General features: G+C 60.2%; 45 protein-coding genes, 1 tRNA gene and 4 pseudogenes (1 of these 50 cut by a window edge). 22 read left to right on the forward strand and 28 right to left on the reverse strand.

The features are described from left to right. Positions 1-107: 107 nt before the first annotated feature. The 3 genes and pseudogenes from FIU94_RS04500 to FIU94_RS21160 all read left to right on the forward strand — a co-directional run. Positions 108-193 (forward strand) — tRNA-Leu (locus FIU94_RS04500). Between the two features lie 475 nt (positions 194-668). Then, positions 669-1,923, forward strand: a pseudogene (locus FIU94_RS04505) (IS3 family transposase). Between the two features lie 699 nt (positions 1,924-2,622). Next, positions 2,623-2,847: pseudogene (locus FIU94_RS21160) on the forward strand (HNH endonuclease); the annotation flags it as partial. 1,199 nt (positions 2,848-4,046) lie between these two features. Here the strand turns inward: FIU94_RS21160 and FIU94_RS04515 are convergent. Next, positions 4,047-4,874 (reverse strand): annotated as a pseudogene (locus FIU94_RS04515) (IS3 family transposase); the annotation flags it as partial. 254 nt (positions 4,875-5,128) lie between these two features. Here FIU94_RS04515 and FIU94_RS04520 point away from each other — a divergent pair. After that, positions 5,129-5,678 (forward strand): annotated as a pseudogene (locus tag FIU94_RS04520) (recombinase family protein). Positions 5,679-5,821: 143 nt separating this feature from the next. On the opposite strand, the gene FIU94_RS04525 reads toward FIU94_RS04520, so the two are convergent. The 6 genes from FIU94_RS04525 to FIU94_RS04550 all read right to left on the reverse strand — a co-directional run bounded on the left by FIU94_RS04525 (position 5,822) and on the right by FIU94_RS04550 (position 14,505). Continuing rightward, a complete protein-coding gene (locus FIU94_RS04525; RefSeq protein ID WP_152464639.1) occupies positions 5,822-7,996 on the reverse strand; it encodes a P-loop NTPase fold protein in 2,175 nt (724 codons plus the stop codon). Positions 7,997-8,069: 73 nt separating this feature from the next. Continuing rightward, on the reverse strand, positions 8,070-9,380 hold the full coding sequence (locus tag FIU94_RS04530) for a hypothetical protein (protein ID WP_152464640.1): 1,311 nt from the start codon (positions 9,378-9,380) through the stop codon (positions 8,070-8,072). A gap of 271 nt (positions 9,381-9,651) precedes the next feature. Next, positions 9,652-11,037 (reverse strand): IS1182 family transposase, encoded by a 1,386-nt coding sequence (locus FIU94_RS04535; RefSeq protein ID WP_152464641.1) that lies wholly within the window; start codon positions 11,035-11,037, stop codon positions 9,652-9,654. A 550-nt stretch (positions 11,038-11,587) separates the two neighbouring features. Continuing rightward, positions 11,588-12,865 (reverse strand): hypothetical protein, encoded by a 1,278-nt coding sequence (locus tag FIU94_RS04540; RefSeq protein ID WP_152464642.1) that lies wholly within the window; start codon positions 12,863-12,865, stop codon positions 11,588-11,590. 288 nt (positions 12,866-13,153) lie between these two features. After that, positions 13,154-13,657: a prepilin peptidase gene (locus FIU94_RS04545; RefSeq protein ID WP_152464643.1), complete on the reverse strand. Its 504-nt coding sequence runs from the start codon at positions 13,655-13,657 to the stop codon at positions 13,154-13,156. Beyond that, positions 13,654-14,505, reverse strand: coding sequence for a helix-turn-helix transcriptional regulator (locus tag FIU94_RS04550; protein WP_152464644.1), 852 nt, complete (start codon positions 14,503-14,505; stop codon positions 13,654-13,656). Before FIU94_RS04550 ends, FIU94_RS04545 begins: the two co-directional genes overlap by 4 nt. A 335-nt stretch (positions 14,506-14,840) precedes the next feature. Between FIU94_RS04550 and FIU94_RS04555 the strand changes: the two genes are divergently transcribed. The 8 genes from FIU94_RS04555 (at position 14,841) to FIU94_RS04585 (ending at position 22,376) form a co-directional block, all read left to right on the forward strand. Beyond that, entirely contained in the window at positions 14,841-15,041 is a 201-nt protein-coding gene (locus FIU94_RS04555; protein ID WP_152464645.1) for a Flp family type IVb pilin, read from the forward strand. Positions 15,042-15,158: 117 nt separating this feature from the next. Then, the gene (locus FIU94_RS04560; RefSeq protein WP_152464646.1) at positions 15,159-16,619 is read left to right on the forward strand and encodes a Tad domain-containing protein; all 1,461 of its coding nucleotides are present in this window, start codon (positions 15,159-15,161) and stop codon (positions 16,617-16,619) included. Beyond that, positions 16,616-17,101, forward strand: coding sequence for a TadE/TadG family type IV pilus assembly protein (locus FIU94_RS20840; protein WP_172975844.1), 486 nt, complete (start codon positions 16,616-16,618; stop codon positions 17,099-17,101). Before FIU94_RS04560 ends, FIU94_RS20840 begins: the two co-directional genes overlap by 4 nt. Further along, a complete protein-coding gene (locus FIU94_RS20845) occupies positions 17,098-17,724 on the forward strand; it encodes a TadE/TadG family type IV pilus assembly protein (RefSeq protein ID WP_172975845.1) in 627 nt (208 codons plus the stop codon). The genes FIU94_RS20840 and FIU94_RS20845 overlap by 4 nt, the downstream gene beginning before the upstream one ends. A gap of 9 nt (positions 17,725-17,733) precedes the next feature. Beyond that, entirely contained in the window at positions 17,734-19,014 is a 1,281-nt protein-coding gene (locus tag FIU94_RS04570) for an AAA family ATPase (RefSeq protein ID WP_152464648.1), read from the forward strand. A gap of 4 nt (positions 19,015-19,018) precedes the next feature. Continuing rightward, on the forward strand, positions 19,019-20,422 hold the full coding sequence (locus FIU94_RS04575) for a CpaF family protein (RefSeq protein ID WP_152464649.1): 1,404 nt from the start codon (positions 19,019-19,021) through the stop codon (positions 20,420-20,422). Then, complete coding sequence (locus FIU94_RS04580) at positions 20,422-21,384, forward strand: type II secretion system F family protein (RefSeq protein ID WP_152464650.1); 963 nt, start codon at positions 20,422-20,424, stop codon at positions 21,382-21,384. Before FIU94_RS04575 ends, FIU94_RS04580 begins: the two co-directional genes overlap by 1 nt. Before the next feature lie 8 nt (positions 21,385-21,392). Next, positions 21,393-22,376, forward strand: a complete 984-nt coding sequence (locus FIU94_RS04585) for a type II secretion system F family protein (protein ID WP_152464651.1) — start codon at positions 21,393-21,395, stop codon at positions 22,374-22,376. 18 nt (positions 22,377-22,394) lie between these two features. Here FIU94_RS04585 and gspD read toward each other — a convergent pair whose 3' ends face one another. From gspD to gspG, 5 genes are read right to left on the reverse strand one after another with little or no spacing between them, the layout of a single operon-like run. Next, entirely contained in the window at positions 22,395-24,341 is a 1,947-nt protein-coding gene (gene gspD, locus FIU94_RS04590) for a type II secretion system secretin GspD (protein ID WP_152464652.1), read from the reverse strand. Then, the gene (locus tag FIU94_RS04595; RefSeq protein WP_152464653.1) at positions 24,338-25,195 is read right to left on the reverse strand and encodes a type II secretion system protein N; all 858 of its coding nucleotides are present in this window, start codon (positions 25,193-25,195) and stop codon (positions 24,338-24,340) included. Before FIU94_RS04595 ends, gspD begins: the two co-directional genes overlap by 4 nt. Then, positions 25,192-25,566, reverse strand: coding sequence for a type II secretion system minor pseudopilin GspI (gspI, locus tag FIU94_RS04600; protein ID WP_152464654.1), 375 nt, complete (start codon positions 25,564-25,566; stop codon positions 25,192-25,194). The genes FIU94_RS04595 and gspI overlap by 4 nt, the downstream gene beginning before the upstream one ends. Then, positions 25,563-26,039, reverse strand: coding sequence for a prepilin-type N-terminal cleavage/methylation domain-containing protein (locus FIU94_RS04605; RefSeq protein WP_152464655.1), 477 nt, complete (start codon positions 26,037-26,039; stop codon positions 25,563-25,565). Before FIU94_RS04605 ends, gspI begins: the two co-directional genes overlap by 4 nt. Then, positions 26,036-26,527 carry a type II secretion system major pseudopilin GspG gene (gene gspG / locus FIU94_RS04610; protein WP_302848712.1) on the reverse strand — a complete coding sequence of 164 codons (492 nt, stop codon included), beginning with the start codon at positions 26,525-26,527 and terminating at the stop codon, positions 26,036-26,038. The genes FIU94_RS04605 and gspG overlap by 4 nt, the downstream gene beginning before the upstream one ends. Positions 26,528-26,603: 76 nt before the next feature. Here gspG and gspL point away from each other — a divergent pair, with 76 nt between their 5' ends. Genes gspL through FIU94_RS04630 form a run of 4 tightly spaced genes read left to right on the forward strand, consistent with a single transcriptional unit; the run spans position 26,604 to position 30,905 of the window. After that, on the forward strand, positions 26,604-27,734 hold the full coding sequence (gene gspL / locus FIU94_RS04615; protein WP_172975846.1) for a type II secretion system protein GspL: 1,131 nt from the start codon (positions 26,604-26,606) through the stop codon (positions 27,732-27,734). Continuing rightward, on the forward strand, positions 27,731-28,186 hold the full coding sequence (gspM, locus tag FIU94_RS04620; protein ID WP_152464657.1) for a type II secretion system protein GspM: 456 nt from the start codon (positions 27,731-27,733) through the stop codon (positions 28,184-28,186). The genes gspL and gspM overlap by 4 nt, the downstream gene beginning before the upstream one ends. Continuing rightward, a complete protein-coding gene (locus tag FIU94_RS04625) occupies positions 28,183-29,682 on the forward strand; it encodes a GspE/PulE family protein (RefSeq protein ID WP_172975848.1) in 1,500 nt (499 codons plus the stop codon). Before gspM ends, FIU94_RS04625 begins: the two co-directional genes overlap by 4 nt. Next, positions 29,682-30,905 (forward strand): type II secretion system F family protein, encoded by a 1,224-nt coding sequence (locus FIU94_RS04630; protein WP_152464659.1) that lies wholly within the window; start codon positions 29,682-29,684, stop codon positions 30,903-30,905. The genes FIU94_RS04625 and FIU94_RS04630 overlap by 1 nt, the downstream gene beginning before the upstream one ends. A gap of 11 nt (positions 30,906-30,916) precedes the next feature. Here FIU94_RS04630 and FIU94_RS04635 read toward each other — a convergent pair whose 3' ends face one another. Then, the gene (locus tag FIU94_RS04635; protein ID WP_172975849.1) at positions 30,917-31,534 is read right to left on the reverse strand and encodes a type II secretion system protein N; all 618 of its coding nucleotides are present in this window, start codon (positions 31,532-31,534) and stop codon (positions 30,917-30,919) included. 35 nt (positions 31,535-31,569) lie between these two features. Between FIU94_RS04635 and FIU94_RS04640 the strand changes: the two genes are divergently transcribed. From FIU94_RS04640 to FIU94_RS04650, 3 genes are read left to right on the forward strand one after another with little or no spacing between them, the layout of a single operon-like run. Next, on the forward strand, positions 31,570-32,709 hold the full coding sequence (locus FIU94_RS04640) for a penicillin-binding protein activator (RefSeq protein ID WP_152464661.1): 1,140 nt from the start codon (positions 31,570-31,572) through the stop codon (positions 32,707-32,709). Then, complete coding sequence (locus FIU94_RS04645) at positions 32,706-33,239, forward strand: type II secretion system protein GspJ (protein ID WP_172975850.1); 534 nt, start codon at positions 32,706-32,708, stop codon at positions 33,237-33,239. Before FIU94_RS04640 ends, FIU94_RS04645 begins: the two co-directional genes overlap by 4 nt. After that, the gene (locus tag FIU94_RS04650; protein WP_152464663.1) at positions 33,236-34,099 is read left to right on the forward strand and encodes a general secretion pathway protein GspK; all 864 of its coding nucleotides are present in this window, start codon (positions 33,236-33,238) and stop codon (positions 34,097-34,099) included. Before FIU94_RS04645 ends, FIU94_RS04650 begins: the two co-directional genes overlap by 4 nt. Before the next feature lie 89 nt (positions 34,100-34,188). Here FIU94_RS04650 and FIU94_RS04655 read toward each other — a convergent pair whose 3' ends face one another. The 6 genes from FIU94_RS04655 to FIU94_RS04680 all read right to left on the reverse strand — a co-directional run bounded on the left by FIU94_RS04655 (position 34,189) and on the right by FIU94_RS04680 (position 40,509). After that, the gene (locus FIU94_RS04655; protein ID WP_152464664.1) at positions 34,189-34,389 is read right to left on the reverse strand and encodes a hypothetical protein; all 201 of its coding nucleotides are present in this window, start codon (positions 34,387-34,389) and stop codon (positions 34,189-34,191) included. 24 nt (positions 34,390-34,413) lie between these two features. Continuing rightward, positions 34,414-36,024: a DUF4331 domain-containing protein gene (locus FIU94_RS04660; RefSeq protein ID WP_152464665.1), complete on the reverse strand. Its 1,611-nt coding sequence runs from the start codon at positions 36,022-36,024 to the stop codon at positions 34,414-34,416. A 210-nt stretch (positions 36,025-36,234) separates the two neighbouring features. Further along, positions 36,235-36,801 carry a membrane integrity-associated transporter subunit PqiC gene (locus FIU94_RS04665; protein WP_152464666.1) on the reverse strand — a complete coding sequence of 189 codons (567 nt, stop codon included), beginning with the start codon at positions 36,799-36,801 and terminating at the stop codon, positions 36,235-36,237. A gap of 3 nt (positions 36,802-36,804) precedes the next feature. Further along, a complete protein-coding gene (locus FIU94_RS04670; RefSeq protein WP_152464667.1) occupies positions 36,805-39,252 on the reverse strand; it encodes an MlaD family protein in 2,448 nt (815 codons plus the stop codon). Further along, on the reverse strand, positions 39,245-39,895 hold the full coding sequence (locus tag FIU94_RS04675) for a paraquat-inducible protein A (RefSeq protein ID WP_172975851.1): 651 nt from the start codon (positions 39,893-39,895) through the stop codon (positions 39,245-39,247). Before FIU94_RS04675 ends, FIU94_RS04670 begins: the two co-directional genes overlap by 8 nt. Beyond that, a complete protein-coding gene (locus FIU94_RS04680) occupies positions 39,847-40,509 on the reverse strand; it encodes a paraquat-inducible protein A (protein WP_152464668.1) in 663 nt (220 codons plus the stop codon). The genes FIU94_RS04675 and FIU94_RS04680 overlap by 49 nt, the downstream gene beginning before the upstream one ends. 154 nt (positions 40,510-40,663) lie before the next feature. Between FIU94_RS04680 and FIU94_RS04685 the strand changes: the two genes are divergently transcribed. Continuing rightward, positions 40,664-41,224, forward strand: a complete 561-nt coding sequence (locus tag FIU94_RS04685; protein WP_152464669.1) for a type 1 glutamine amidotransferase domain-containing protein — start codon at positions 40,664-40,666, stop codon at positions 41,222-41,224. A 64-nt stretch (positions 41,225-41,288) separates the two neighbouring features. On the opposite strand, the gene FIU94_RS04690 is transcribed toward FIU94_RS04685, so the two are convergent. The 7 genes from FIU94_RS04690 to FIU94_RS04720 all read right to left on the reverse strand — a co-directional run bounded on the left by FIU94_RS04690 (position 41,289) and on the right by FIU94_RS04720 (position 52,762). Then, the gene (locus FIU94_RS04690) at positions 41,289-42,380 is read right to left on the reverse strand and encodes a CaiB/BaiF CoA-transferase family protein (RefSeq protein WP_152464670.1); all 1,092 of its coding nucleotides are present in this window, start codon (positions 42,378-42,380) and stop codon (positions 41,289-41,291) included. Continuing rightward, positions 42,377-43,348, reverse strand: a complete 972-nt coding sequence (locus FIU94_RS04695) for a C45 family autoproteolytic acyltransferase/hydolase (protein WP_152464671.1) — start codon at positions 43,346-43,348, stop codon at positions 42,377-42,379. The genes FIU94_RS04690 and FIU94_RS04695 overlap by 4 nt, the downstream gene beginning before the upstream one ends. Positions 43,349-43,375: 27 nt before the next feature. Beyond that, on the reverse strand, positions 43,376-44,836 hold the full coding sequence (locus FIU94_RS04700; RefSeq protein WP_152464672.1) for a biotin carboxylase: 1,461 nt from the start codon (positions 44,834-44,836) through the stop codon (positions 43,376-43,378). 14 nt (positions 44,837-44,850) lie between these two features. Next, positions 44,851-47,589 (reverse strand): aminotransferase class I/II-fold pyridoxal phosphate-dependent enzyme, encoded by a 2,739-nt coding sequence (locus FIU94_RS04705; protein ID WP_152464673.1) that lies wholly within the window; start codon positions 47,587-47,589, stop codon positions 44,851-44,853. A gap of 73 nt (positions 47,590-47,662) precedes the next feature. Beyond that, entirely contained in the window at positions 47,663-48,775 is a 1,113-nt protein-coding gene (locus tag FIU94_RS04710; protein WP_152464674.1) for a carbon-nitrogen hydrolase family protein, read from the reverse strand. 163 nt (positions 48,776-48,938) lie between these two features. Continuing rightward, on the reverse strand, positions 48,939-51,689 hold the full coding sequence (locus FIU94_RS04715) for a TRAP transporter permease (RefSeq protein ID WP_152464675.1): 2,751 nt from the start codon (positions 51,687-51,689) through the stop codon (positions 48,939-48,941). 113 nt (positions 51,690-51,802) lie between these two features. Next, a complete protein-coding gene (locus tag FIU94_RS04720) occupies positions 51,803-52,762 on the reverse strand; it encodes a TAXI family TRAP transporter solute-binding subunit (protein ID WP_152464676.1) in 960 nt (319 codons plus the stop codon). A 403-nt stretch (positions 52,763-53,165) separates the two neighbouring features. On the opposite strand from FIU94_RS04720, the gene FIU94_RS04725 reads away from it, so the two are divergent. Further along, a complete protein-coding gene (locus tag FIU94_RS04725; RefSeq protein WP_152464677.1) occupies positions 53,166-54,782 on the forward strand; it encodes an FMN-binding glutamate synthase family protein in 1,617 nt (538 codons plus the stop codon). Positions 54,783-55,094: 312 nt separating this feature from the next. Here FIU94_RS04725 and FIU94_RS04730 read toward each other — a convergent pair whose 3' ends face one another. Together FIU94_RS04730 and gabT are read right to left on the reverse strand one after the other, a co-directional pair. Next, the gene (locus FIU94_RS04730) at positions 55,095-55,472 is read right to left on the reverse strand and encodes an STAS/SEC14 domain-containing protein (RefSeq protein WP_152464678.1); all 378 of its coding nucleotides are present in this window, start codon (positions 55,470-55,472) and stop codon (positions 55,095-55,097) included. 113 nt (positions 55,473-55,585) lie between these two features. Next, the gene (gene gabT / locus FIU94_RS04735; RefSeq protein ID WP_152464679.1) at positions 55,586-56,998 is read right to left on the reverse strand and encodes a 4-aminobutyrate--2-oxoglutarate transaminase; all 1,413 of its coding nucleotides are present in this window, start codon (positions 56,996-56,998) and stop codon (positions 55,586-55,588) included. A gap of 189 nt (positions 56,999-57,187) precedes the next feature. Here gabT and FIU94_RS04740 point away from each other — a divergent pair, with 189 nt between their 5' ends. Next, positions 57,188-57,671 carry the 5' portion of a cupin domain-containing protein gene (locus FIU94_RS04740; protein WP_152464680.1) on the forward strand. Its footprint extends 68 nt past the window's final position, so only the first 484 of its 552 coding nucleotides appear in the window; it begins with the start codon at positions 57,188-57,190; its stop codon lies off the right edge, out of view.

Consider the following 57,671-nt stretch of genomic DNA (forward strand, 5'->3'; position numbering starts at 1 on the left):
GGCCAATCACCTGCCAGCAGCGGTTGAAACGATCAAAGTCAAAATTCGCGACAGAATGTAATTGACACTCCGTCGCTCCCCCTCTAAATGCAGCCCTCACGTGACCTGCCCAGGTGGCGGAATGGTAGACGCGCTAGCTTCAGGTGCTAGTACTGGCAACGGTGTGGAGGTTCGAGTCCTCTCCTGGGCACCAATCCATCCCAACTAAGTCACTGATAGTGATAGGCTTTTTCGGATCGGCGGCCTTGTGAGGTCCATAATCAGGTCCACATTGCCAATGACTAGAAGCTTCGTGTCCAAACATATTCGCACTGACAGAAACGGCACTCGGAAGTATCGCCGCAGAGTCCCCAAAGCTCTTCAGCCAGTTCAGGGAAAACGAGAGATCGTTAAAGTCCTTGGCAAAAGCGAGCTTGAGGCGATGCGGAACTACCCTGCCGTTCACGAGCACGTTGAACAGCTTCTAAGGTCTGCACATAGCTCTTCAGATGCCGGTGAATTGGCAACGATCAAGGACAACATAGAAGCTCAATTTGCCGAATTGGGAGCCGAACCATATTCGCGCGGCCAGAACGAAGACGAAAGGACTGAGCTACCCCCCGAATTTCGGACACTGACATAAGCTACGATTTGCAGTCTGCTGATCTTCGACGAGAAGGAGATCAGAGATGTCGAAACGGAAGCAGCACGCGCCCGCGTTCAAGGCCAAGGTCGCGCTGGAAGCCCTGAAAGGCGAGGGTTGGAGGGACCGTCGCGCCAGTGGCGCGGCGTAAGCCCGAACAACGCCGCTGAGCTGGCGAGCCGGTTCGGAGTGCATCCGACGATGATCCATCAATGGAGTTGGAAGGATCAGAAAACGATCCAGTGAATCGTTTTCCCGACCAACGCCCTGCTCGAAGGCGCGTCCGGCGTGTTCGAGTGCGGGGGCCGTAAGAAGCCCGAGATTGACGAGGAGCAGGTGAAGGAGCTCCACGCCAAGATCGGGGAGCTGGCGGTGGCCAACTCTTTTTTGGAACGAAAGCTGAAGCCCTGGGGCGGGAAGTGAGGCGCGGCATGATCGAGCCGGACCACCCGGATCTGTCGATCGCGCGCTCGTCTTTCTACTACACGCCCAAGGGCGAGACCGAACAGAACCTCGGCCTGATGCGGCGGATCGACGAGCGTCCTGCGGACCTAGAGACGCCGTTCTTCGGCGTTCGACAGATGACCTGGCACCTGCGCAACGACGGGCATCTCGTAAACGAGAAGCGGATACGCCGGCTGATGCGCCTGATGGGGCTCATGCCGATTTACCAAAAGCCCAACACAAGCAGGCCGACGAAGGGGCACAAGACCTATCCCTACCTGCTGAGAGGTCTGCGTGTGGAACGCCCGAACCAGGTCTGGTGCTCGGATATCACCTATCTGCCCATGCGGCGTGGGTTCCTCTACCTCGTGGCGATCATGGACTGGCATACCCGCAAAGTTCTGTCCTGGCGGATCTCGAACACGCTGGAGGCCGACTTCTGCGTCGAAGCGCTGACCGAGGCCATCCACAAGTTCGGCCCACCTGAGATCATGAATACGGACCAGGGATCCCAGTTCACGTCCTTCGCCTGGACGGACCGGCTCCGCCGATCGGGCGTGCGGATCTCCCCCTCTCATGCATGTAAACATGCACTGCCGGGGCAGTGGATGGATGGGAAAGGCCGGTTCCTCGACAACATCTTCATCGAAAGGTTGTGGCGCACCCTGAAATACGAGTGTGTCTACTTGCATGCTTGGGAGACAGGATCGGAGACGAAGGAGGCGATCCAGAAATGGATGACCTTCTACAACCACCAGCGCCCTCACTCAGCCCTCGGCGGCAAGCCACCGGCGCTGGTCTATTGGCAAAGAAATGATATCAACCAACCCGATCAGCAGGTGCAACGAGTAGCTTAAATTACGCCAGATCCTGTCCAACGATCAGGGAGTAGCTCAGTAACAAGGGCTGAGCTAAAAGCTCACGCTGACGACGGAGCCCGATTGGTCAGTCAAGCCATGGGTATCTATAAGCCAGCTTACACCGACATCGCTTTGAGCGTCAGGCAGACCTTAAACAGTCCTTATGCGAACAAAGAGGTTGTCCATCGTGCGGACGGCAGTTGGCTTTATCCCTATTTCCAAGAGAACCCAGTCCCCAATCAAAGAGACAAAGAAGCTACTAATCGTGGTTTGGTAAAGTGTATGGAGGATGGCGTTCCCATAGCCGTCCTAATTCAAACAAGGCCGAAGCCAGGGGTTGAGTAACAAGTCTTAGGGCTTGCAAGAGTTCGGAGTTGGTCGAATGGGTACTTCTACCTAGAAGGCTCTAAGGCGGTAGGGGACCTGCTATCTGTGGATGATGTCGAAGACGCTGCTTGGGATCGTATAACAGTTGAGACACTCCCAAATGACGAGGTTTCCTTCGACCCCAAGGAAGATGATGACCAAAGGGTAAGAGCTATAGCCGAAGTTGTCCGGAGACGAGGTCAGACCAAGTTTAGGAGGCAGTTGTTGGAGGCTTATTCGAATACCTGCGCTGTAACAGGATGTGACGCTTTCGAGGCCTTGGAGGCAGCACACATAACCCCATACCTCGGAGAATAGACTAACCATCCTCCGAATGGAATTCTTCTCAGAGCTGATATTCATTCTCTCTTTGACTTAGGGTTAATCTCAATCGACCCAGAGACGTTGGAGGTGGTTTTATCGCCTTCCTTAGAGAGCACCAGTTATGGAAGTCTCTCCGGCGTAAGAATAGCTAGTGTTCGGGATGCAAGATCTAGCCTCAGCACAGAAGCTCTTCGGCAGCATTTCAAATGGAGCGGACTCGCTTCTGTATGAACGCTAATCAAAAGAACTGAAAAGCAATTCCCACCAGGATTCCGCTCAGCGTAAAAGCATATCTGACGCTCATCCAGGGTGTGCTTTGGCCGGTCAATGGCTGAAAGGTACAGTATGGCAGCGAGGGACAGCTTCCCGCCTTGCACGCAAACAAACGCGAACGGCCGCTCTCGCGAGGAGGCCAAAAACTTGCCAGGGTCATATGGGTTTGCCTGGGGGTTCTGTCCCGGCCAACCTTCTTTAGACGCAAGCACCGTTAGGGAAGGCCAGAACTGACTGATATCGGTCGAGTGCGAACTACACAATATCTTGTGGCCACGCTCTTTGCCATCGTCGCTGGCTTGAAAAAGTTATTACGAAAAAATGGTTATGACACGAATTCCGACTTGCAGTCAGTTATCAATTCTAAATTGCTCGCTGCACCTGCATCTCGCTGAACGGCCTCTGTAACATCCAAGCAATAAGAAACTTTCCTAACTCTTGTTACTATTTCAGCGATTTGCGTTGGAAGCTCTTCAAATTCTTGTGGGTCGTAGATACGTATGTTGAGAAAAATCTGAGGATCGAGCGGATATGCGGCTGCAACGCTGCAAAAGGTAAACTCTGACGGAATTGTCCTATCTAAGCGACAACTTACAGAGAATGATTGGCTATCATTCTTCGGTATAAAGAGTAGATGATTCATAGCGTGAAGCGATGCCGACTTCACCGAGTAGCCTTCCAGGGTCAAGGCATCTGGCAAGGAAACCTCATAATCGAAAATTTAACCAGGCCCAGGAAATCTCCACAGGTGATCTGCTGGGTCGTTTAGAACTTTGATCTGAATAACTAAATTCTTCAAGAGAGGGTCGTCTTTCAGGTACTCTCCAAGCCAAGGTATTCGGTTAAGAGGAATAAAATCAGGATCGCGACGTAGTGAGACCGGATCAACCCCCTCATCGAATACTCGCGAATTCATGGGGATAAGACCAAGGCGACTTTCATCAGCATGAAGAGGTCGGTCAGTTTGCACTAGACAAACAACCGACACTAGAATTAACGATAGGATTAATCTGCCGAACATGTCGCTTCGACGTGACCAGAAATTAACAGAGAAGGTAATTCAATGTATCTCCTGACACAAGACCAAGTCAATCAACTCGATGCCGTGGCTGGAGACCTGAGCTACTCCCTGATCGTTGGACAGGATCTGGCGTAATTTAAGCTACTCGTTGCACCTGCTGATCGGGTTGGTTGATACCATTTCTTTGCCAATAGACCAGCGCCGGTGGCTTGCCGCCGAGGGCTGAGTGAGGGCGCTGGTGGTTGTAGAAGGTCATCCATTTCTGGATCGCCTCCTTCGTCTCCGATCCTGTCTCCCAAGCATGCAAGTAGACACACTCGTATTTCAGGGTGCGCCACAACCTTTCGATGAAGATGTTGTCGAGGAACCGGCCTTTCCCATCCATCCACTGCCCCGGCAGTGCATGTTTACATGCATGAGAGGGGGAGATCCGCACGCCCGATCGGCGGAGCCGGTCCGTCCAGGCGAAGGACGTGAACTGGGATCCCTGGTCCGTATTCATGATCTCAGGTGGGCCGAACTTGTGGATGGCCTCGGTCAGCGCTTCGACGCAGAAGTCGGCCTCCAGCGTGTTCGAGATCCGCCAGGACAGAACTTTGCGGGTATGCCAGTCCATGATCGCCACGAGGTAGAGGAACCCACGCCGCATGGGCAGATAGGTGATATCCGAGCACCAGACCTGGTTCGGGCGTTCCACACGCAGACCTCTCAGCAGGTAGGGATAGGTCTTGTGCCCCTTCGTCGGCCTGCTTGTGTTGGGCTTTTGGTAAATCGGCATGAGCCCCATCAGGCGCATCAGCCGGCGTATCCGCTTCTCGTTTACGAGATGCCCGTCGTTGCGCAGGTGCCAGGTCATCTGTCGAACGCCGAAGAACGGCGTCTCTAGGTCCGCAGGACGCTCGTCGATCCGCCGCATCAGGCCGAGGTTCTGTTCGGTCTCGCCCTTGGGCTCGTAGTAATAGGATGCCCAACAATAACAATCAACAATAACCCCCGTTTTTTGAAGTCGGTTTCTTAGACCCCCCACCCCTTCTCCAGCTGGTCAAAAGCTATTGGCTCGTTACCAGCCCAGCGCGCAAAGGCCCTGCCAATAGACCTTGCCCTAGTGTCAGCCCCAGACCGTGGCGCGATTGCCTGTCAGTGAAGTCGGTTTCGGCTTTTGGCAGACACACTGTCGCAACTTCATAGACATCAATGGCAGACAAGGAGGGCAATCAGATGCTCATCGGATACGCACGTACATCAACCCTGGAACAGAAGGCCAGCATAGAGGCTCAAAATGAGTCCTTGAGGGCCCTTGGCTGTGAAAGGTTGGGGGGAGCAAACGAGCTCTGTTGGCGCCAGAGAGGCTCTCAGGGGCGCTGTGAGCTTCTGTCGGGAAGGAGATACCCTTGCGGTCACAAAGCTGGACCGTTTGGCTAGGTCCGTAAGGCACCTCGGAGAGATCGTTGACGAGCTCGAAGGTAATGGCGCTGGGCTTCGCATTTTGGACCTTGGGCTCGACACTTCAAATGCCACGGGGAAACTTATGCTCAATGTCCTGGGCTCAGTGGCTCAGTTCGAACGAGAGATGATGCTGGAGCGTCAGCGTGAAGGCATTGCCAAGGCGAAGGCGCTGGGCAAGTACAAGGGCAGAACTCCGAAGGCCCGTCAGAAGGCCTCGGAGATGCAGGAACTGCTGGCTCAAGGTGCCAGCAAACGTGAGATCGCAAAGCAGCTTGGATTGTCCGAAAGGTCTGTCTATCGGGTGCTTGCAAATTGTTGTTAAGCTTTGCTGTTCTTGTCGTTTGGCCGTCAACTTCGGCGGCCAGAAAGTCTGGTTCGGCAATCGGCCCGAAGCCGACTTTGAATACAGTGAATACAGTTTTTGAATGCTGCGACAGCAATTCGCATTGCTGCCATTCGGTATCGTCAATCTTCACCGGCGTCGCGTCGTTCCCATGCAACCAGAAACCGGCTGATGGTAGACTTTTGCTGCTCGTCGAGGCCATCGCTTCCAAGGGCCTCATTCAACCGCCGTCTGAACTCGTCCACATCAAGCAGTCGGTCAATTCCATCGACTTGTGCGCGGTCGTTTTCCCGTTGCACGAGATCGCCTGGTGCGCCACCGAAACCTCCCATGCCATGACTGTATGATTTCCCCAGGAAAGCTGAAGCGAGTTGGCAGAGCTTCGTGTCGTCCCCTAAAGCACGAGTTATGTAGTTCATGACCTCAACTGCCCCATCAGGCTGCAATCTGTCCCAATCATAGAGAAGGCGGGCAGGGGTTTTGGCAGAGAGGATGGTGTCACTCGCTGCGGCGGCACGAAGCAGTTCCAGTGATCGTGCTTGCAGCCGCTCAGCCGCCACATGGGTCGTTAGTGTTTCAGCTTCCGAAGAAGGTTCGCTGTCGGGATTGCTTGGATGGTAGTCTTGCCAAGCGTCATTGCTGATATCGAGGTGCCATTGCAGGGTCGCGCCCTCAATTGATCTGGTAAGTATCTCCGTTCTTTCATGGAGAGTTGTCCGGTCCAAAAGGATTGATCGGAGCAGCCAATGCAACCTAAGCCTGTTGTTGCCGAATGATGCGAAACCGCGCCCCTCATCTTGTTCCAAGAATAATTCGTCGGCCATACCAAACAATGCCGACAACAGCTTCTCCCCCTGATCAAGGGAGATATTGAGTCCATGGGCGGTTAACTCATCAAGGATATAGGAGGCTTTGGTCCGCCCTTCAGCTTGAGTGATCGAAACTGCCTCCCGAACACGATCTTGAATCTCTTTGACTGTTCGAGTGTCGTCGATGAGGTAGTCGAGTTCTGCCTTTGGAATCGTCTTGGGGGAGACAGAAAATCGGAAGTAGGTGTCAAAGTGCTCGGCAGAACAAACTCGCCTTTGACGAGCCCATTCTCTGGTGCCGGAATACGACATGTTCGCGAAGACGTTCTGCAACTGAGGGAACAGTCTCATGAGTGCATCCCGAAGATGCTCATGATCCTCCTCAGACTCACTGCGAAGAAGCATCGATGTGTATTGTGCAGAACGGGTCTCACGCTGATCATACCTATCGTTCTGACCAGCGTTAAGGATGGCTGATTTGTTCTGTCGTATGGCCCTATAGACCGCTGGACGGAAGACTCGCAGAGTTTCAAGACTCACAAAATCTGGAAAAAAGACATCCGATTTGATCGGGGTGATCGTGATCGAAATCGTATTGGCCAACCGAAATACATCCCGTGGCGTCTTCAATTCTGGCGCCACGATGGAATGGAACAAGTTGCCAAACTCGACTGGGTCAATTTCAGGCAGATCAGCGGCCAACCCATTCAGCACCTCACCCATCATGACGTTCAGATGTGATTGATCGGGTTGAGGAAGCTCGAACCCCGCTTGGATAATCTTCTCAAGATAATGCGCACCTTCGGATGGAAACCGACGTGCAACGGCCTGCTCGGTGGCCTCGCGGTCGTAGGCCAAGAGGTACATAACGTTTGGAAGCCGTCCTACCGACTTGACCAGCCGGAAAATGACCAGCGCCTCCTCTGGTGAAAGGCGATCCAAATCGTCAATAACGACGAGAAACTTCTTCCCTGCTTCACGAAGGGCATCGGCCAGGGTTGCCTGTAGGTCCTCCGCAGCTTCGCCCTGCTCTATGAAACCACCGAGGGCGTCGAGGGTTGCAGTCGTTGCTTTCTCTCCCACCGACCCTGCAAACAAGCCGACGGCCATTCCCGCCAAGCTGCTTGCGCCTGCAAGGTTGGCCCCCAACTTGCGCAGTGCCCCGGCGGCCTTCGTCTGGTCCGACAGGACGGGTGAGAGCCCAGCATAGAGTTCCTTGAAGAACCCTACAGCCAGGGCGTCTTCGGTTCGATACATCCACGCCGGAAAGTTGATCACATCAAGATCGGGTGCGTCCTTCGCAAGATGGTGCCGGACCAGATTGATAACGCTGCTCTTGCCAGAGCCCCAAGGGCCATAGATTGCCGCGACGCTGCCAAGCGGGTTTTCGATACTACGAATGCAATCGCTTATGGCACTGGCGAACGGATCAAAGCCAAATCGATCACTGTCGGGGCTGGTGATTGGAATGTCGTCAAAATTACCCATCAACTACCTCGTGTAGGTTTGCCCCAAGGAAGGACCATTTGCAGAAAAACGAAGTCCATGCGCTTGTTTGTGCTCATCGTGACAAAGTCAGAAACGCTTCAAAGCCCCTGTTGCTTGGATATCGTTCACCCCAAGCCCTTATCGTCGTGCCATCAATGATCATTTCATTTTCAAAGACTTCGGAGCTTGGAATGAGTGAATCAATTGCGATATCTAAATTCTCGACAGCTTTTTCGCAAAGCAATGCACCAATGACTCTGAACTTCTGGACTGCTTCGCCGCTGTCGAAGTCATCCATGAATTTTCCAGTCAGTTTGAGCGTAGTAACGACGCCCTCTTGTCCTTCGATGTAGAAGGCAGCTTTGCTCGGAAGGACATGGCTATCAAGGTCGACATATTCTGAACTGGCCCAGTATTCATCGTAGCCCTTGTGGTAGTCGTTTGTCCTCAATCCCTTCTCTCTAAGGAACTCTCTGGCTTCAAAAGGGCTCCAGCCCTTCGTCGGGTCCACGTTTGGTGGAGCTTCTTCGTCTCTTTCGTAGTTGAGTATGTCGGTGATGATCTGGTCCACATCTGCATTGGTTTTTGCAGGGAGCGTGTGGAATTGGCGTGTTGCCCGCCGTAGAAGCCAGGGCCGCAACGGGAAGATCAGAAAGAAGCGTTTACGAGCATATTTTTTCAGTTCGTCAGACTGAAAGGCCTTTTGATCAATCTGAATACGGGCTTGTTCGACGTGCGAGCAGCAAAACAGTAGGTAGAAAACTGGGATGCTTCCGACGGTCATTAGGATCGGCAGGACAAAGTTGCGCCCCGTATCTGTTGTTAAGAACTGGTCTGGCTGTGACCAAATCGACGACACGGAGTTCCAGACCAAAACGGTTGCAAATGTTGCAAGGATTAATTCCAGCAGGACCTTTGCCTTCGCATACTCTGGTTTTGTTGCTGCAAAGGCCAGCGTGACCGCCAAGGAGAAGAGGATAGGGACCAAGACCAACTCGGTTACGAGGCTGAAACTGTAGGCAACCACGATGAACTCAAAGATGCCGCCGAGTTTTAAGCTGCCGCGAAACAGGTTGCGGAAATACTGATCATCTTCCTTCGATTGCAGTGCTCGTCCAGCAAAGACACATCCCCCCATCACGAACCACAAAACTGTAGGTGGAAGCTGGGACTTCGACCAAAATCCTAACTCTGCCATTAGCCAGCACAGAACTGTCACGTTTAGGGCTACTATGCCGAAGAATAGTAAGAGCTTTGGAGCGATCAGTGTCTTTGCAACGCTCCAAAGACTGCTTCGGAGGTCTGCCCTGGATAGACAAAACAGGATGCCAAGGATGATCCACAGGCCAGCGGCAATTTCACGATTGTTGAAGGTTTCCTGCAACCAAGTGAGAAACTGTTCGATATTGATATCCCTTTAACTCGCAAAGTTAGGCATTCAACGGCATCGTAACTATGACCTGCATCTTGGCTCGAAGAATTTTCCACCGTGGCAAGGTGCGGACGGGGAAAGAGACAAATGTCCGCTCCCAGGACCGTCAACATAAGCTTTTCGCACGCGCAGCTAAAGACCGTTTTCGGCCCATTCTGTGGAAAAACACCCGTTCGCGAGCGCAGAATTCTGGCATCCGAAAGCGGCGCAAGCGCCTTACCTGTCAGGCTGTCCGCACTTGCTGCGGTGCAGGAAATATCTTGGCCAGTTTCCTGAGGTTTTGGGCGGTGGCGGCGAGGAGGAATTCGTCCTTTGCCCCGCATGGACCACGTAATCGGAGCCTGTTCAGGCCGAGGATGCGCTTGAGGTGGGCGAATAGCATTTCGACCTTCTTCCTCAGCTTCATCGAGATCACGTATTGCTCGGTTTTCGCAATGTCGCGGGCAACCTGGCGGGCGTCTTCATGTTCCTCGCGGGTGATCGACCGGAAGTCCATGTTGGGACAGCAACGCGACTTCGAGGGGCAGGCCTGGCAGGTGTGCTTCAGGCACCGGTATTTGGCGACGCCCTTGCCGGTCGGCCCGCGGTTCGGATCGGAGTAGTTCCGGCGGAATTGCTTCAGTTCGTGGCCTTCCGGGCAGATGTATTGATTGTTCTCGGCATCCCACTCAAAGTCGGCCCGGGTCCAGGTCCCGTCGCTGCGCCCCGACTTGTCGAAGACAGGGATGTGCGGGGCAATTTTGCGGTCAACCAGCCATCCTAACATCGGCGCGGTGCCATAGGCCGTGTCCGCGATCAGGCGCTCTGGGTGCAAGTCGAACTTGGCCTTCACCCGCTCAAGCATGGTCTTCGTCGATCCGACCTCGGCCTGACGGATCGACCTCGTGGCCTCCACGTCCACAATCACGCCATGGTCCGTATCGATCAGGTAATTGTCGGAATAGCTGAAGAAAGCCGGACCTTTACGGGCCGCCGTCCACTGGCTGGCCGGGTCGGAATGCGAGGTAAACTTGGGCTGCACCTCGCTGGCCGCGCCAAAGGCGACTTCGTCCAGGGTCTCCAGATACTCACGGACGGCCCGGGGCGCGTCGGCAGGGTCGATCTGCCCGGCGTCCCAATCCTCTTTCGGCGTCGAGTTCTGCTTGTTGGCATCCGCTTCGATCAGACTTGCGTCGACCGCCATGCGCTGCCCGCTGACCAGGCCCTCAGCGATGCACCGTGCGACCGTCACCTCGAACAGATGGCGCAGCAACTCGCTGTCCCGGAACCGCCCGTGTCTATTCTTGGAAAATGTCGAGTGATCGGGAACTCGGTCGGCGAGGTCGAGGCGGCAAAACCAGCGATATGCCAGGTTCAAATGCACCTCTTCGCACAGCCGCCGCTCCGACCGGATGCCGAAGCAATAGCCGACCAGCAGCATCCGGATCAGCAACTCGGGATCGACCGAGGGGCGGCCCGTGTGACTGTAGAACTCTGCAAGATGGGCACGGATACTGCTCAGGTCGACGAAGCGGTCGATGGACCGAAGCAGGTGATCTTGCGGGACGTGATCTTCCAGCGAGAACTCGTAGAACAACGCCGGCTGCGCTTCCTGCCTCGGTCCCATCATCGCCATTCCTCCCGCCCAATGTCGGAATTGAATCAGCAGGATGCCCATCGATCAAGCGTGAGTTTTTCAACAAAATACGCCCTTTCGGTAATTCTCCTCCCAGAAATCGCGCCGCAAAGCTGTACAAAGGCCGAGGTGACACTCACGACACCTTTTCAATGCGTTCTTGTGGCCCACGAATTTCATCGAGAAGAAGAGCGTAGTGGAACCGAAAGACTCGTAAACAGACTGAAATTCTTGCTGGTAGCTTTTAGATGTGGCTGATGTGTGTGGTAGACGCGTGTAGTTTTTCACACTGGCATCAAGAGTTCACATCAAAAATCAACATTTTGGGCGACTTTTTGCTTGTTGAAGGAGGCTCAGGGATGCTCCGTCGCGTCTTAAAGCGTGAGTCCACAATCAGGTCCACACATTCGATTTACACCTATTTACCTTGTTGATATCATTAAAATTATAATTGCACATAGGTCCTCTCCTGGGCACCACTTCCCTCAGAAATAGTCATGTAGATCATCTTGATATTCATAGAGCCGAACCCGCGGCTCACCATTTAATCCACTTCTGGTTCCAACCGTTTCGAACCCGTTTCCTCTAAAGCCAATAGTGCAGCAAGAGATGCTGGAAGCTGGTATGCATCATTCATTCTGTCAAATTCCTGCCCGTACTCCAGGTAGATATCCAAAAACTTCGAATTAAGCTGAGGATTTACATATGTATGGACCTTGTCCGCCCATGGTTCGTACCAATGCTGCGGTATATAGAGCCTTTGCTTCGGCAAATGACCTCGCTGCGACAGTAGGAAAATGCAATGTCTCATTTCGCGTACAATGACTTCCCTATTATTTCGAAAGCCAAACTGTCGCTCTTCGTTTTTTCGATTTGCTCTCACAAACCGCCTTACGAGCGACTTGAACAATTCTGTAGAGCAATGATCAGTGTAATCAATTCCATGAATCGCTTTGATCAGCGAGATGTGCAGGTTCTTTTCCTTGGGAGCATCCTTTTCTGTACTGTATTGACCCCGGTATAGATCGGGATATCGCTCAGACAGGATCCGCTGAGTAATGTTATACGGGAGTACGGATTGAGGTGCGTGAAGCTCCGTCGAAGTACCCAAGGACTTGAGCAAAGCGTTGAGGCGTTTGAGAGCGAAGGGTGACCCGTACGAAGAATATCGGTGCAAGGGGCGGTTTAGATGCGCCTCTCCCAACCCACTTCCATGATAGATATTGTTTGGTAATTCCATCATGGCGGGCAGCATTCTCGACGTGAGGCGTTTACCAATCGTCTCGATCGACCGGACATTCTGCAGGCCCTCAATCAGCCTCGATGAATTTGCGCTAACGATTTTTGGCGAAAGCCCAAGCTCTCTCAAAGTTCCGAGCATCAAACGGCTGTCTTTGCCTCCTCCCATCGTAACTATGTTGCCACCCAGTGAGGTGTCGAAGTTCAATTCGGTTCTTTCGGTTGTTACTCTGATATCAAAACCGAGTTGCGGTCCTATTGCTTCAAAATACGCGGCAACCCTATCTGAAACCGCAAAATCGAAAGAAAACTCAACCAAACCAGAGAATTTACCAAAGACTGGTCCGCCTATGTTGGTCAACTCAAGAAGAGGGTATAGTCCATCCCAAATCGGATGATGTTTGATGGCACCAGCCGGATCTTGGAATCCGAAAGTGTAGTCTTCCGACCCTTGTTCCCAGCTCACGTTCGCAAGAAATTTGTAGGTATCAGGCGTTTTCCGAGGCTTATGAACAAAGACTTTGACGGTAGCGCTTGGGTCAATCGGAACAGATCTTTTCTGCTGGTTGATCGCATTTCGCATTTCTGGCCTTTCGTTTCCTAAGGTCTCAAGAGAGGCAATACCGTAAATGATCCGCGTTTCCCCCTAGGCCGCAGCCTTCACCTTCCCACGTCACATAGAACATGATAGCCGCGATGTCTTGTATCGGAGCGGACAACAAACCAAAAAATAGGGTACTCAACCTCTTGGTCGACATAGCTCTGACTGGCTGTGCCTGAAAGGCTATGTAAGAAAACGATCCTTTCAGAGGCACGGCCTCAGCACGTCCGCAGATATGTCTGGCGGGACATCCCGCTCGTGCCGGCGCGATCAGGTGGCAAAGGCCTGTGCGATGCTTTCCCCGAAGGCGACAAAGGCCAGCCCCGCCATGCCGATGCTCAGGCCCAGTGGGTACCGGCTGTGGTCGCGCAGGCTGCGCCAGCGGGTGCGGGTCCGGTCGGTCAAGGCACGCAGCACCATCAGCATCACGACGCCCAGAACGATCCCGACAGAGAAAAGCAGCCCGAAGACTGGCAAGGTCGAGGTCGGAATCAGCAGGGTAAGCGCCGCCATCAGTTTTACATCGCCACCGCCCATGAGGCGCGCCGCGAAGAGCGCCAGTCCGGCTGCAAAAACGACAGACGCCGCCAGCATGCGCCACAGGATCTCGGGCAGCGGCTCTGTCAGCGCCAGTGTCACCCCGGCAACCACCAGGAACAGCCCCACCAGCACATTCGGTATCCGCATCAGACGCAGGTCATACAGGATGACCGCAACCAGAAGGGGCATCACCAGCCAGGCGACCGGAACGGCGATTTGGGAAATCCCGGTCACGCAACCATGCCGTCAGGGTCGTTGATCAGGGCGATCAGCTCTACCTGACCGGCGGTCTGCGTCTTGGAATAGATGTTTCCCAGATGGGTGCGGACCGTCGTCACGGACAGGTTGAGCTCTTCGGCGATGTCCTTGGCCTTTTGTCCGGCGACAAGCAGATGGCAGACGCGCTGCTCGGCCCGACTCAGGCCGCAGGGGTTGTTGCTGCTGAGGATGCCGGAGGACGGCACCTGCGACCCAGAGCTGCGGCTTCTGATATTTGACAGGGTGATCCGGGTGATCAGGCCGGGCGCCCGCATTTTCCAGGCCTCCGCCAGGGCCGCGCTGACCAGAACGGGCGGTATATCCGGATTCAGGCTGGGCACAGTGTCGAATATCATCTCGATGATATCCAGCTCACCCGACCGGTCGGCGAGCACGATCAGGACGACGTTCAGGATGTCATCGCGCGGACCCCACTCTGCGGCGGCATCGCTGTCGGCGAAACCGTCTTCCTTTCGCAGATCGCTGAGGCTCATCATGGTGCCGGGAAAAATCTCTTCGCTTCGGGTGGCCCGAAGATACATGGCCAGCGTGCCCCTGCTTTTTTCCGGTGCAAAGCTCTCGCCGCGTCTGGCGGCGGCGGCGATATGAACGGACCGGCCGTCCTTGTAGCGATAGAACGAGATGTTGCGCGCCGAGGTCTGTCGCGTGAAAATGTTGATCACGTCGTCCAGCGGGGCATGACCTGCGATCGCCGCGTGCCAGTCATTCAGAAGTGCAAAGCACCGCGCGATCCGGTTGTGCGTGTCCGTTGAGTTCGGGAACGGGACGACATCCGTGCGGTCTCTGACAACATGCCTTCGCATTGTTTGATCTCCGATTCTTCGACTGGCTCCGACATGCAGAACCTTTCATCCCATGGACCACCCAAATATGGCGAAAATGGGGAGCCCAAGCTGCAAGTACAGTCGAACCCGGGTCGTTATATATGATGTGGCCTTCTTGCACGCCCGGCCACAAACGGAACGTCGCATCGCCACATTCCGGACCGAACCGCCCTGAAATGGCCCCTAACGCTCATCATGCTGAACGATGTGTTACCAAATCTCTCGCGGTAAATTTCATTTCATCAGCGGCCCAGAACGACAGCGGGTCATAAAGATTACGGTCTGGTTAGGCCAACATACAAGGAACTGAATACATGACGAAGACACTGAAGAAACTGATCACCCGCCTGCAAAGCTGTGATGAGGGCGCGACACTCGTCGAATACGGTATCGCACTGGGCATTGCCGTCAGCGTTGGCGCCGGCGCCCTGCTGACCCTGGGTGGCGACGTCAATACAAAGTTCACCGACGCCAAGGATGCCGTCAACCAGACTGCGCCGGCCGAAGGCGGATAATACCGCGCGGCATATTTTCAGATTGTGAGACGCGCCAATCGGCACCTGTTGGTGTGGCCGGTTGGCGCTGCTCGCCCCTCCGCAAGGAATGTTTAACGATTTAGTACAGGTATCCCAATGCTTCCCACAGCGGCACTCAATGATTTCGGCAAGGACGAGCATGGCGGTGTCCTTCTGCTCTGGGCCGCTTGCGTGGTCATGGTTCTGGGATTTTTCGGCCTGATCTTTGATACGGGTCGCATGGCTGCCACACAGTCTGAGCTGCAATCCTACGCCGACAGCGTCAGCCTGGCCGCCGCGGCAGAGCTTGACGGCAAATCCGACTCGATCAACCGGGCGACCTCTGCCGCCGCGGGGTTGATCACCGATTCACAAACATTTGCCGATGGCGCGCGGGCGCTCGATTTCGCCAACGATGTGACACTGGTGTTCTACAAGCCCGACTCCGACGGTAAATTTCGGCGCGCCGCCGCACTGGAAACCACCAACAGCCACGCGGCCCGTTTCGTCGAGACACGCATCCGCGACCGCGATGTCAGGGCCGCCGTGACGGCCGCATTCAGCTCCCTTACCGGCGAAGAGACCCCGGACAGCACTGTGTCTGCCAGCGCCGTTTCGGGCTTCTCGCTTGAGGCCTGCAATGTGGCACCGGTGGCCATGTGCCTGCCCTCGGTCGACTTCGACGCCGCGTCGAACATCGGCAAGACGCTGGAGCTCAAGCTGGACGTGAACCTCAGCCAGCTGATCCCCGGACAACTGCGTGCCGTCCATACCCTGACCGATTCTCTGGATGGGCTGGAAGTATGCGCGGGCCTTCTGGGCCGCAGCCTGAACGCTTGCCTTCTGGCCGCGCGTCAGCCCGAAACCGCCTGCGCCGGTGGCGGCGGACTGCACCTTACTGCCGATGTCTCGGGCAGCGACCTGAGCAACGCCATCAACACACGCTTTGGCAAATTTCGCGGGATCGCCTCGGGCTTTGCCAACAACCCCGACTTCAGCGCCGCACCGAACATCCTCACCGGCCTTCTGGGCGCCACCGGCCTTTGCCTGCCGATTGGCGACCTGCTGAACCTGGGCAATGACGAAATCGGCCTGCCCACAGACGACTGCTTGGTCAGCGGCGGCTGTTCGGTCAAGGGAAATGGCGTGTGGGAAGCCGGTCGCGCCGCCTATATCGAGGCGCATTACGACGGCGAAGACCCGCACCCCGAGGCGCGGACCCGCTTTGAATTTTATCAGGCCGAGATCGACGCCGCCATCGCGGCCGAATCTGAACCCCTGCTGGGTGCCGTAGGCGGCCTGCTGGGTGGTGTCGTTTCCGAACCGGCGATGTGCGCGCCTCAGCCCAACAAGGACATCAAGCGCCGCCTGATGGTGGTTGCCGGGATCGACTGCCTGTCGGCTGAACTGGATGCCGCCGTCACCGTGCCCCCGGTACAGCAGTTCTTTGAAGTGTTTACCCTAGGCCCTGCCGAGAATGGCCTGCTGAACGTAGAGATTACCGCCTGTCTCGGCGGCGACTGCGGCGGCGGCAACCTGGATACGGAAGTGGTGGATGTGGTGAGGTTGGTCGAATGACAGCCCGATCGCTCATCTTCTGGCGGGACGAAAGCGGCGCGGCGCTGGTAGAATTCGGCATGCTTCTCCCGACGCTGCTGCTCTTTGTCGGGCTTTGCGTCGAAGGCACCCGGACCTACTGGTCCTACCAGACCACCATTACGGGTGTCCGGGACGCCACCCGTTATCTCAGCCGGGTTGTGGACCGCGACATCTGCCAGAACGGCGGGTCGGTCACTGTCTGGAACGACAAGTTGACCGAGATTGTCCGCACCAGCCAGTCAGGCGAGGGCGTTTTTCCGCGCGCCGTGTCGGTCAGCGGTGTCAGCGCCAGCCTGTCCTGCCGCAATTCCGGTCTGCGCGGCGGGGCTACCGGCGTGGCCACCGTAAGCGCCAGCCTGCAGATCGGGGTGCCCTTCGCATCGCTGTTCAGCCTGGCGGGCGTCGATGCGACCTCCGTCAGCACGAATGTGACCGACAGCACGAGGATTCTGGGCCTGTGAAACGCCGTGCATGCATAAACCTGCCCCGGTTCGCCCGAGATGAGGATGGCGCGACGCTGGTCGAATTCGCCGTGGTGCTCAGCATCTTCATTTTCATGATCTTCACGCTGATCGACTTTGCCCGCCTGGGGTTTTCGAATGTGATGGCGGAAAAGGCGACGGAAAAAGCCGTCAGGATGGCTGTCGTGCGCGCACCCGCCTGCCCTGACGTGGCGCGCGTCAACCAGCGCGGCCTGATCGGGGTCGTCTCGCTGGACCTGCCGAACGGTACCTCCTGCGAGGCAAGAAACGGCCTGTGTCAGGACGTTGGTGTCGTGTCCTGCACAGGCACGACCGACAATGCCACCGCCGCCTTCATCTGGGACCGCGTCCGCCCGCTGCTGCCGAACACCGCCCGCCCGGAAAACCTGCGGTTTTCCTATAGCTTCGATCAAAGCCTGAACCGCGTCGCCGCCGCATATGTGCCGGTCGTGACCGTGGAGCTCGTGTCGTTGCGTTTCGATTTCATCTCCCCTCTCGGTGCGCTGGCGGATTTCGCCAGCAACTCAAAGGGCAGCACACTGGGCGAAGGGTTCACCTTTCCCGCCATGAGCGCCTCGTTGCCTGCCGAAACCATCAACTAGGACATCCGCATGACCATTGCCCTTCAAGACATAGAAAAGCAGGTTGCCGCGGCGATCGCGGCGCAGGACCGCCGGGATACGGCCCCGCGCACCAATGTCATCATCGCGGTACAGAACCCCGAGCTTGGCCGCCATCTGAGTGACGAAATGGGCCAGGACCCCAGCGTCGCGGGGACAGTGGTACACGGCCCGCTGGCAGACGTGCTGATGTCCGACGACCTGGAACTGGACCGGATCGACATCATCGCCTTCGAGGTCGGCACTGACGCCGAAGCCGACTTTGCAGCCCTGAAACGGGTCGAGGACATGCTGACCTGTCCGCAGTTCATCGCCGTTTCAACCCGCCCTCTGCCCGACGACATCCGCAACGCGATGCTGGACTGCGGCGTGCATGACATGCTGGTGGTGAAACCGGGGCAGTCCGCAGACCATGCAGAACGCGCACCGCAGGAACCGCCGCGCGACATCCCGTCACCCGCGACCGGCCCGGAAACGACCCTGCCGGAAGAGATCCGCAACGACGGCGACATGGTCGCCGCAGGCCACGGCGATGTGACAGTGATGCTGCGGGCGCGCGGCGGTGCAGGTGCCTCCACCGTGGCCGTGAACCTGGCCGCAGCGATCGCGCAGGAGTCGAAACCGGGCAGCACCGCCCTGGTCGATCTGGATATTCAGAACGGCGCCATTGCCCTGATGCTGGACCTGCCGGATTCGGACCAGGCGACCCGCTTCGTCCGGGGCGACGTGATCCCCGATGCAGCCTTTCTCGACGACGCCATGGCGCGACACGCCAGCGGTTTGGACGTCCTGACCGCGCCGGATGTGTTTGCGCCCCTGTCCGCGATTTCACCCCAGGACATGGTCACGCTGATCTCCGCGCTCAAAACGCGCTACGACAACATCGTCATCGACATGCCCCAGACCATCGTGGATTGGATGGACCCGGTGCTGGCCAATGCATCGCGGGTCCTGGTGGTCAGCGACATGTCGTTGCCGTCCGTCCGGCGGACGCGGCGGCTGATCGACCTGATCGCCGAAGAGCACATGACATTGCCGATCAAGGTTGTAATGAACTTCGAAAAGAAACCCCTGGTCACGACAGAGGCCCACAAGGAGGCGGCCCAGCTCATCGGTCGTCCGCTGATCCATTGGATCCCGGCAGATGCACGGGCGACGAAACGCGCGGTCGACCTTGGCAGGCCGGTGATCATCAGCGGCAAAAGGTCGGGCCCGGCGCGCGCAATGGTTGCGCTGAAAAAGACACTCTTTGCCAGCGCAGCGAGAGGGTAAGCGTATGTTCAAGTCCTTCAACGCCAACAGACCCGCAAGAACGGTGCCCGCCCCGGCACAAACCACTGTGCAGGAGCATCCCGGACATCGCCCCGCGCCGAAGCCCGAAGCGCCGCCCGCTGCCTCGCCTGCCGGTGGTCCCGATAGCAGCCTGAAAAGCGAACTTCACACCCTGTTGCTGGAACAGTTGAACCTGACGGTCCTGGAAAAGGTCAGCAAGGAAGATCTGCGGCGCGAGATTGCCACACTTGCCGCGCAGTATTTTCAGGACCGGGGCCAGCAGCTGCCGTCGGTCGTGTTCCAGACGCTGATGGACGAACTGCTGGACGAAGTGCTGGGTCTTGGCCCGCTGGAACCGCTGCTCGCGGACCCCACGATCAGCGATATTCTGGTGAACGGCACCGACAAGGTCTTTGTCGAGCGCCGCGGTTTGCTGGAGCGGACGAATGTTCATTTCCGCGACGAACGCCACCTGCTGCGCATCATCGACAAGATCGTGTCGAGCGTCGGTCGCCGCATCGACGAAAGCCAGCCCTGGGTCGATGCCCGGCTTGAGGACGGCAGCCGTGTGAACGCGATCATCCGCCCCTGCGCCATCGACGGGCCCAGCCTGTCGATCCGAAAATTCTCGCGCACCCCGCTGCACATGGATAAGCTGCTGGAGCATAACGCCCTGTCCAAACCCGCGGCGAAGTTTCTCGAAGCGGCGGTGAGGGGCCGGATGAACATCCTGATTTCCGGCGGCACCGGGTCCGGCAAGACAACCATGTTGAACGCATTGTCAGCCTTCATCGACCCCCGACACCGCATGGTCACGATCGAGGACGCCGCCGAGCTTCAGCTGCAGCAAGAGCACGTCGTCCGGCTTGAAACGCGCCCGGCAAATGCCGAAGGCAAGGGCCGCATCACCCAGCGCGACCTGCTGATCAACGCTCTGCGGATGCGCCCCGACCGGATCATGGTGGGCGAAGTACGCGGCAACGAAGCCTTTGACATGTTGCAGGCGATGAACACCGGTCACGACGGGTCCATGACCACGATCCACGCCAATACCGCCCGCGACGCGATCAGCCGCCTGGAACAGATGGTCACGATGATCGGCGGGGATTTCCCTATGCAGGCGGTCCGCTCGCAGGTGGCCGCGGGCCTGCAACTGGTGCTGCAGCTCAACCGCCTGTCGGACGGGCGCCGCAAAGTGACCAGCATTTCGGAGATCGTCGGCCTGGAAGGCGACACCGTGATGATGCAGGACATCTTCGTATTCAAGAAGATGGGCGTCGACGACGACGGCAATGTCAGGGGCCGGATGATGGCCACCGGCATACGCCCACACTGCTTCGAGGCGTTGATGTCGTCAGGGGTCGATCTGGCCAGCGACGCGTTCTCGATGATGGAAGAAGTCGCCTGATGCCCAGCGACACGTCCCTTTCCCTGATCTGGTTTCTCGCGGGCGCGGGCTTGCTGATGCTCGCGGTCGTGGCAATCCGGATGATCTTCGCTCCGGAAAACCGGCAGGAACGGACAGCGGCCAAGCGGCTGAAGGGGATGCGACCGCAGACCGGCCACGGCATTGCAGAGGCAATGGTGCGCAAGCAGGTTCAGAGGGCGACAGGTCTCAGGGTGCCCTTTGTCGGCGACCCGGCCCTTCTGGTGCGTCGCGCCGGATTCCAAGGCAGAGAGCCGCTGATCCTCCTGACCGTGGCCCTGCTCGCCCTCGGTCTTGGGATAGCGATTTCCTTGCGGATTAGCCCGATGATCGCCTATCCGGCAGGCGTCGTCATCGCAGTCTGGCTGGTGAAATCCTTCCTCCAGAAGCGCCATGCCAAAAGGGTAGATGCGCTGACCCAACAGCTGCCCGACGCGCTGGACCTGATGATGCGGGGCCTGCGCATCGGCCACCCTGTCAGCGCCACGATCTCCAACGTGGGACGCACAATGGCGGACCCGATCGGCGCCGAGTTTCGCCAGCTGGCAGAGCAGATCAGTCACGGTGATTACCTGACCGACGCCTTCACCGATTTCGCGGATCGGGTGGGCCAGGAGGATGTCGAGTATCTGGCCGTGTCCATCCGCATCCAGCACGGCACTGGCGGCAATCTGGCCGACATGCTGGGGACGTTGTCCAAGGTGGTGCGCGACCGGATCGTCATGCGGCGACGGGTGCGGGCGATTTCGTCCGAAGGGCGCATGTCGGCTTACGTGCTCTCCGCACTTCCGGTGCTGATTTACGTGATCACGTCATACACCGCGCCGGACTACTACGGCGCAATCAGCGATGACCCGATGTACCAGCCCATCGCGATCACGATCATCCTGCTGATCGTGGCTAATTTCCTTGCCCTGCGCAAGCTTGTAACCTTCAAGATCTAGGGCTCTCCATGCATTCCGCCTCTCTTCTCACTGACGCCACGCTCTATGCCTCGCCGCAGACGCTGATCCTGTTTGCGGCGCTGGCGGCCTTTGCGATGCTGCTCTTCGCCGCTGTGGGTTTCGTGCAGACCCGCGACCATTCCGCTTCCCGGATGCGCGCATTGTCCGTCGCGATGAACGACGGTCGATCGACCCTGACAAAGGGCCGCGAATCCGCCCCTCGCGGGTTGAAGAAGGCGCTGATCCCGGAGGACCCGTCGGAGCGCGCGCAGATCCGGTTTCAGCTGGCCAAGGCGGGCTTTGACCGCGCCGATTCGGTCGAGATCTTTTTTCTCGTGCGACTGTGCCTGGCGCTTTTTCCGCCGTTGGCGGTTTTCTCCGCAGTCTTTCTGGCACAGGCTGGCCTGCTGCCCGCGATCCTCGCCGATAAGGTCGAAGCCACGTCCAGACTGCGCCTGCTTCAGATCGCGGCCATCGGTGCCGGTATTGGGTTCTACGGGCCGGGCTTCTGGCTCTACTCCAGGATCAAAGCGCGCAAGGACAAGATTTCCAAGGCATTTCCGAACGCGCTTGACCTCGTGCAGATCTCCGTCGAAGCCGGTCTGGGATTTGACGCCGCGATCAACCGGGTTGGAAACGAGCTGGGCCGGGTGACGCCGGAAATCGCATATGAGTTCCTTTTGCTGCAACTGGAAATCCAGGCCGGACGCGACCGCGAAAGCGCCCTGTTCGACATGGCTGAACGGATGGGCATCGACGAGGCGCGTTCCTTTGCCCTCGTCATCGCCCAGTCCTTGCAGTTCGGCACCAGCCTGACAGTCGCGCTCAAGACCTATGCCATCGAGATGCGGCAGATGCGCGAACTTGCAGCGCAGGAAAAGGCCAACAAGCTGCCGGTGCAGATGTCCGGCGTGATGTCGGTGCTGATGCTGCCCGCGCTGTTCCTGATCACCCTGACGCCGATCATCATCCGCTATATGGCGATCTACTGATCCGCCAGCGCCGTAACTTCAGTAAAGTCCCTCGATCTCCAGCGGCAGCTGGCGGACCTTCTGCTGCTTGAGGATGGTCTTGGGCGGTTCGGTCACATCCGCGGACTTCAGCCGTTGATACCGGCTTTGCGCGGCAGTCTGCACATCGTGCTTGTTGCGCAGGATGGTGGGGCGCAGGAACACGAACAAGGTGCGCTGCGTGTTGCGGGCGTTGCGCGATTTGAACAATTCCCCGACCACGGGAATGTCCCCCAAACCCGGCACCTTGCTGGTGCCGTTGGTACGGTCGTCAGTGATCAACCCGCCCAGTACAACAGTACCGCGATTGTCCGCCATGACGGTCGTGTTGATCACACGGCGGTTCGTGATCAGGTCGGCGGCCCCTTCCACGTTGGTGCCGAGAAGGTTCGATATCTCTTGCTCGATGGTCAGCTGCACCACGCCACCGGCGGTGATGCGTGGCACCACGTTCATGGTGATGCCCACATCCCGCCGTTCAATGGTGGTGAAGGGACTGACCGTGTTGCCATCGGTTGCGAATGTGCCTGTCCGGAAAGGCACGTTCTGCCCCACAACGATGGTTGCCGGTTCGTTGTCCAGCGTCGTGACCGATGGGGTGGACAACAATCGCGCGCGGGTCGACTGGGCCAATGCCTGCACCAATATGCCGAAGTCATTGCCGCCCGCGCCGATCGACAATCCTGTCGACAGGGCAGACCCCTGCGGCACGCCGACCGCCGACAGGATCGCGCCCAGCGACGCGCCGCCGCCATTGTTGAAGGATGTCGCCGCGATGCCGCCGCTGGGAATGTTCGGCCCAAGACCCAGCTGCACGCCCAACCGCTCGGCAACCTCGCCCGAGACCTCGACGATGGCCGCCTCGATCATGACCTGCGGGCGCCGCACATCGAGCGCCTTGATCAGCTGCCCGACCTCCTGCACCTGACGGGCCGTCCCGCGCACGATGATGGAATTCGTTTCGACCGATGCGGTAATGGTCACGGGCTCGGGGTCGGACGCGCGGTCCAGCGCCACGAACCGGCCACCGGCGACCTCTTCGGCCTCGCCCTGATCCTCGGCAACCGGGTTTGTCACATCGGTCACTTCGGTTACGTCGCCCAGGCTGCCCTTGACGATCTCGGTGATGATCGCCGCATCGCCGTACTGCAAATTGAACACGGTGGTCGCGACGCTTGCACGCGGATCGTTCCGCGGTGTCACATCCATGGCCATCGCCAGATCGCGGATCTCCGCGATGTCAGAGGGTGTGCCGCGGACCAGAAGCAGGTTCGACCCGGTATCAACCGACAGCCGCGCACCGGTGCCGGCGGGTCCCAGCACTTCGAGAATGGCATTGCCCACCGTTCCCGCATCGGCAGAACGAAAGCGGATCACCTCGGCCCGCACCTGAACGTCGCCGTCAAAGCTTTGTGCAATGGCGGTGATACGGTCCACGTTGGCGCGGGTATCGGTGATCACGACCGCGTTCGGGTCCTCCACCGCCTCGATATAGCCGCTCTCGGCGATCAGCGGTCGCAGCACCCGGACCGCCTCTGCCGAGGGCAGCCGGTTGAGCCGTAGCATCACGGTGACGAAATCCTGCTCTCCGGCAGACGGGGTTTCCTCCTGAGTCGGGCCGCTGACGGTGCGTGCCTCTCCTTCCGGCACGACCTGCCAGATCGTTCCTGCCTGCACGGCGACGAACCCCCGCACCCGAAGGATGGACTGGAACAGCGACCAGACCCCTTCTCGGTCGAGCGCCTCTGCCGAGACGACGGTGACGTCTCCGGTCAGGCCCGGGTCCAGAACCAGCGTCCGACCCGTGATCTCGGAGATCTGTTCGACAAGGACCGAAATCTCGGCGTCCCGCAGGTTGATCACAAAGGTTTCGTCATCCTGCGCGCGGGCAGGAAGCGCCAGAAGCAGCGTCAGCGCAAAGACGATCAGGGGGCGCAAGACTGTCATTCCAGTGGAAACGACATCACGATAGTTCGGCCGTTCCTCTGGACTTCGATGCGGGCGACACCGGATGCGGCCACCGCATCATACAGCGCGCGGTCCTTTTCCACATCTCCGATGGACTGCCCATTCACACTTGTCACAACATCTCCCGCCTGCAGACCCGCGCGATTGACGCCCGTGTCATGCTCTTCCGCGATCCTATACCCGTTTGGCGTCGGCACCAGACCTATTGTCTCAAGCACCTGAGCCGGGTTCGCCCTGATGCGATCCCGCCACAGGTCGATGTAGTCCTGCGTCGTAACCGGTTCGGCCTTTGCAGCCGCATCCACCCGTTCGCTGATGGTTCCCCCCTGACCGGAGGTCATCAGCGCCGCGAGCCTTTCCGCCCCGGTGGGCATCCGATCTTCTTCGGGACGTTCCGCGCCCTCGAACGTCAGGATGCGCGGCGTGCCCGACACATTCACCGTCACCCGATCCGAAGCGACGGAAATCAGGGTCGCATCCTCCCCCAGCTCATCCCCGGGGCGGTAGTTCGCCTCCTGCCCCTGCACGTCGATCAGGGCAAGCGACCGCGCGGGATCGTCGCGCACGATGACGCCCAGGAGGGTCATCTGAAGCGCGGGCTGCGGCGCGGGTGCCTCCGCTTCGGGCACCGCCGCGCTGCCAAAGGGGGCAAAGGCCAGCGTCTGCCCCAGGTCCAGCGGCGGCCTGGCCGGTACGTCGGGCTGAAGCGGGGGGGACTGTGCGGGAATGACCGCGTGGTGTCCCCGAAGATGCCAGAACACGGGCGCCGCCGCCACGGCCACGCTTGAGATCAGCAGCACGGCCAGTGCCATTCGCAGATGGGTCAGCTTCATGGCAACACCCCCACATCCAGATAACCGTCGAGCACTGCCAGTACCGCATCCGTATCCTCCCGCCCTGCCCGCAGGGTGACACGCTGCAAATCGGGGTCCGAGGTTTCGGACCGTTCGGTCCGGACAAAGAACCTGATGCCGTAAACAGTAAGCTCCGCCCGTTCCTCCGCTGCGGCGGTACCCAGCCGCAACCCGGCCAGATGATATTCCGCCGCCCAGCGCGCGGCAACGCGGTCGGTCACATCGCTGATCCGCGCCGTGTGGCTTTCGGCGGCACCAAGCAACGATACGGCCCCCAGGGCCAGCACCGCCATCGCCACCAGCGCCTCGATCAGGGTAAAGCCCCGGTCAGCCATCCCCGGGCCGCTCATGGCGTGGTCACGCGACGGGCGGTGATGCCGTCGAACAGGATTGCCCCCCGCGCGCCGCCTGCAACCTCCAGCGCCACAAGGGCCGGACCGCCCGCCTGCAGCAACAGATCGGGCGTCACCACCAGACTGCCCCGCCCTTCTTCACCGATACGCATCTCCATGCGGGCGGGCAGCCGGTGCGGGTGTGCCAGCACCGGCACAGGGTGCGGCACCCAGTCGTCGCCTTCGCGCACCTGAAAAGCATAGCCGTCATCCCGCCAGACCAGCGCCGCGCTGGTCCCGCGCAGCACGACTTCGTCCGCCAGGCGGTTCAGGCGGGATATCAGCAAATCCCCCTCGCGTGCCAAAACGTCGTTGCGACCGCCCGCTCCGACGCTGAGCGCTACAGCACTCGCCACCACGCCGATCAGCACAAGGACCACCAGCACCTCTACCAGGGTCACGCCCGTATCAGAGGGGCGCGGGCCAGTCAATTCGTCGCCTGCCGCTGACCGTGCACAATGTCTGCGGCAGTCCCGTCACCCCCCGGCGCCCCGTCAGAGCCGAGCGACACCAGATCGAAGCCGCCTGTATCACCCGGCGACCGGTAGACATAGCCGTTTCCCCAAGGATCGACAGGAACCGAGGGCAGGTAGCCGTCCGCCACCCAGTTCCGCGGTTCCGGCGGCGTGGTGGGTCGTTCTGCAAGTGCTTCCAGTCCCTGCGCGGTGGTCGGGTAATTCTGGTTGTCCAGGCGATAGAGTTCCAGCGCGGAGGCGATGGCCCGAATATCGGTCTGGGCAACTGTAACGCGTGCTTCATCCGGCCGGCCCACGACATTGGGCACGATGATCGCCGCGACCAGCGCAATGATCACCAGAACCACCATCATCTCGATCAGTGTGACACCCGCATCCGGCGGCGCGGCGGATGGTCCAACGCGGCGCCGGGTACGCAGTCTGCCGAAATGCTTGCTCATCATGAAACTGTTTGCCTTCTGATTGCGTGGCTTTCACGATAGTATCTCAATAGCGGGAACCTTTAAAAGGCAAAAATTCGTGACTAATCAGGATATTAGCATCGACAACACCGCCTCCGGGCGACCTGCGGTGCTGCCTGATCACGATACGGACGACACCCCCCGGATCGCCATCGGACCAAAGCTGCAGCAACGTGCCGCAACCGCGCAATCGCGGGGCGGGCCGATCAGGTTGCTGCCGACGGAATTGGTCGGCGTGCATCTGGTCCGCCTGCCGAAATCCCGGGCCCGGCAGCGTCCCGCGCTCCTGACATTCGCGGTGGAAGAACGAATTGGCGTGCCGATCGACCGCGTGCGCGTGATCGAGGGGCCGCATGACACAAAGGATGGTCAGGCCCTTGCGATGGTCTGCGACCGCCAGATCCTTGACCGGCAGGCGGGGCAGCGGCTGCTGCCGGATTTTCTGCTAATCCCCCGGCCACGGGAAACAGACTGGGCGGTCTGGCAAGAGGACGAACGCGCCATCGTCCGCACGTCAGAGGGTGCCGGTTTCGCAGTTGCCGCATCCGCGTTGCCGCTACTGTGGCGTCGCGCGGGACGGCCCTCCGTCACCTCGTTGCATGATCCTGTACCGGAGGAAATGGACGCTCGCGATGTGTCATCTGCACCGCCCCCGCCGGATGCCGCCGATCTTGCCTTCAGCTTCGACCAGCAAAACCGCAAACGGACACAGCTGCGCCGATTGGGCGTGTCCGCCGCGGCGATCTGCATCCTCGCGGCGCTGAGCCATCTGGTCTTCCTCGCCGCCGATACCTGGGCGTTGCGGAACCTTGCCGCAGAGGCGCAGCAGCGCGCGCAGGCGGCAGTGGCAGAGCGGCTGCCCGGCGTCACCTTGACCGCTGATGCCGGGCCGATACTGGCCCGCCTTTCGCCCCGCGCGCAGGCCCCGGAACGAGGCACCTTTCTGCCCCTGCTCACCCGCATCACCGCTGCACTGGCGGAAACCGACAAACCGCTGAGCTTTCGCAGGCTGGCGTGGAGCACGCAGAACGACGAAATGGTTGTCCTCGTGCAAAGCAGTGGGTTGACCGACCTCCAAGCCGTTCAACAGAACCTGGAGGCGCAGGGTTTTACCGTGCGCAGCGGTGCCGCCAGCGCCAGCGATGGCGGGGCCGAGGCGGAGCTTCGGATCAGTGAGGGGGCATCATGAAAGCGGGTTTCGAAAAGCTATCTGCTCGGGAGCAGGTTTTGATCCTTACGGTCCTGCCCCTCGCCCTTGTGGTGGCAACCTGGCATTTCGCCTGGAAACCGCTGTCGGCGACAAGAGACCGGCTGACAAATGACATCGCGACGTATCAGCTGGTCGCGGACACCGCCGCCATGACGGTGGCGGTACCGGACCGACCGCCCTCCACCGACCAGACGCCAATCGCGACCCGTATCACCGATGCCGCCGCCGATGCCGGTCTGCCCCTTCGCCGTCTCGAACCCGAAGGCAACGGCATGCGGATCAGCGTCGATGACGTGCCCTTTGCCACGGTGCTGCTGTGGCTGGCCGACCTCGAGGCGACGCATGGTGTCATCGTGACCGCGACCGAATTCAACCGCAGACCTGAGCCCGGCATCGTATCGGCCCGGATGCTGCTGGAGACACTGAATTGACAGCCGAACAGCCCCTGCCCCGTCTCGCCTATGGCTTTGCCCAATCACAGGGCGTCGTCCTCGCCGCCGAAACGGATGGGCCGGTCTGCCGCTACCGCGCCGATGCCCCGGTCGAGGCTCTGGTCGAAGCGCAGCGCGTCATCGGCAGGCATCTGAAATTCGAGGAAGTTTCGGCCAGCGAATTCGAAGACGCGCTTGGCGGCATCTACCGCGACTCGGCGACCGAGGCCGCCCAGGTGGCCGCTGACGCGGACGACAACCTCGCCGCGCTTGCAGATACCGCCGCCTCGGTCGATGACCTATTGGCCCAGAACGATGACGCACCCGTCGTCCGCCTGATCAACGCGCTGCTGCTCGAAGCCGTAAAGGAAGGAGCGTCGGATGTTCATATCGAGACGGAAGAGCGCAGGCTGCTGGTCCGCTTCCGTATCGACGGCGTTTTGCGTGAAGTGATCCGCCCCAAGCGCGCGCTTGCTCCGCTGCTTGTCAGCAGGATCAAGGTAATGGGCAAGCTCGACATCGCGGAAAAGCGCATGCCGCAGGACGGGCGCGTGTCCCTGCGGGTGGGGGGATACGATCTGGATGTGCGGATCTCCACTATTCCATCGCAATTCGGCGAAAGGGTCGTTCTGCGTCTGCTGGACCGCGGCCAGACTCTGCGCGGCATCGACCACCTGGGCCTGAGCGAGAGGGACAATGCCGCGCTGAAACGCATCCTGACCCGGCCCGACGGCATGGTGCTGGTGACGGGCCCGACCGGTTCGGGCAAGACGACGACACTTTATGCCGGACTGGACATGCTGAACGATCGTCAACGCAACATCATGACCGTCGAGGACCCCATCGAATACACGATGGACGGCGTCGGTCAGATGCAGGTCAATGCCAAGACCGACCTGACCTTTGCCCGTGGTTTGCGCGCCATCCTGCGCCAAGACCCCGATGTGATCATGGTGGGCGAGATCCGAGACCGCGAAACCGCACAGATTGCGGTGGAAAGTGCAATGACCGGTCATTTGCTGATCTCTACCCTGCACACCAACACCGCCATCGGTGCCGTGGCGCGGCTTGTGGAAATGGGGGTCGAGCGTTTTCTGCTGGCGCCCATGTTGCGCGGTCTGATCGCGCAGCGGCTGGTCAGACGCAACTGCCCGGACTGCAGCGCCGACCATACGGTAACAGAGGCGGAAAGCGATCTGCTGTCGGGCCAGTTGGACGCCGGCACGGTCATCGCAAGAAGCGCCGGCTGCGACAACTGTCATGACACCGGCTTTCGCGGTCGGATGCCGCTCTACGAGGTGATCGAGATCGACACCGCGCTTGAACGGATGATCCACGAAGGCCGATCCGAGGCCGAGCTGATCGCCGCCGCCCGCGCCCGCGGACCGGGCATCCTGGCCGACGGGATCGAGAAGATCCTCGCCGGACAATCCACGCCGCAGGAGGTCGCCCGCGCTGTTCACGAAGACGCCATTGCATCGGAAGGCGCGGCCTGATGCCCGCCTTTGCCTACCAGGCGCTGGACCCGCAAGGGAAAACTGCCAAGGGCGTGATCGAGGCTGCCAGCGCGTCGGGTGCGCGCAGCGCATTGCGGGCAAGAGGGCTTTCGCCGCTTTCCGTCGATGCGACGCATCAGAAAAAGGTGGCAGGTCAGCAAGCCGCCACGCCGATCTTTTTGCGCAACCGGGTGTCGGGCCGGGCCCTGACCCTCCTCACCCGGCAGCTTGCCACGCTCATCGCCTCCGGGATCGGGGTGGAACAGGCCCTCAAGACCGTCGCGGACCAGACCCGGCAACCGGTGGTCTCTTCGTTGCTGCTGAACCTGCGGGCCGCGGTGCTGGAAGGGCGCAGCTTTGCCCAGGCGCTGGGCGATTACCCCCAGACCTTCGGCGACTACTACCGCGCCTCCGTGGCGGCGGGAGAAACCTCCGGCCAGTTGGGTCAGGTGATGGAGCATCTGTCCGGCTTCGTCGAAACACAGGCAAAGAACCGGCAGACGGTAAAACTCGCTCTGCTCTACCCGGCGATACTGGCGGTGGTTTCTCTGGCGGTGATTATCGCCTTGCTGACCTTTGTCGTGCCCGACATCGTCCGCGTCTTTACCTCGCGCGGGGCCGAATTGCCTTGGCTCACACGGTCACTGATCGCAGTCAGCGATTTCGTGAACCGGTGGGGCCTGGTGGCGGCGGCAGTTATGGTCGGCGCGGTTATTGCGGGCGCTGCACTGTTGCGGCAACCTGCGATCCGTCTGCGCTGGCACCGGCTGCTGGCGACATCGCGGCTGACGCGCGGCTTCACGCTCAAGTCGAACGCGGTTCAATTCTCAGGCACGCTGGCCACACTGACGGTCAGCCGCGTGCCGCTGGTCGATGCCCTGACCGCCGCGGCGCAGACCGCGCCGAACCTGCACATCCGCGCCAGGGTGAGCGAAGCGGCAAGCCGGGTAAAGGAGGGCACGGCGCTGTCTCGCGCTCTGGACGATGCGCGGGTTTTTCCGCCGATGCTGATCGCGATGGTCGCCAGCGGAGAGGCGGGGGGCGTGCTGGGCGCGACGCTGACCCGCGCCGCCGAAGATCAGGCCCACGACATGAACGCGCTTGTGTCGACATTGGTCGCCCTGGTCGAACCCGCGGTACTGCTGATCATGGGCGGAATCGTGATGGTACTTGTGCTGTCGATCCTGCTGCCGATCGTGAACCTCAACAACCTGGTCGGATAGGTTTCAGGGCGTCAGAACAGGTATTCGACGATGACCGGGCCAGATGTCGGCATACCGGGAATCAATGTCGCGCCTTCCGGTTCGACCCTGAGAATGAGCCGCCTGTCGCCCGCGATGGTGATCTGCCCCAGTTCGCCGTCCCGGTCCGATACAACCGCCCGTGCGTCATCGCCTTGGGTGCTGAGATCGACCGTCATCTGCGGTATCGTCATATCGCGTCCCAGCATGTCCTTGCACTGCCCACCGTCGACCTGGATCACTCCGCTGGCCGCGGCTGCACTGCGCGATATCGACACCTCCTGGATGTCCACCACGGCACGCGAGGTGCAGTCGCTGATCAGCGGCTCCGGTATCAGCGCCAGCAGGCCGGGACCCGCCCGGCCCGAGACCGACCTGGCCGACAGGCTGGCAAACCCGCCAACGACCTGCGCTTCCAGCCGTGTGTCGGGACCTTCGAGCGTCACATCCGCCAGTGCCCGCAGGCGCCAGAGCTCGGATTCGCGCAGATCCCAGTCCAGCGTATATCCGCCTGCCAGCGTTGCCCGTCCGGCACGGATATTGCCATATAACCCTGTAACTTGAGCAGGGACTGTGGCAACCTCACGAAGCGCGGAGGCGGGCAAGGTCACGATCAGGGCAACCACAAAAACGAGGACGAAAAGGCATGCTGCACCCAGAATTCTCGCAATCCAACCGGCAACGGACCACGAATGGGTCGCTGTCGCGGCGGCGTCTGTTGCAGATACTGGGCGGGTCATCGGCGCTTTTCGGTCTGGGGGCCTGTGACGGCGGATTTTCGTTGGGCGGCGGCAGCGACCTGCCGCCAGCAGGGGCAATCGGTCAGGCGGCGCTGCTGGCCCCCCTGTCGGGGAGTCGCGCTTCAATAGGTCAGATCATGGCCGCAACTGCAAGCCTTGGCGGTCAGCCCACCAACCTTGGCGCCGAGGTCGCGGTGGTGGATGCGGGCGACGATGCCGCCACCGCCGTCACCGCGGCAACGACAGCTGTCGCTTCGGGCGCAAAGATGATACTTGGCCCGCTGTTCTCGGCGCAGGCGCGGGCAGTTGCGGCTGCCGTCGGACGCAACGTACCTGTCGTGTCGCTGTCGAACGACAGTTCGATCGCGGGTGGAAACCTGTTCGTTTTCGGCCTTACCCCGCAGCAATCAGCCCGCGCCGTGATCGGCTTCGCCGCCACGAGAGGCAAGAGAAATATCGCGGTCGTGGTCCCGCCCGGCGCCTTTGGCCAACTGGCCGCAAGCGCCGCGCAAACTTCCGCACGCGCCTTTGGCGTCACCATGCCCGCCCCGCTGACGCTGGCCTCTGCCGATGGGGTTGTCGCGCGACTGAAAGAGGCCAACAGCGGCAAACTGCCCGATGCCGTCTACCTGCCGGTTGTCGGCGGCCCGTTCGAAGCACAGGCGGGCGCGCTTAAGGCGGCTGGAGTACAATTGCTCGGCTCGGAGCAATGGGGTGCCATCGCGCCGTTCCGGGTTCCCGCCCTGATCGGGGGATGGTTTGCCGCGCCGGACCCGGTCCGGTTCGAAGCCTTCGCCACCGCCCTGGAAAGCGAGGCCGGCAGCGAAGCGGGGATCGTTGCAGGGCTGACTTTCGACGCTGTGGAAATGGCGCGTATCCTGGGCCGGCTGGACAGACAATCCCGCAGCGGCTTGCTGCGCGAGGCTGGTTTTGACGGGGTTCTCGGCCCCTACCGCTTTACCAAGGACGGGCAATGCGAACGGGGCCTTGCGGTGCTGAGCGTGGTGCAAGGGGCCACGACGTTGATCGGCGCTTCCGCCGCATGACCCACCGCCCGGCCCCGCGCGATGCCGGGATAACGCTGATAGAGATGCTGGTGGCACTGGCCATCTTCGCCCTGGTGGGCCTTGCCTCTTTCACCACGCTGGACACGATCCTGAAGGTGCGGGACAGAACCGACAACAGGCTGGAACGGCTGGCCCAGATCGACCGGGCGCTTGTCGTCTTCTCCCGCGATCTGCAACAGGCCGATCCGCTTGGCCTGACGCTTCAGGACGGCGTCCTGCGCACGGAAATGTCGCAAGGCCTGCGGTATCGCGCCTACCGATCCATGGACGGCGCGCTGGTGCGTGAAACGGGTGCGCGGTTCGACGATGCACCAAAGCAGCAGACGCTCTTCGCCCCGCTGCAGGCGGCTTCCTTTCGGGTTCTGTCCGCCTCAGGCACCTGGTCGGACATCTGGCCGGTGGAGAACGGCATCTACCCCAAGGGGGTTGAACTGACTTTGACCGTGGAGCGGGAGCCTGAACGCACGGTCCTGCGTCTGGTTGCGCTGCCCCAGGTCGTGCTGCCATGACTGATGATCGCGGTGTGATACTGATCAACGTGCTGGTGGCTCTCGCGCTGGGGGCAACCGTTGTGGTGCTGATGTTCACCTCGCAGGAAACGCTGCTGGACCGGACCCGCCGCGCGGCCAACGCGTCACAGGCCGAGGCGCTGGCCCTCGGGGCCGAAACCTCTGCCGTCACCGCCCTGCGACGCGACGCGATCGAGGCACCGGATACCGACCATTACGCAGAGAGCTGGACCATTGCCGCGCAGGAGGAAGTCGCGATTTCCGCCGGGCTTTTTTCCGTCAGGATTGAAGATGCGCAATCAAGGTTCAATGTGAACCTCCTTGCGGCACCGGGTGTGGCCCCCCAGCTTGTGCTGCGCCGTCTGCTCGCCGTCCTGGAATTGCCGGAAACGGCGGCAGATACGATGATTGCCCATCTTGCCCGCAACGGCCCGCAGACAAGCCTGGACCATTTCACCGACCTTCCCGATGACGTCCGGGCGGTCCTGGCACCGCATGTGGCTTTTCTGCCGCGAGGCGGGACCGTGAATGTGAATACGGCAGGCCTGCCGGTGCTGGCAGCCGTAACAGGCAGCGCCACGACAGCGCGGCAATTGCTGAAGAAAAGGGAACGCAGCGGCTTTCTGACCAAAGAAGATCTGCTCGATGCGGGTGTCATCGCGCTGACGAACGCCGGTTTCACTTCGGACGTTTATGATGTCACCGTCAAGGCCGAGGTGGACGGGACCGAAGTCATCCTGCGCAGCCGTATCCTGCGCGCCGAGGTGGCAGGCCAACCCGTGGCGCGCGTCATCTCGCGACGGTTCGGAGTCGAAGCCCGGTCGTCGGATGCAGACTTCACCCGCCCGGATGGGTTCTAGGGATAGGGCCAGTTCACATAACGAACGCGGCCGCCCGGGGGGGGGCGGCCGCGAATGGTCAGGTGTCATCCCGCCGAAGCGGGCGTCGATCACGGATTGAACGGTTCACGCTCTGGGGTCAGCACAAGCGCAATGTTGTCCAGCGAGATCGGCGTGTCGTTCCGATCCTGCTGGAACGCGCGGTTGAAGTCGCCACCCAGAAGGGCAAGCCCGTTGGCGATACCGCCGCCGCCGCCACAGGCGACGAGAACTGCCGCGCAGACCGCAAGGATCGAGATATTCTTTAACATCTAAAGTCTCCTTTAAGTTGCGGTTTAATTGTTCGGCGAACCGGGGATCGGTGTCCGCAGGTAGGGGAAGCTATCTGCCAGATCCATCGAGGACAGCGGCGCACCGTCGGTCAGGGCGACCGTGCCAGCTGGTGCGTCTTCCGGAGCACAAAGGCCCAAGTTGATGTTGTCCTGATCGGCACCGAGTTCGTCACCCAGCGGGACATCGTGGCACAGACGGCCCATGACCACGCGAAGGGCGATATCCACCGTGTCGTCACCGGGGCGACGGCCATTGGGGAAACCTGCGAGATCCTCGCCCACGACACCAAAGGTGCTCTGGTTGGCGCGGAGTGTCGGCGGGACCGCAGTATTCAGCCGCATCATCTCGGATGCATTGGCCGGATCGAAGTCAGCCGGTTGGTTCAGCCCTGGAAAACCGGTCAAGAACGCCGTCACAAGGTCATTCCGCGGAAAGTTCGAAGGCGCAATGTTGTCGGTCCCGAATTCGCCGTTGGGATTGAACAGGGCATTGATGAGCGCCGGAAGCGTCGGGTTGGTCACGTAGACCGCCAGTGCGCTGTCCTGCGTCGGTTCGGCGGCGTTGAACAGATCCTTGTCCGGAAGGCCGATGACCACTTCGTTGACAAGCGGGTTGGACAGACGGGATTGCTGGACCCAGGCACCGCCATAGACGGAGGTTGCCTCGTAGGTCGGCGAGGGGTCTTCCAGTTCGGCCTGCGGCAGGCTTGCCGTGGTCCATGCACCGATGACGGGGTCGTCACCTTCGGTCAGGCAGGAGATCGGCACTTCCAAAGCCAGCGAAGTGACGTTGGCCTTGCCCACGAGGTCGTCGTTGGCCCGGTCCTGCGTGATGCCACCCGGAAACGGATCGGCGACATTGTACTGTGGCCACTCGGCACTGGGCTCACCCTGGATCGGAACCAGGTTCACAAGGTCGAAGATCTCGCCAAGGTTGACGGCAAAGGCTTCCGAACGCTGACCCACAAACACCTTGGCGCTGCCATCGCAGCCCGGGATCGTGACGTCATCATAGATGTAATTGTTGGCGTACTGCTCATAGTCCGGCAGCGTCTTGTTACCGATGTTATCCACCGGCTTTGTGAACGTTGTGCCTGCACCGGGCGCGGACAGAGCTTCTGCGGTGCCGCTGCGACGGTCGCCGCGCACGACGTTAACCGTGTACTGCTCCGTTTCGCCAAGGTTCGCTGTCGGGCTATCTGCGGTGATTCCGCCTGCCGCACGCAACGGGATCGCAACCATTTCGCCATTGATGTTCAACTGCGCGCCGGTGCCGTTTACCAAGCTGTTGTCGAACTGGAACTGGAAGGTAATTTCTTCCATCGCATCGCCATCATTGTCGATGTGAATTTCATACAGCGCATCAGGGTCCATGGTGAAGTAGTTCGGACCGCCATAAGGCGCCTGAAGCGGAACATAGTTCGCGATCAACGTCACATAGTCTTCGCGGCCCGGTTCGTAGCTGCGGAAAACATAGAAATCCGTTGCATCCACTTTCGGCTGCTCCGTGATCCCGGGCGCCTCTCGGTGCGAAGACGCACCTACCATCGTTGCCGAGACGCAGGCGACCACCGCCGACGACCCTAGCAGGAATTTTCTGATTGGTGTCTTCATGTCACTCTCCCTAAAGTGTTCAAATTATTCATTTATCCACCTCCGCGAAGGCGGGGCACTTGGCAGCGGCCCAATACGCACGCAATAAATCACTGCGCTGGCCAACTGCCAATCAGCGTAGCCACGGCAGCGCGAAAGGAAAGTTTCAGAAAAAGTTAACGACTGTCGCGATTGCTTGGCTCAGGTCCGATACACCGCTGGGCCTAGCGGTCAGCGCAGGCCTTCACGGGCGATGAGCCGGGCAAGATCCAGAATCAGCTGGCCCCGCGCGGCTGCAATCGCGCCGACACCGCCTTCGGGGTCGAAGGGCACGCTGAGATCGAAAAGCCCCGACCGTTCCCGCCGCCCATCCGTTACGGCGACAAAATACTGACCGGACGCCCGAAAGTCCCCAGCAGACCGAGCGACCAGTTCGGCAAAGCGAACTTCGAGCCGCGCATCCGGGAACGCCTCGAACGGCCAAGGTTCCGAAGCCACCCGCCGTCCGGTCAACCGCGCGAGGTTCTGGCTCAATTCAAGGGCGACGGCCCGCTCGGGCGCGTCCGCCCACAGGATATCCGAAGAACTGGTCAGCGTCCCGTCCGCGGCCTGTATGGCGATTTCTTCCGACGCCGCGTAGCTGGGCAAGGAGACGTCGCGCACTTCGACAGCGCCGAAAGCGATCCGCTCGCTCTGGGTCACGGACGGCGTGGTGACGGCAAAACGGGTCGCAGTGCCGCCACAGGCCGCGAGCATCAGGATCAGGCCAAGGCCCAGTGCGCGGTGTGCTAGTGTCATGTCTTACCTTCCCAGCAAAAGAGAATTGGGGTTTCGCTCGATGGTTCGAGCAAGAGAAGTCAACGCATCAGCGGCTTTCTGGATGTCGCGCAGCGTGTCCTGCGCAGTTCGGCTCAACTGATCGCCCTTGTCGTAGCCCTGTATCGTCTGACTTGCCTGCGCAAAGAGCCGCGTCAACCGTTCCACGATTTGCGGCAGATCACGCGCCGTGACGGCGATATTGTCCGCAGCATTGCGCGCCGACGCCAGGGTCTGGTTCACATTGTTGATCGCGCCGCCCTCACGCAGTTCCTGCAGCGTATAGTTCACCTCGTCCAGGGCACGCTTCAGCGACCCCGGCAACGCCTTGGCGTCCTCGGTGCCGATCAATTCGTCCGCAGTCCGTGTCAGCTGCGTGAGTTCTGCCAGCAGTTCTTCGACCTCCAGCGACTCCGCCTTGTTTGCCACCGCTTCGAAGCGTGCGATCAGCTGCGGCACGCCTGCAACAGAAGAGTTGACCGTATCGACAGCCGTCGCAGCATCGTCCAGCACACGGCTGATCCGCGCCGATATCTCGGGCAGGTCATCCGTTGCGGTCGCGATATTGGCTGCGGCCTGTCGAGCGGATGCCAGGGTCTGGTTGATGTCACGAACCGCACCGCCATCGCGCAGTTCCTTCAAGGTCGCATTGACCTGATCCACTGCATCCTTGAGCGCGACAGGCAATGCTGCCGCTTCCTCTGTTCCAAGCACGTTCTGCGCAGTTTCGACCAGAGCGGTCACTTCGGCCACCAGCTCCTCGACCTGCAACGCCTCGGCCTTCTGCGCAACGGCACGGACATCGGAAATAAGGTCCGGCACCCCCTCGACAGAGGTTGATAGCGATTGTGCCGTGACCGCGACGGTGTCGATGGCGTCGATCAACTTGGTCGCAAGCTGTTGTTCCTCCAGTTCGGCGACCAGCGCCTCGACCCGGGAGAGGGTCGCGTTCAGGGCAACCGGGATGTTGCGCACGTCTTCCGACGCGACCAGCCCCTGAATTTCAGCCAGCAGGTTGCGCACGTCCTGCGGCGTCTCGCGCAGCGCGTCGTCCGACACCAGCGCCTCTGCCGAGTCGAGGAAGGTGATCGCGGAATTGAGCAGCTCCTCGATCGGAAGGCTGTTGATCCGGTTGAAAACACCTTCGACTGTCGCGGCCGCGTCAGACACCTCGCTTTCGGTGGTCGGCAGACGGGGCGGCAGGTTTCCTTCGCTGACCAGTTGGGCCTCCGGGACATCCGGCACATCCACAAGTTCGATCTTCAGGCCGCCTGTCAGAAGGCTCGCGGATGCCAGCCGCGCCCGCAGGCCGCCCTGCACACGGTCCTGAAGAAAGGCCAGCGCATTCTCGGCTGTGACCTCGCCCGGCAAGCCAAGTCGCGCCGGCTGGATCGAGAGATTCACGTTAAGACGCACGCGGTTATCGCCGTAGAGATCGTAATTCACGACGCCGGACAACGCCTCGACCTCGCCGATCTTGAGGCCCGCCATCTCGACCGGGGCACCGGTCGCGAGCCCGGCGATATTGTCCTCGAACACCACGCTTAGCTTCAGGGGATCGACCTCTGACGCGTTGAACAGCGAATTACGCGCCGATTCCTTGTCGGGATAGATCTCGAAAATGGAACCGTCCTGAACCGTTCCGCCGCCAGACACGAAGGTGTCGAATGTGATCCCGCCGCCGACCAGTGTGGCAAGCGAGGAAAAGTCGATCTCGGCCCCGGCGGGACCGATGTTCACGGTAAACCCCGAGGCGTCCCAGAACCGGGTGTTTTCATTGATCAGGGACCGATGCTCTTCGAATATCAGGGCCTCGACAATGGCGAAGTTGCCGCGCGGCGCGATTTTGGCGCGACCGACCCGGCCAACCTCGATGCCCTTGAACAGGATCGGGGCGTTGTCGGTCAATTGCCCGTTGGCGACTGTGCGAAACGCAATCTCAAGTCCGCCACGCCCCGAGCGGATCAGCGGTGGCTCTGATGCCCCCACGAACCGCGTCATCTCGCTACCGATCTGATCGTCCCACGAGCCTTCGATGTGCACGCCGCTCAACACGGTGGACAGGCCGGTGATGCCCTGGGCTGTCACCTCGGGCTGAACGATCCAGAAGACGGCACCACTGTCGATATAGGGCGCGACGTCCTTTGCCACGCGGATGGAGGCCAGAACCCTGCCCAGTCCTTCGGTGAAGCCGACATCCTCGACCGTGCCGACGGTAATGTCGCGATAGCGAAGCTCGGTCTCGCCCGCCTTGATGCCCGCACCGTTTTCGAACTCCACGACGATCAGCGGACCGCGGGAGTTGTAGGATTGCCACGCTACGCCAAGAGCCACGACAAGCGCGAGGACAGGGAGAATCCAGATAACGGATGCCCCGCTGAAAAAGACCTTGCGCACAGGCGATACCGATACATCCGGCAACTCGTCATTCATTAGCTACTGAACCCCCTTCAGCGGCTCTCGCATCCCAGATCATACGGAGATCGAAAGCCTGAGCAGACAACATCGTAAATATCACCGAAAGCGCGAAAAAGATGCTCGCCGGGCCGGGATGGATGGATGCCAGTGTATTGAGTTGCACCAATGCGGACATAATCGCAACGACAAAAATATCGATCATCGACCACCTGCCGATATATTCGACAATCTCGTACATGATCTGCCGCCGGTGCGTGCTCAGACGGGAACCCGACTTGATGCTGAGGGCAAGGTAGGCAATCGCCCAGAATTTACCCAGCGGAATGAACACGGACGCAAAGATGATGATCGCGGCGATTCCGAAGTTTCCGTAGTGGGCCAATTCGACCGCACCGCCGATGATGGTGCTTTCGTCTTCTTGAAAAAGCGTGCGGGTCTTGAGCATCGGATAAAGGTTTGCCGGAATATAGCACATGAACCCGAACACCCAGAGCGCCCATACCCGGCTCAGGCTGCGGGTATGACGTGACACCAGCTTGTGACCGCACCGCCCACACGTAGTGGTCGAGATCGGCCAGACCTTGGCGCAGCGATCGCAGGCGACCAGGTTCAGGTCTTTGGCGCTGACGATACTCTCGGGTTTTCCAATGAATTCCATACCGACCACTTACACATAAAACTGTCCTGCGCGATCACAAGGACACACAGAATGGCGAACATCCAGAAGGCGGGGCCAAAGTCCACATTGGCCAGGTCAGAGACCTTGACCAGCGCCACGGCGCATCCGATTGCAAATATTTCGGCCATAGACCAGGGCCGCAAGGCTTCCGACAGACGAAAGGCGTGCATCGCATGTGGCGCCGGGTCACGGTCCAGCACCACGGGCATCAGTACATAAACCGTCAGAAGGGCCCGCAGCAGCGGGATGATGATGATCAGACCCGCCGTCGCGAGGGACAGAAAGATCATCGGTCCCCCGGAAAACGCCAGAGCGGCATCCAGAACCGAAACCGAGTTCTTGTTGCCCGCCGCGTCGATTGACAGGAACGGAAACACCGCCGCTCCGATGATCAGCACCACGACCGAAAGCGCAACGGCGATGATGCGCAGCCCCGCGTGGCGGCGCGGCGCGATCAGCACCGTGTGACAGCGTTGGCACTGCGCACGCTCGCCCACCCCCGGCCTCTTGAGGTGATAGACGGCGTCGCATTGCGGACAAACGATCAGTTCGTCCAGCGGTGTGCTTGTCATGGGTTCGACAGTATCCTTCATGACCACTTGATATAGGAAGGCCCGTCGGCATGACACGCAAATTTTCGCGCGTCGGGGGCGGTGCGCTTTCCCGCCGACCAACCGCCCCGGTCGGAACATTCAACCGCAGCCAACCGTTGGCCTTTCAAGTGAAAATAAACCCAGGAGACGACAAATGACGCAGATCAACGAAGCGAACATTCTCATCCTCGCAACCAACGGTTTCGAACAGTCCGAACTGGAACATCCGTTGAAACAGCTGCGGGAAAAGGGTGCGACCGTCCATGTCGCCACACCCGACGGCAACGACATCAAGGGCTGGGATACGGACGATTGGGGTGGCACGGTACCTGCAGACCTGGCGCTGGCGGATGTGAACGCGCAAAGCTATGATGCGATCGTCCTGCCCGGCGGGCAGATCAACCCCGACCTGCTGCGCGTGAACGAGGACGCGGTGCAATTGATCCGCACCTTCGCCGATGCGGGCAAGGTTGTCGCCGCGATATGCCATGCGCCATGGCTGCTGATCGAGGCTGGCATCATCAAGGGGCGCAAAGCGACCTCCTACAACTCCATCTCGACCGACATGAAGAACGCCGGCGCACTTTGGGAAGACAGCGAAGTCGTGGCGGATCAAGGCATCGTGACAAGCCGCAACCCGAACGACCTGGACGCATTTGTTGCGAAGATCGTCGAGGAAGTTGAGGAAGGAAAGCACGAGCGCCGCGCCGCCTGATCCTCGCATCCTGACCTTGATAAGGTTCTGACAGGCCGCCGCTCCGCTTGGGGCGGCGGCTATTTCACGCGTTCTTCGTTACATCCCTGCCCAGTGTGGCAAGAATGCTCTTCGTATCCGCACCCGGCGCACCTGGGGTCTGCGGCGCGCCGGTCCCTGACCTGCTGAACCGAGGCGCCACGTTCGACTGCTGCACGCCGTCCGGTGCGATCAACGAGTGACGGTGCCGAATGTGCGGATGACCTGCGGCCTCTGAGAAACTGAGAATCGGCGTGACACAGGCATCCGTCCCGCCAAAGACTTCCGCCCAGTCGTCGCGGCTGCGGCTGGCAAAGACCCCGGCGAACTGCGCGGTACGGTCCGGCCAGGTGGTTTGATCATTCTGCGTGTCTGCCAGTTCGGCAGGCAGCCCGAGACCGGACAGAAGCAACGCATAGAATTGTGGCTCCAGCGCGCCGACCGCCACAAAGCGCCCGTCCGAACACCGGTAGCAGCGATAGAACGGCGCACCGCCATCCAGCATGTTCGCACCGCGGGTCTCCGACCATTTTCCGGCTGCAAGCATTCCGTGAATAAGGCCCATCATCGCAGGCACACCATCCACCATGGCTGCATCGACAACCTGCCCCTTTCCGGACACCCCGCGTTCGATCACCGCCGCCAGGATGCCGAAGATCAGGAACATCGTCCCCCCGCCGTAGTCCGCGACCAGGTTGAGGGGTGGCACGGGTGGACTGTCCGGCTCTCCCATCGCGTGCAGGGCACCGGTAAGCGACAGGTAGTTGATGTCATGTCCCGCGGTCCGCGCCCAGGGGCCCGTCTGGCCCCAGCCAGTCATCCGCGCATAGATCAGCGTCTCGGGGCAATCGTCGGGACCCAGGCCAAGCCGCTCCATCACGCCGGGGCGGAACCCCTCGATCAGGACGTCACTCGCGGAAATGAGTGCTCTGGCATCCGCCAGCCCTTCCGGCGACTTCAGGTCGAAAACAACAGACCGCTTGCCGCGCCGGTTGATGTCCGTCCGGTCCGCGGGCGCCGAGGATCTGTCGACGCTGATCACATCTGCGCCGAGATCGGCCAGCAGCTGCCCGGCCAGCGGGCCGGGGCCAAGGCCTGCGAACTCCACCACCTTGAGAGAGGCGAGCGGGCCCGTCATGCAGCGCCCGGCACAAGCACTTCGCGCGCGCCTTCGGCAAAATCGTTCAGCGACAGGGCCCAGGTGGTGCCGGGCCAGCGCAGCTCCATCTCACGTTTTCGGGCACGGTAAACCGCCGTGTAAAGCGTGCCGAAACCAGCAGTGAAAGCGGTTGAATAGAGCGGTGGCTTGAGAAAGGCGTTGATGAACTTTTCCTCCGGATCCTTGTGCAGGCGCAGACGTTGCAGCAGGAACCGCTCCCGCTCCACCGTGGCGGTGAAACGGGCATGGCTGACCCATTCCACGTTTTCCTGGTGGTTCGTCGCAACCGCCGCATGGGTGATCAGCGTATCGCGGTCCGGCCCCATCATCGCGGTGGCATACTTGCGTTTCCTGTCCAGCACGGTGACGTTGTAGCTCATGTGCGTGGGCACACGGGCCAGCACATCCGTCGCCTCGTCCGTGGTCGTGCAGGTCTGCAGGACGTACCGCAGGATCAGCGGCACGCCGAACCCTTGCCCCACGATCCGCCGTCCGCCGAACGTCAGAGAGATCGCCAGCCCGGCGTCGTTCACACCATCCACGAGCCCCCACAGCCCGTCCGAGGTGCCCATCACGCGCCGTCCCTGCCAGTTGGTACGCAGCACCAGCTGATCAAAGGCGTTCGGGTTGTAGTCATAGTTGCGCACCATGACCGGTTCCTTGCCCGCCCAGATCGCCTGGGAACAGCCCGACAGATACGGCGGCGGATTGTAAAAGCTCAGAAACCGTGCGGCATTGTCCCCACCACCGGCCAGGGCACAGAGATCGTCGTACAGCGGCAAAAGCTCTGGCATGTGATCGGCCAGGGCGCGGCGGCATTCGGCATAGGTCGGACGGGCGGCGGCGCCTTCCTTGAGCCACCAGGCACGATAGTCCGGCCAGTACTCGGCGAAAAGCCCGGACCATTTCGGACCGGGCAATTCCATATCAAGTGCGCGCCAGTACATCGCAGCCTTTCGGGATCGTGAGTGCCCTCAGAGAATCTTGAACGCCGGGTCCGAAAGCTCCGGACCCGCCTGCGCGGTAGGCAGCGGTTTACCATCCACGGCGCGCTTGATCCCATGAATCCACTTTTTGGCACGCTCGTTCAACTGGAAACTTTTGGTCATGGAGCGTCCGCGCGTCACCAGGATACCGATGTCGGCGCCCTCGTAACGATAATCGCCGGGCTGTAGGATGCGCAGGAAGAACGCTTCGTTCTCGGATTCCACGGCGCGGCGGTGATAATCGAACCGGTCAAACACCACCCTGCCGTCCTCCAGCATCTTGTAGATGCCGGTTTCGGGCGCCTCTGTGCAGATGTCCACGCTGTCCTCTGTGTGCTTGATCACCATCTGCGACCAACCGTCGATCATTTCCGGATCGGCCCAGCGGCTGTTCAACTCATCTACATCGAGGTCGAATTTCTTCTTGGAGAACTCAAGCAGGTGGAACAGGAACAAGGGCGCATCCGCGTGGGCGAAAGCCGCATGGTTGGTCATTGACGACGCGCCGGTGATGCGCGGGTTCAGTTCTCCCAGCCACAGATCTCCGGTTTTCTTGTCGATCAGGAAATCGAGCTCGAAATACCCGCGATAGCCTTCCTTGCGCAGTTGTTCACCGAACTTGAAGGTCAGGTCGCGCGCTTTTTCCCGGACCTTGGGCGGGAAGGCAGTGGCGAGGATCTCGTTGCCGCACCAACCGCCCCGGTAAGGCGTCAGTTCCTTGAAACCGACCAGTTCAGTCATCAGCGGCCCGACAATTGTCCCTTCCTTGGTGGCGCAGGCTTCGATCGCGGAACCGCGGCAGTCGATCCGTTTCATGATCTTGATCTCGCCCTGCCCGACGATCTCACTTTCATGGCGGCGGAAATCGGCCTCGTTCTTGATAAAGAAGGTCGTATGCCCCGAATCCCCAAAGGCCGACTGCAACACCAGGTCGTGGCCCAGGTTTTCCTTGTCGCAGATTTTCTTGAGATGATCGTAGTCCTTCACTTCGGACAAGGCGTTGGGCACCGACGGCACGCCCGCCTTGTTGCCGATGCGGACGGTTTCGATCTTGTTGTCCATATTCTGGCGCAGCTTCGCCTTGGGGAACCAGACGGTCGCACCCAGTTCTTTCGACAGGCGCTCGGTCTCTTCGTCGAACATCAGGAAGACGAACTTGGGTTTGCCGCCGCGCCGCTTGATGAAGTCGATGACTTCCTTGTGCTGCAACAGATAGTTGTTGATGTCTTCGATGGACTGGAATTCCGCATGCGGCTGCTCGGATGGGCAGAAGACGTTTGGGTGCTTGCCGCCGTAGCAGTCGATATAGCAGATGTATTTGAAATTCTTCACCCACTCATCAAGGCCGAGCAGGTTGAAGTTGGTCGCAGAAATGAAATAGATCGGGTCCTCGTTCCGGTGAAAGAACCGGCGGATTTCAGAAATATTCTTGAGAACAGTAGCCATGATGTTGGTCCTTTTCCTTAGTCCGAAGTTGTAGCAAGCCGGTTGGCGCTGACACCATCCAATGCCTTTTGGGTAAACACGCGCAGTCCCAAGTCTGGCCGGTAGCCGTGGATTTCGCTGACATCCAACGCCCGCATGAAATCAAGAATTTCTTCCGAGATTACCTGTCCGGGTACGAGGATCGGAAAGCCCGGTGGATAGGGTATGATGAAACTGGCCGAAACCAGCGTCTTGCCCTCTTTCATTGCCTCTTTGAGCGAGCCATCCAGTTCGAGATAATCACAGTTCTCATCGTCGTAACTGAGGTAATAAGCCGTCCGGATGTCCCCCTCGGGGGTATCCTGTGCCGCGCGGAATGCGTCGTGGAACCGGCTGAAATCCGGCAACGGCGGGAAATCCTCCATCAGGTTCTTCACACGCTTGTCGAATGACAGACGTTCCATCCGGCTGGCGTCGTCCAGACGTTCGTCCAGGCTCTTGGCGATTTCGACCAGCACCTCGATCAGGTAGGCGACAGAGGATCGCGTGGTGCCGATGTTGGTCATGAAAAGAACGGTATTGCGCGAGGTCTTGTTGATCTGGATGCCGTACTTGTCCATCAGGATCTCGGTCTTGAAGGTATCACCGTCCCAGCCGGTCCCGCCGACGGCCAGGGTGACTCGCGTCGGATCCAAGGCGAACTCATCCCTTTCCCAGCAGTCCCAGATGTCGGTCCAGCCTTGCTGAGTATCGAAATAGCTGGTGATCCCGCTTTCGCGATGTTGCTCGGGGATCATGTCGCCGGCCGTCAGGACCTTGAAATACTTCGAAAGAAGCGGATGTTCCGAGATCGCCCGCCGCATCGACATTGCCGCCTCGACCTGACGCTGGACAAATTCGAAGCCTTCCAGTTCGACCTGCCTGCGTCCCACGTCCAGCGACGCGATGATCTGGTAGTTCGGCGACGTCGAGGTATGCGTCATGTAAGCCTCGTGGAACGACTGCTCGACCTCGCCCTTGAAGTCCTGGTCGTTGACATGGATCATCGACCCCTGCCGCAGTGACGTCAGCGTCTTGTGAGTCGACTGGGTGGCATAGGCCCGCACCCGCGCACCGGGTGGCGGGATCAGACGGGTCTTCAGCAATGTCTCCGCATCGGCGTCTTTCAACTTCGCCTGCTGCGCCTCGTAGCGTTGCGCGTGCTCTTCCGAGCGCAGCCTTTCCCGAAGGAAATTGGCCGAGTTCATCGCCGTCCGCTGCCGGTACGTCGGGCTGAAACGGGCAAAAGCGAACCACGCCTCGTCCCAGAGGAAGATCAGATCCGGCTTGATCGCCAGACATTCCTCCATCACCCGTTCGACGTTGTAGACCAGCCCGTCGAAGGTGCAGTTCGTCAGCAGAAGCATCCGCACCTTGTCCAGCTTTCCCACCGCCTTGAGGTCCAGAAGCTGTTTCTTGATGTCATGCAACGGCACCGCGCCGTACATCGAATATTCGTTGAGCGGGTAACTGTCGAGGTAGCAGACCTGCGCGCCCGCCAGTACCATGCCGTAATGGTGCGACTTGTGGCAGTCCCGATCGACCAGAACGATGTCACCAGGCTTGATCAGCGCCTGCACAACGATCTTGTTGCAGGTCGACGTACCATTGGTCGCAAAAAAGGTCTGTTTCGCGCCAAAGGCGCGGGCGGCAAGCTCCTGCGCCTCCTTGATCGGACCGTGCGGCTCCAGCAGGCTGTCCAGCCCGCCCGAGGTCGCCGATGTCTCTGCCAGAAAGATGTTGGGCCCGTAGAATGCGCCCATATCCTGTATCCAATGCGATCGCGAAATCGACTTGCCCCGGCTGATCGGCATGGCGTGAAACACGCCGGTCGGTTGTTTGGAATATTCCACCAGCGCGGTAAAGAACGGCGACTTGTTGCGCGACTGAACACCCCTGAGGATGTTCAGATGCAACTCCATGAAGTCTTCCTGATTGTAAAAGACCCTGCGGCAGATACCCAGGTCCAGCCCGGCGATGTCCTCTACCGACCGCTCTGTCACGAGGTAGGCATCCAGTTCCGGGCGCACCTTGGCGATCATCCGACACAGCTCGGGGCCGTAAACCTCGGGCACCAGGGCGCCGATCTCCTCGCGCCCGCCCGCGCGGGCCAGGTAGCGCGTCAGAATCTGAAGGTCCATCGACGACCGCAAGGACAGACCGGGGCGGACGACGATGGCCTGGATGTTGTGGTTGAACATGACCGCGATCAGCGCATCCTCGATGCTGGGCACCACGACCGCCTCATAGATGAACGGGTCCTCGCTGCGCCGCATGCGGGTCATGTTGGACTTGAGCCAGCGTTCCTGATGCTCGTTCACGTCATCGACGATCAGCACTTCGAAATAGGGCTTGGTCATGGCCCGCGCTTCGGGCGGCAGCATGGCCTCGTCGTCGTGTTCGTCCTGGTCGATGCTGTCCCGTTCCAGCGGGATGTGGCGTCGCCGGTAGGCCCCTGTGGTCAGCGCCCGTGTCACCCTGTGCACGGCAAACGCCACATCCTCGAACTTTTCATTTTCGAGCTGTCTGCGCATGTGCTCGAACGCCGACATGCCGGGAAACGCCCAATAAGGTTCAACCATCGCCAGCGACGTGAACAGCTCCTGCGCGGTCTTGACCAGTTTGTTTTTTTCCGCCGCCTTTGGCGCACGTGTGAGAGCGGTGGTCGCCCCCCGCAAGGCGCTCCAACGGTCAGACCGCAATTGAATCGCCGAGGAATAGTCGTTCAAGGAATGCATCGCGTTCTCCGTTGAAGCGGATCACCGACGCATTCCCCCTGGCGTGTGACCACCGGGGTGAAAGCAGGGCGGATCAGCCGCTGGATGTTTCTTCGGTTCCCGTCAGCACACCGGGCTTGACGGGCGGGTTGGGCGTGCCCCCGGCAACTTCCGCAGGGGCATGGGCTTCTGTCGTTTCGGTTGCGGTTCCGGCGGTCGGATTCGGCATCGGTTCAGGCGCGAAACCGCCCGGCGTATGCGAAAAGGCAGACATGGAATCCTGCCCTTTGAAGGACGGCGCATCCGGTACCAGCTGCGCAGGGACATCCACATGCAGCCCGGCACGGCTCCCTTGATGCGGGATTTCAAGCGGGCCAAGCGTATGCAGGTAAGCATCCGTACCGCTTACCCGGTCATAGACCGAAAAATCGGTCGAACGGTCGCGGAAGGATTTCAGAACCTGGCCAAGACCCTTCATTCCGGTTTCGCGCTGACGGCGCACCATGCTCAGATCGACCTCAATCGGGAACATGTCTTCCTGCCCTGCGGACTGGTGCAACACCATGGAGGTCGGATCGACCACGCAGGACTTGCCAACGCCACCGGCGCCCAATCCGTTCACGTCGAAGATGTAGCATTGGAACTGCGCGGCGGTTGCCCGCGCGATGGCGAGTTCCGCATCACGGTCCGTCGTCCCGGTGAGCACCGGGTGCAACAGCACCTCGACCCCCTGGCTGGTCAGCTGGCGCGTGGTTTCCGGAAACCAGATGTCATAGCAGATCGACAGACCGAACCGGCCCACATCGGGCACGTCGAACACGCAGAACTCCGTCCCGGCGGCAATGCCGGTTTCATAGGGCCTGAACGGGAACATCTTGGCGTAGCGGCGGATCACCTCGCCTTCCGGGTTGATCACCACGGAGGTATTGTAGACGCGCCCGTCCTCAGGATCCTTCAGAAACATGGATCCAGGGATCAGCCAGACGCGGTGTTTTCTTGCCGCTTCCTGAAATTTGCCGATCGTCTCGTTCTCGGGCGGCAGCGCGAAACGGTCAAGCGGGCCAAAGGGCGCGAGTTCGGAGAACAGCACCATCTGGGTCCAGGGGAACCGCGCCATCAGGATATCGAGCCGCTGGATCATGCCATCGACGTTTGATTGTAGTGCGTTGACGTACATCTGAACGCCGGCAATCGCGAAAGGGGTCATAACTCTTCACTCCGTGAAAGGCGGTGTGAGGGCGACGAGATGCCCTTGGATACACCTGATCTCACGTTCCTTACGCCCAAGCACGCGGAAGGGAAACAGGTGATCTGGCCCCCTTTCGCTACGTCCTTGCCGAACGGATATGACCTTTGATCCGCGATGACAGTCAGGCCGCCTGCCGCTTGGGTGCGGCGCGGCTGGCACGCCCCCTCTGAAGGAAGACGATCAGAGCAAGCAGCAGAAGAGCCGGAATGAACATCAGATACTTGGTCGGCTGCGGAACCGGCTTGAGCACGCGCAGAATCTCCTGATCCCAATCCAGGCCCGCATTCTGCGCGGGTGTGTCAAAGCCCACATCGTCGATGATCATCCTGTCCCCGTCTTCGCGGAACAGTAGACCGGCGTTTTCCAGCTTTTCCTCGCCGGTCGCGCCTTCGCCGATGGGCAGGATCGCCACAAACTCGATCGGGTCGCCCAGATCATTCACCCCGGCCACCCGGATACGCAGATCATCGCCAGCCGGTGTGTCGCCAGCCGCTTGCTGGATCTCGGTCGGCGCGACCTCGTCATAGGGCGGTGCCACCATGTCCATCCAGAAGCCCGGACGGAACAGGGTGAATGCCACGAGCAGAAGGGCGATGGTTTCGTAGAAGCGGTTCTTGGCCAGGAACCAGCCCTGCGTCGCCGCCGCGAACAGCAGCATCGCCACGGTCGCAACGACAAAGACGAATATGCCCTGCGCCCACCCGACATTGATCAGCAACAGCTCGGTATTGAAAATGAACAGGAACGGCAGCGCGGCTGTGCGCAGCGAATAAAAGAACGCCACCACACCGGTCTTGATGGGGTCGCCCCCTGAAACCGCCGCGGCGGCGAAAGAAGCAAGCCCCACGGGGGGCGTCACATCCGCCATGATCCCGAAATAGAACACGAAGAGGTGCACGGCGATCAGCGGAACGATCAGGCCGTTCTGCTGGCCCAGCGTCACGATCACGGGGGCCAGCAGCGCGGACACGACGATGTAGTTCGCCGTGGTCGGCAGCCCCATGCCAAGGATCAGCGACAGCACCGCCGTCAGAGCGAGGATGGCCAGGATATTGCCACCCGACAGCACTTCGACCACGTCCGCCAGAGCCGACCCTACGCCGGTCTGACTGACAGCGCCCACGATAATACCGGCGGTTGCCGTGGCAATGCCGATACCGATCATGTTGCGGGCGCCCGTCACCAGGCCGTCGATCAGGTCAAGAAAGCCGTCCTTGATGTCGGTGGCCAGCTTGCTCTCACCACGGAAGATCGCCATCAGCGGCCGCTGCGTGAGCAAGATGAAGATCATGTAGGCCGATGCCCAAAAGGCCGACAGCCCCGGCGACAGCCGATCCACCATCAGGGCCCAGACCAGAACGACCACCGGAAGGATGAAGTGCAGACCGGAGCGCGCGGTCGGACCGGGCAGAGGCAGCGAAGTCACCTCGTCGTTGGGGTCGTCCATCTTCAGCGGTTCTTCCTTGCTCGCCACGTACAGCAGCGCGACGTAAACAATGGTGAGGAAGGCAAAGATGATGTAGCCCGCCGTTTCAGGGAAGGCGGGGCGGATCCAGCCCATGCCGTAGTAGACGACGAACGACAGAACGCAGATCGCGATGATGGCGAAGGCGATACCGACAAGGCGTTGCACGATGGGCTTGGGCGTATAGGCCCGCGGCAGACCCTGCATACCGGCCTTCAGCGCCTCAAGATGCACGATGTAGACCAGCGCGATGTACGAGATCACCGCAGGAAGAAAGGCGTGTTTGACCACGTCGAAGTAGGGGATGCCCACATATTCGACCATCAGGAAGGCCGCGGCACCCATCACCGGCGGCATGATCTGCCCGTTGACCGAAGAGGCGACTTCGACCGCGCCAGCCTTCTCGGAGCTGAACCCGACCTTCTTCATCAGAGGAATGGTGAATGTGCCGGTGGTCACGACGTTCGCGATGGACGAACCCGAGATCAGGCCCGTCATGGCAGAGGCAACGACCGCCGCCTTGGCCGGTCCGCCTTTCATATGGCCCATCAGGCTGAACGCCACCTGGATAAAGTAGTTGCCAGCGCCGGCCCGGTCCAGCAAGGAGCCGAACAGCACGAAAAGGAACACGAATGAGGTCGATACACCCAATGCGATGCCGAACACACCTTCGGTGGTGATCCACTGGTGGTTGACGATCTCGGACAGGCTGTTGCCCTTGTGCGCGATGATTGAGGGCATATTCGGCCCAAGCACCGTATAAAGCAGAAAGACCGACGCCACGATCATCAGTGCGGGCCCCAGGGCGCGGCGTGTCGCTTCAAGCAGAATGAGGATGCCGATCACGGCCACCACGTAGTCTTGCATGATGGGCGCGCCGACCCGGTTGGCGATATCACGGTAGAACAGGAACAGATACAGCGCGGCCAGTGCGCCGATGACGGCCAGCGCCCATTCCCAGATCGGCACACGATCCTTGGGAGAGCCAAGGATCACCGTGGCGGCGACCGCGATCGCCGGGATCGGAATCCACCACGTCGCGATACCGTCCTTTGCCGCGATCATGAACAACACCGCCAGGGCAAGCGGTACGATGATGCCCAGCGCAATCTGAAAGGTCGTCCGTGCCGCCGGGAACGCCATGATCCCCAGAAAGACGGCAAAGCCCAGATGGATCGAGCGGGCAAGCGTATCGTTGAACAGGCCGAAGGGCGACGCGATATAGAGCTGAAACAGCGACCACGCGAGGGCGACCAGCATCAAAAGCATGCCGACCGGGCCACTGACAGACCTGCCGCCCGTGTCGGAGGACGCGACAAGTTCGTCCAATTCGGCCTGGCTCAACCCACCACGGCCATCGGCGGCGGCTTCAACCGCGGCGGCCTGCTGCTGATCTTTATTGGTCATTCTAAATCGTCCCTGTCTGAGCCCCGCATTTTCGCAGGTGCTTATTATGTGCCCCTTCGGGCGCTCCGGTGGCGATCACGACCGCCACCGGAAAAAGCATGGAACAGGTTGGCTTATTCGATCCAGCCGCGCTCTTTGTAGTATTTCGCGGCACCGTCATGCAGCGGCGCGGACAGACCGCCCGAGATCATCTCTTCCTCGGTCAGGTTCTCGAACGCGGGGTGCAGACGCTTGAACCGGTCGAAGTTGTCGAAGACCGCCTTGACCACTTGGTAGACGACATCGTCCTCCACGTCGGCGGAGGTCACGAAGGTTGCCTTCACACCAAAGGTGTTCACGTCATTGTCGGTACCCTTGTACATGCCACCCGGCACAGTCGCAGCCGCGTAGTAGGGGTTTTCGTCGATCAGTTTGTCGATCTCGGGGCCTTCGACGGGCACCAGGCTCGCGTCGATGGTTGAAACCGCTTCCTGGATGGACCCGTTCGGATGGCCCACAGTGTAGATGATCGCGTCGACCTTGTTGTCGCCCAGTGCCGCGGCCTGTTCAGCCGGCTTCAGCTCGGACGCCAGTGCAAAGTCATCCAGCGTCCAGCCCTTGGCGTTCATCACGACTTCCATCGTGGCGCGCTGGCCGGAACCGGGGTTGCCGATGTTGACCCGCTTGCCCTTCAGATCATCAAAGCTCTCGATGCCGCTGTCGTTGCGGGCAATCACGTTGAACGGCTCACCATGAACGGAAAACACCGCACGCAGCTTTTCGAACTGGTCGCCTTCGAACTGCGACGATCCGTTGTAGGCGTGGAACTGCCAGTCGGACTGGGCCACGCCCATGTCCATATCGCCCGCCTTGATCGCGTTGATGTTGGCGATGGACCCGCCGGTGGAGGGCGCGGTGCATTTCAGGTTGTGATCCGCGGTGCCGCGGTTTACCAGACGGCAGATCGACTGACCGACCACAAAGTACACGCCGGTCTGACCACCGGTACCGATGGTGATGAATTTCTCCTGGGCTGTTGCAGCCGTCCCGGCCACGACAGCACCGGCGAGCGCAAGTGTCTTGAACATCTTCATAGGTGTCTCCCTTTTTGCTTCGGAACCCGCCGAACCGCGGCGAGAGCCGTATCATCTGGGCAATCCAACGCCGAACCGGATATCCGCCGGTTGCATGAATATTGCCATCCTCCGGCGCATGCCCCGCAAAGGTGGTGGCACGACAGATCGGAATCTGTATTCACGTTAGGCACGTTTGAAATTTGGTTCAAGCAAGCATTGCATTCCAGAAAGACCTGAAGGCAAATAATTGTTTTGACATATTTTTTCTGCGGACTACGCAGTCCCGGCCAGAAACTCCGGTTGCCAAGCGGGCAGGTTGGCATGCCATTGGCGGCCTTTTCTCGGACAAAACCTTGCACCATGTGGCAATCCGTTGAAACTGACGTTACCCCGGAAAGAGGACAGAGAGGACAAGCCGATTATGCCAGTTTTTTCCGAGTATCTGAGATTTACCACGTTCGCGGGTGTGGCTGTTCTTTCGCTGGTCTGTCTGGTCCTTGCGGCAACGTGGTCGACGTGGTTGCTGTTGCCTTTCCTCTTCTTTGCCGGACTGACCCTGCTGGGCGTCTACGACGTTCTGCAGACCCGGCACAGTATTCTGCGAAACTATCCGGTGCTGGGACACATGCGGTTTATTTTCGAAGGGATCCGACCGGAGATCCGGCAATACCTCATTGAATCGGACCAGGACGAAGAACCGTTCAGCCGCGATGACCGCTCTTTGGTCTATCAGCGCGCGAAAGGGCAGGAAGACGCCCGCCCGTTCGGTACCCGTCAGCGGGTCTACGACGCGGGATATTCCTGGGTGACCCATTCAATCCAGCCCAAGCACATCGAGGACTTCGATTTCCGCATCACCATCGGCGGCACCGAGTGCAAGCAGCATTATTCAGCTTCGATCTACAATATCTCCGCGATGAGTTTCGGATCGCTTTCAGCCAATGCCATTCAGGCGCTGAATACCGGTGCAAAACTGGGCAATTTCGCGCATGACACTGGCGAAGGGTCGGTCAGCCGGTATCACAAGGCAGGCGGCGGAGACCTGATCTATCAATTGGCCTCTGGCTACTTCGGCAGCCGCGCAGCCGATGGATCGTTCGACCCGGAAAAATTCCGCGAGACCGCATCGCTCGACCAGGTCAAGATGATCGAGCTCAAGCTGAGCCAGGGGGCGAAACCAGGCCATGGCGGCATGCTGCCGTCTTCCAAGATCACCCCGGAGATCGCGGAAGCCCGGGGCGTGCCGATGGGAAAGGACTGCGTGTCGCCCGCCGCCCATTCGGCCTTTCACACACCGATCGAGATGATGGAGTTCCTTCAGCAACTGCGCGAACTGTCAGGCGGCAAACCCGTCGGCTTCAAGCTGTGTATCGGCCACCGGCGGGAATTCATGTGCATGGTCAAGGCAATGCTTGAGACCAAGATCCTACCCGACTTCATCGTCGTTGACGGAGCAGAAGGCGGGACCGGGGCGGCACCTGTCGAGTTCTCAAACCACGTCGGAATGCCGATGACCGAAGGGTTGACGTTTGTTCATAACACCCTGCGCGGTGCCGGACTGCGCGACCAGATCAGGGTCGGCGCGGCAGGCAAGGTCGTCTCCGCTTTCGACATCGCGCGGGCGCTGGCACTGGGGGCGGACTGGTGCAATGCCGCGCGCGGCTTCATGTTCGCCATCGGCTGCATTCAGGCGCAGGCCTGCCACACCAACCACTGCCCGGTCGGCGTTGCGACACAGGACAAAACCCGGATGCGGGCGCTGGACGTCACACACAAGAGCCAACGCGTCGCCCGGTTTCACCGAAACACGATGGAGGCGCTGGCCGAGATGACCGGAGCCGCCGGGCTTATGCATCCCAGCGAATTCCTGCCCCGGCATTTGATGCTGCGTCAGGGCGATCAGAGCATGGTCGAAGGCAGCCAGGTCTATGCATACCTTCCCGAGGGATATCTGCTGGACGATGACGCGCCGGATTATCACGGAGACAAGACCCGCTGGGCCCGTGCCCGCGCCGACGATTTCGCACCAGTCGACTAGGCTCTGGACCCATTGATTCTATATGCTCAGCGGCGATTTCACGAAATTTCAATGGTTGGGGGCGCGCAGCCAATAGTGGTTCTATTTTCAAGCGACCCAAGACGTTGAAATGAAGTGAAATCACCGCCCGTCGCTCCGAAGGAGCGCCGAGGCATGCTGGCACGCCTTCGGCGTGATGGGTCTGACCGATTTTCCCGCAGCCTGCGTCATATCCACTTGAAATAGAACCACTATTACTGCGCAGATGATCCTTGTCAGCGAAAAAATCTGTCAGACTGAGCGTATGAAATTAATGGGTCCAGAGCCTAGCAGTCAGTGCGTCGCTGTCGCGCTGACAAAGCTGCGCGCCTCTGCCGCCTGACTCCCGCTGAAAGACCTGAAAGAGCCCCTTGGCATCACCGCGTCAAAGGCCCGGACCAGACCCGCTGCAGCTTCGCTTTCGGTAACAAGCGCAACACGACCGAATTTCTCCATCTGCGCAAGCAATCGGCCTTCCAGCCCCACATCGGCGAAGAAGCCCCGGAGGGTCATCCCCGTCATCTGTCGCAGGTCGACCACGGCATTCGCGGCACCTTCGTCGGCCATGTACGGGTTCAGCGCCTCTTCCACCTTCTCGACGTCGGCGCTGGTGATCTTGTCCCGGACAACCAACTCCAGGGCCCGAGGGGCCAGTTCAGTCACTTCGATCATTTCATCACCTCCGCCGAGGCAACGCAGGGACCGCACCCCCGGTTCATGGAAAAGGGCCGCCAGTTGCCTGGCAGCCCTTCGTTCAATAACAGACACGGCGAACGGTGAGCGTGTCAGGCCTCTTCAGCGACCGCCGCCTGCACCGCCGCTTCAAAGATCGACAGACCTTCTTCGATGATGGCGTCAGAGGCCGTCAGCGGTACCATCACCCGGACAGCGTTGCCATGCATCCCGCAGCTCAGCAGCAGCAGGCCACGCTTCAGCGCGTGGGCGATGACCCGTTTGGTAAAATCCGCGTCCGGCTTGGCCGTATCGAAATCGGTCACAAACTCGACCGCCACCATCGCGCCCAGCCCACGAATGTCCCAGAAACGATAGGGCGCGGACCGCGCGCCGATCTCGGAGAAGCGCGCCTTCAGGGTTTCGCCCATCGCAGTGGAACGCGCCAGCAGGCCCTCATCCTCGATCGCTTCGATAGCCGCCAGCGCCGCAGCACAGGCGACGGGGTTGCCGCCATAGGTGCCACCCAGGCCGCCGGGCTCCATCGCGTCCATCACGTCGGCGCGCCCGATCACGCCAGCCAACGGATAACCGCCCGCCATGGATTTGGCGACGGTGATCAGGTCCGGCACCACACCGGAATGCTCGATGGCGAACCATGTGCCAGTCCGGCCAAAGCCTGCCTGCACCTCGTCCGCGATCAGCAGGATACCGTGTTGGTCGCAGATCTCGCGCAGTTGCTGCATCATTTCGACAGGGACCGGCGTATAGCCGCCTTCGCCCAGCACCGGCTCGATTATGATCGCCGCCACGCGCGACGGCTCCGCATCTGTCAGGAACAGGTTCTTCAGCCCGGTGATCGCATCCTCAACGGTGATCCCGTCACGGACAGAGGGGAACGGCGCGCGGAAGACATCCGCCGGGAAGGGGCCGACGCCCTTCTTGTAGGGGCTGACCTTGCCGGTCATGCCCAGCGTCAGCAGCGTGCGGCCGTGGTAGCCGCCTGTGAACGCGATGACACCGGGGCGACCGGTCGCCGCACGTGCGATCTTGACCGCGTTCTCGACGGCCTCCGCACCGGTCGTCACAAGAAGCGATTTCTTCGGAGCGTCACCGGGAGCCAGCGCGTTCAGCTTTTCGGCCAGCTCGATATACGGCCCATAAGGCACGACCTGAAAAGAGGTGTGCGTATAGTGGTCTTCCTGCACCTTGGCTGCTGCGACGACCTTGGGATGACGGTGGCCCGTGTTCAGCACGCCGATGCCGCCGACGAAGTCGATGTAGCGGTTGCCTTCCACATCCCAAAGCTCGGCGTTTTCGGCGTATTGCGCATAGACCGGGGCGGCGGACGCCACACCGCGGGCCACGGCGGCGTTGCGCCGTTCGATCAACTGGGCGTTGGTGACATCCGCGCCAGCGACGGCGGCGGAAACGATGTTCTTTACGACGGCCTGCGAAGATGCGGCGGCCTTGGCGGCCTTCTTCGGCGTGGCTTTGCCGCGGGTTTTCTTGACGGTATCGGACATTGAAAAGGCATCCTTTCGATTCCAACGCGTGGAGTCGCGTTTAATAATTGCTATCCTGCCGTTTAATATAATTGTCAATCCCGGAGTTACCGCTTAAGGATTGCCAATGGTTGCTGAGCCGGTTCTTGCCGGCGGCAGGGTCCGTGCGCAGATCTGCAGGAAACGCGCTACAGTCAAAGGAACAGACCCTTGGATATCGGGCATAAACTGAGAGCCATCCGCAAACAGCGCGGGCTGTCGCAGAGGGAACTGGCGGCGCGGGCAGGCCTGACCAACGGCACGATCTCATTGATCGAGATGAATAGGACCAGCCCTTCGGTCGCGTCGCTGAAAAGCCTGCTGGACGCGATCCCGATCAGCATGGCCGAGTTCTTTTCCACGCTCGAAGACAGCGATCAGCCCAAGTTCTTCTACAGGTCTGACGAATTCACCGAAGTCTCTCCCAGCGCACCCGACCAGGTCTCGCTGCGGCAACTGGGCAGCATCGAGAACCACGCCCTGCAGGTTCTGCACGAAACCTACCCTCCCGGCGCGGACACAGGACCTGAGTATCTGTCCCATCAGGGAGAGGAAGCCGGAATTGTTGTGAAGGGGTCCATAGAGGTTACGGTGGACGGAACGTCATTGATGCTGCAAGTCGGCGATGGCTATATCTTTGACAGCAGCCTGCCGC

The sequence above is a fragment of the Sulfitobacter sp. THAF37 genome (assembly GCF_009363555.1).
GTDB lineage: Bacteria > Pseudomonadota > Alphaproteobacteria > Rhodobacterales > Rhodobacteraceae > Sulfitobacter.

Coding starts and splice junctions, on each gene's coding strand:
- FIU94_RS20840 (WP_172975844.1), top strand. CDS start 16,616: ATGACAGCCCGATCGCTCATCTTCTGGCGGGACGAAAGCGGCGCGGCG.
- FIU94_RS04595 (WP_152464653.1), bottom strand. CDS start 25,195: ATGAAGCTGACCCATCTGCGAATGGCACTGGCCGTGCTGCTGATCTCA.
- FIU94_RS04710 (WP_152464674.1), bottom strand. CDS start 48,775: ATGACCCCTTTCGCGATTGCCGGCGTTCAGATGTACGTCAACGCACTA.
- FIU94_RS04550 (WP_152464644.1), bottom strand. CDS start 14,505: ATGCGAAGGCATGTTGTCAGAGACCGCACGGATGTCGTCCCGTTCCCG.
- FIU94_RS04720 (WP_152464676.1), bottom strand. CDS start 52,762: ATGAAGATGTTCAAGACACTTGCGCTCGCCGGTGCTGTCGTGGCCGGG.
- FIU94_RS04675 (WP_172975851.1), bottom strand. CDS start 39,895: ATGGAATTCATTGGAAAACCCGAGAGTATCGTCAGCGCCAAAGACCTG.
- FIU94_RS04640 (WP_152464661.1), top strand. CDS start 31,570: ATGCTGCACCCAGAATTCTCGCAATCCAACCGGCAACGGACCACGAAT.
- FIU94_RS04695 (WP_152464671.1), bottom strand. CDS start 43,348: ATGTACTGGCGCGCACTTGATATGGAATTGCCCGGTCCGAAATGGTCC.
- FIU94_RS04540 (WP_152464642.1), bottom strand. CDS start 12,865: ATGCGAAATGCGATCAACCAGCAGAAAAGATCTGTTCCGATTGACCCA.
- FIU94_RS04730 (WP_152464678.1), bottom strand. CDS start 55,472: ATGATCGAAGTGACTGAACTGGCCCCTCGGGCCCTGGAGTTGGTTGTC.
- FIU94_RS04670 (WP_152464667.1), bottom strand. CDS start 39,252: ATGAATGACGAGTTGCCGGATGTATCGGTATCGCCTGTGCGCAAGGTC.
- FIU94_RS04630 (WP_152464659.1), top strand. CDS start 29,682: ATGCCCGCCTTTGCCTACCAGGCGCTGGACCCGCAAGGGAAAACTGCC.
- FIU94_RS04715 (WP_152464675.1), bottom strand. CDS start 51,689: ATGACCAATAAAGATCAGCAGCAGGCCGCCGCGGTTGAAGCCGCCGCC.
- gspI (WP_152464654.1), bottom strand. CDS start 25,566: ATGAGCGGCCCGGGGATGGCTGACCGGGGCTTTACCCTGATCGAGGCG.
- FIU94_RS04645 (WP_172975850.1), top strand. CDS start 32,706: ATGACCCACCGCCCGGCCCCGCGCGATGCCGGGATAACGCTGATAGAG.
- FIU94_RS04585 (WP_152464651.1), top strand. CDS start 21,393: ATGCATTCCGCCTCTCTTCTCACTGACGCCACGCTCTATGCCTCGCCG.
- FIU94_RS04535 (WP_152464641.1), bottom strand. CDS start 11,037: ATGATGGGACCGAGGCAGGAAGCGCAGCCGGCGTTGTTCTACGAGTTC.
- FIU94_RS04555 (WP_152464645.1), top strand. CDS start 14,841: ATGACGAAGACACTGAAGAAACTGATCACCCGCCTGCAAAGCTGTGAT.
- gspD (WP_152464652.1), bottom strand. CDS start 24,341: ATGACAGTCTTGCGCCCCCTGATCGTCTTTGCGCTGACGCTGCTTCTG.
- gspG (WP_302848712.1), bottom strand. CDS start 26,527: ATGATGAGCAAGCATTTCGGCAGACTGCGTACCCGGCGCCGCGTTGGA.
- FIU94_RS04575 (WP_152464649.1), top strand. CDS start 19,019: ATGTTCAAGTCCTTCAACGCCAACAGACCCGCAAGAACGGTGCCCGCC.
- FIU94_RS04665 (WP_152464666.1), bottom strand. CDS start 36,801: ATGACACTAGCACACCGCGCACTGGGCCTTGGCCTGATCCTGATGCTC.
- FIU94_RS04570 (WP_152464648.1), top strand. CDS start 17,734: ATGACCATTGCCCTTCAAGACATAGAAAAGCAGGTTGCCGCGGCGATC.
- FIU94_RS04680 (WP_152464668.1), bottom strand. CDS start 40,509: ATGAAGGATACTGTCGAACCCATGACAAGCACACCGCTGGACGAACTG.
- FIU94_RS04705 (WP_152464673.1), bottom strand. CDS start 47,589: ATGCATTCCTTGAACGACTATTCCTCGGCGATTCAATTGCGGTCTGAC.
- FIU94_RS04655 (WP_152464664.1), bottom strand. CDS start 34,389: ATGTTAAAGAATATCTCGATCCTTGCGGTCTGCGCGGCAGTTCTCGTC.
- FIU94_RS04690 (WP_152464670.1), bottom strand. CDS start 42,380: ATGACGGGCCCGCTCGCCTCTCTCAAGGTGGTGGAGTTCGCAGGCCTT.
- FIU94_RS04560 (WP_152464646.1), top strand. CDS start 15,159: ATGCTTCCCACAGCGGCACTCAATGATTTCGGCAAGGACGAGCATGGC.
- FIU94_RS04725 (WP_152464677.1), top strand. CDS start 53,166: ATGCCAGTTTTTTCCGAGTATCTGAGATTTACCACGTTCGCGGGTGTG.
- FIU94_RS04685 (WP_152464669.1), top strand. CDS start 40,664: ATGACGCAGATCAACGAAGCGAACATTCTCATCCTCGCAACCAACGGT.
- FIU94_RS04580 (WP_152464650.1), top strand. CDS start 20,422: ATGCCCAGCGACACGTCCCTTTCCCTGATCTGGTTTCTCGCGGGCGCG.
- gspM (WP_152464657.1), top strand. CDS start 27,731: ATGAAAGCGGGTTTCGAAAAGCTATCTGCTCGGGAGCAGGTTTTGATC.
- gabT (WP_152464679.1), bottom strand. CDS start 56,998: ATGTCCGATACCGTCAAGAAAACCCGCGGCAAAGCCACGCCGAAGAAG.
- FIU94_RS04650 (WP_152464663.1), top strand. CDS start 33,236: ATGACTGATGATCGCGGTGTGATACTGATCAACGTGCTGGTGGCTCTC.
- FIU94_RS04525 (WP_152464639.1), bottom strand. CDS start 7,996: ATGGGTAATTTTGACGACATTCCAATCACCAGCCCCGACAGTGATCGA.
- FIU94_RS04660 (WP_152464665.1), bottom strand. CDS start 36,024: ATGAAGACACCAATCAGAAAATTCCTGCTAGGGTCGTCGGCGGTGGTC.